52 protein-coding genes (1 of these 52 running past the window's edge) are annotated in these 57,671 nt (G+C 41.5%); 41 read left to right on the forward strand and 11 right to left on the reverse strand.

Translation table 11 applies throughout. From position 1 onward, the window contains the following. Positions 1-290 (forward strand): IS1 family transposase (locus tag N518_RS0107195; protein ID WP_026444103.1); only part of this gene is annotated, 290 nt, incomplete at its 5' end. Between the two features lie 126 nt (positions 291-416). Here the strand turns inward: N518_RS0107195 and N518_RS0107200 are convergent. Then, positions 417-1,442 (reverse strand): AraC family transcriptional regulator, encoded by a 1,026-nt coding sequence (locus tag N518_RS0107200; protein WP_034593774.1) that lies wholly within the window; start codon positions 1,440-1,442, stop codon positions 417-419. Positions 1,443-1,615: 173 nt separating this feature from the next. Between N518_RS0107200 and N518_RS0107205 the strand changes: the two genes are divergently transcribed. The 3 genes from N518_RS0107205 (at position 1,616) to N518_RS0107215 (ending at position 5,440) form a co-directional block, all read left to right on the forward strand. After that, the gene (locus N518_RS0107205; protein ID WP_026444105.1) at positions 1,616-2,386 is read left to right on the forward strand and encodes an SDR family NAD(P)-dependent oxidoreductase; all 771 of its coding nucleotides are present in this window, start codon (positions 1,616-1,618) and stop codon (positions 2,384-2,386) included. A 17-nt stretch (positions 2,387-2,403) separates the two neighbouring features. Continuing rightward, the gene (locus N518_RS0107210) at positions 2,404-3,540 is read left to right on the forward strand and encodes an acyl-CoA dehydrogenase family protein (protein ID WP_017401187.1); all 1,137 of its coding nucleotides are present in this window, start codon (positions 2,404-2,406) and stop codon (positions 3,538-3,540) included. 247 nt (positions 3,541-3,787) lie between these two features. Further along, entirely contained in the window at positions 3,788-5,440 is a 1,653-nt protein-coding gene (locus N518_RS0107215; protein WP_017401188.1) for an AMP-binding protein, read from the forward strand. A gap of 86 nt (positions 5,441-5,526) precedes the next feature. Here N518_RS0107215 and N518_RS0107220 read toward each other — a convergent pair whose 3' ends face one another. Beyond that, positions 5,527-6,027: a pyridoxamine 5'-phosphate oxidase family protein gene (locus N518_RS0107220; protein ID WP_005014787.1), complete on the reverse strand. Its 501-nt coding sequence runs from the start codon at positions 6,025-6,027 to the stop codon at positions 5,527-5,529. 355 nt (positions 6,028-6,382) lie between these two features. Here N518_RS0107220 and N518_RS0107225 point away from each other — a divergent pair, with 355 nt between their 5' ends. From N518_RS0107225 to N518_RS0107240, 4 genes are read left to right on the forward strand one after another with little or no spacing between them, the layout of a single operon-like run. Further along, on the forward strand, positions 6,383-7,123 hold the full coding sequence (locus N518_RS0107225; protein ID WP_051005731.1) for a HesA/MoeB/ThiF family protein: 741 nt from the start codon (positions 6,383-6,385) through the stop codon (positions 7,121-7,123). Between the two features lie 46 nt (positions 7,124-7,169). Further along, positions 7,170-8,474 carry an ABC1 kinase family protein gene (locus N518_RS0107230; RefSeq protein WP_026056671.1) on the forward strand — a complete coding sequence of 435 codons (1,305 nt, stop codon included), beginning with the start codon at positions 7,170-7,172 and terminating at the stop codon, positions 8,472-8,474. Between the two features lie 19 nt (positions 8,475-8,493). Further along, positions 8,494-8,874, forward strand: a complete 381-nt coding sequence (gene folB / locus N518_RS0107235) for a dihydroneopterin aldolase (protein WP_005025498.1) — start codon at positions 8,494-8,496, stop codon at positions 8,872-8,874. Further along, positions 8,831-9,274: a 2-amino-4-hydroxy-6-hydroxymethyldihydropteridine diphosphokinase gene (locus N518_RS0107240; protein ID WP_005025500.1), complete on the forward strand. Its 444-nt coding sequence runs from the start codon at positions 8,831-8,833 to the stop codon at positions 9,272-9,274. Before folB ends, N518_RS0107240 begins: the two co-directional genes overlap by 44 nt. 60 nt (positions 9,275-9,334) lie before the next feature. Here N518_RS0107240 and coq7 read toward each other — a convergent pair whose 3' ends face one another. Together coq7 and N518_RS0107250 are read right to left on the reverse strand one after the other, a co-directional pair. Further along, complete coding sequence (gene coq7 / locus N518_RS0107245) at positions 9,335-9,970, reverse strand: 2-polyprenyl-3-methyl-6-methoxy-1,4-benzoquinone monooxygenase (protein WP_005025502.1); 636 nt, start codon at positions 9,968-9,970, stop codon at positions 9,335-9,337. 2 nt (positions 9,971-9,972) lie between these two features. Next, positions 9,973-11,292 carry an MFS transporter gene (locus tag N518_RS0107250; protein WP_005025504.1) on the reverse strand — a complete coding sequence of 440 codons (1,320 nt, stop codon included), beginning with the start codon at positions 11,290-11,292 and terminating at the stop codon, positions 9,973-9,975. 170 nt (positions 11,293-11,462) lie between these two features. On the opposite strand from N518_RS0107250, the gene N518_RS0107255 reads away from it, so the two are divergent. The 7 genes from N518_RS0107255 to N518_RS0107285 all read left to right on the forward strand — a co-directional run bounded on the left by N518_RS0107255 (position 11,463) and on the right by N518_RS0107285 (position 24,837). After that, positions 11,463-14,219 carry an autotransporter assembly complex protein TamA gene (locus N518_RS0107255; RefSeq protein WP_026444106.1) on the forward strand — a complete coding sequence of 919 codons (2,757 nt, stop codon included), beginning with the start codon at positions 11,463-11,465 and terminating at the stop codon, positions 14,217-14,219. 29 nt (positions 14,220-14,248) lie between these two features. Beyond that, entirely contained in the window at positions 14,249-18,763 is a 4,515-nt protein-coding gene (locus N518_RS0107260; RefSeq protein WP_026444107.1) for a translocation/assembly module TamB domain-containing protein, read from the forward strand. A gap of 192 nt (positions 18,764-18,955) precedes the next feature. Continuing rightward, the gene (locus N518_RS0107265) at positions 18,956-19,312 is read left to right on the forward strand and encodes a hypothetical protein (protein ID WP_005025512.1); all 357 of its coding nucleotides are present in this window, start codon (positions 18,956-18,958) and stop codon (positions 19,310-19,312) included. 92 nt (positions 19,313-19,404) lie between these two features. Further along, the gene (locus tag N518_RS0107270) at positions 19,405-19,764 is read left to right on the forward strand and encodes a hypothetical protein (RefSeq protein WP_005025514.1); all 360 of its coding nucleotides are present in this window, start codon (positions 19,405-19,407) and stop codon (positions 19,762-19,764) included. Positions 19,765-20,199: 435 nt separating this feature from the next. Next, entirely contained in the window at positions 20,200-22,839 is a 2,640-nt protein-coding gene (locus tag N518_RS0107275) for a bifunctional aconitate hydratase 2/2-methylisocitrate dehydratase (RefSeq protein ID WP_005014764.1), read from the forward strand. 131 nt (positions 22,840-22,970) lie between these two features. Then, positions 22,971-24,215, forward strand: coding sequence for a PD-(D/E)XK nuclease family protein (locus N518_RS0107280; RefSeq protein ID WP_017401194.1), 1,245 nt, complete (start codon positions 22,971-22,973; stop codon positions 24,213-24,215). Positions 24,216-24,618: 403 nt separating this feature from the next. After that, complete coding sequence (locus tag N518_RS0107285) at positions 24,619-24,837, forward strand: hypothetical protein (RefSeq protein WP_017401086.1); 219 nt, start codon at positions 24,619-24,621, stop codon at positions 24,835-24,837. 124 nt (positions 24,838-24,961) lie between these two features. Here N518_RS0107285 and N518_RS0107290 read toward each other — a convergent pair whose 3' ends face one another. Then, complete coding sequence (locus tag N518_RS0107290; protein WP_005025518.1) at positions 24,962-25,447, reverse strand: Lrp/AsnC family transcriptional regulator; 486 nt, start codon at positions 25,445-25,447, stop codon at positions 24,962-24,964. 451 nt (positions 25,448-25,898) lie between these two features. Between N518_RS0107290 and N518_RS0107295 the strand changes: the two genes are divergently transcribed. Genes N518_RS0107295 through N518_RS0107310 form a run of 4 tightly spaced genes read left to right on the forward strand, consistent with a single transcriptional unit; the run spans position 25,899 to position 29,513 of the window. Next, positions 25,899-26,852 (forward strand): ABC transporter permease, encoded by a 954-nt coding sequence (locus N518_RS0107295; protein ID WP_005025520.1) that lies wholly within the window; start codon positions 25,899-25,901, stop codon positions 26,850-26,852. Then, the gene (locus tag N518_RS0107300; protein WP_005025524.1) at positions 26,845-27,807 is read left to right on the forward strand and encodes an iron chelate uptake ABC transporter family permease subunit; all 963 of its coding nucleotides are present in this window, start codon (positions 26,845-26,847) and stop codon (positions 27,805-27,807) included. The genes N518_RS0107295 and N518_RS0107300 overlap by 8 nt, the downstream gene beginning before the upstream one ends. Next, positions 27,792-28,556, forward strand: a complete 765-nt coding sequence (locus N518_RS0107305; protein ID WP_026444108.1) for an ABC transporter ATP-binding protein — start codon at positions 27,792-27,794, stop codon at positions 28,554-28,556. Before N518_RS0107300 ends, N518_RS0107305 begins: the two co-directional genes overlap by 16 nt. A 9-nt stretch (positions 28,557-28,565) precedes the next feature. Next, the gene (locus tag N518_RS0107310; RefSeq protein WP_005025528.1) at positions 28,566-29,513 is read left to right on the forward strand and encodes a siderophore ABC transporter substrate-binding protein; all 948 of its coding nucleotides are present in this window, start codon (positions 28,566-28,568) and stop codon (positions 29,511-29,513) included. A gap of 301 nt (positions 29,514-29,814) precedes the next feature. Here the strand turns inward: N518_RS0107310 and N518_RS0107315 are convergent, their stop codons facing one another. Continuing rightward, positions 29,815-31,023: an MFS transporter gene (locus N518_RS0107315; protein WP_017401085.1), complete on the reverse strand. Its 1,209-nt coding sequence runs from the start codon at positions 31,021-31,023 to the stop codon at positions 29,815-29,817. Positions 31,024-31,375: 352 nt separating this feature from the next. Between N518_RS0107315 and gltS the strand changes: the two genes are divergently transcribed. After that, entirely contained in the window at positions 31,376-32,602 is a 1,227-nt protein-coding gene (gltS, locus tag N518_RS0107320) for a sodium/glutamate symporter (protein WP_005014746.1), read from the forward strand. Positions 32,603-33,311: 709 nt separating this feature from the next. Continuing rightward, the gene (locus N518_RS0107330) at positions 33,312-34,229 is read left to right on the forward strand and encodes a LysR family transcriptional regulator (RefSeq protein ID WP_005025533.1); all 918 of its coding nucleotides are present in this window, start codon (positions 33,312-33,314) and stop codon (positions 34,227-34,229) included. Positions 34,230-34,242: 13 nt separating this feature from the next. On the opposite strand, the gene N518_RS0107335 is transcribed toward N518_RS0107330, so the two are convergent. Next, positions 34,243-34,698, reverse strand: coding sequence for a DUF441 domain-containing protein (locus tag N518_RS0107335; protein ID WP_005014743.1), 456 nt, complete (start codon positions 34,696-34,698; stop codon positions 34,243-34,245). Between the two features lie 236 nt (positions 34,699-34,934). On the opposite strand from N518_RS0107335, the gene N518_RS0107340 reads away from it, so the two are divergent. After that, positions 34,935-35,804, forward strand: coding sequence for an IS982 family transposase (locus tag N518_RS0107340; protein ID WP_005025536.1), 870 nt, complete (start codon positions 34,935-34,937; stop codon positions 35,802-35,804). A gap of 263 nt (positions 35,805-36,067) precedes the next feature. Then, positions 36,068-36,775, forward strand: a complete 708-nt coding sequence (locus tag N518_RS0107345; RefSeq protein ID WP_005025539.1) for a pseudouridine synthase — start codon at positions 36,068-36,070, stop codon at positions 36,773-36,775. 61 nt (positions 36,776-36,836) lie between these two features. On the opposite strand, the gene N518_RS0107350 is transcribed toward N518_RS0107345, so the two are convergent. Both N518_RS0107350 and N518_RS0107355 read right to left on the reverse strand, forming a co-directional pair. Next, positions 36,837-37,151, reverse strand: coding sequence for a type II toxin-antitoxin system RelB/DinJ family antitoxin (locus tag N518_RS0107350; RefSeq protein ID WP_005014739.1), 315 nt, complete (start codon positions 37,149-37,151; stop codon positions 36,837-36,839). Positions 37,152-37,259: 108 nt separating this feature from the next. Continuing rightward, complete coding sequence (locus N518_RS0107355) at positions 37,260-38,171, reverse strand: pseudouridine synthase (protein WP_005025541.1); 912 nt, start codon at positions 38,169-38,171, stop codon at positions 37,260-37,262. A gap of 145 nt (positions 38,172-38,316) precedes the next feature. Here N518_RS0107355 and tsaE point away from each other — a divergent pair, with 145 nt between their 5' ends. The 4 genes from tsaE (at position 38,317) to hfq (ending at position 42,338) form a co-directional block, all read left to right on the forward strand. Further along, positions 38,317-38,793, forward strand: coding sequence for a tRNA (adenosine(37)-N6)-threonylcarbamoyltransferase complex ATPase subunit type 1 TsaE (gene tsaE / locus N518_RS0107360; protein ID WP_005025544.1), 477 nt, complete (start codon positions 38,317-38,319; stop codon positions 38,791-38,793). Then, complete coding sequence (gene mutL, locus N518_RS0107365; RefSeq protein WP_005025546.1) at positions 38,783-40,747, forward strand: DNA mismatch repair endonuclease MutL; 1,965 nt, start codon at positions 38,783-38,785, stop codon at positions 40,745-40,747. Before tsaE ends, mutL begins: the two co-directional genes overlap by 11 nt. Before the next feature lie 6 nt (positions 40,748-40,753). Continuing rightward, the gene (gene miaA, locus N518_RS0107370) at positions 40,754-41,698 is read left to right on the forward strand and encodes a tRNA (adenosine(37)-N6)-dimethylallyltransferase MiaA (RefSeq protein ID WP_005025548.1); all 945 of its coding nucleotides are present in this window, start codon (positions 40,754-40,756) and stop codon (positions 41,696-41,698) included. A gap of 91 nt (positions 41,699-41,789) precedes the next feature. Continuing rightward, on the forward strand, positions 41,790-42,338 hold the full coding sequence (hfq, locus tag N518_RS0107375; protein ID WP_005025550.1) for an RNA chaperone Hfq: 549 nt from the start codon (positions 41,790-41,792) through the stop codon (positions 42,336-42,338). Positions 42,339-42,462: 124 nt separating this feature from the next. Here hfq and N518_RS0107380 read toward each other — a convergent pair whose 3' ends face one another. Together N518_RS0107380 and N518_RS0107385 are read right to left on the reverse strand one after the other, a co-directional pair. Beyond that, positions 42,463-43,773 (reverse strand): peptidylprolyl isomerase, encoded by a 1,311-nt coding sequence (locus N518_RS0107380; RefSeq protein ID WP_005025552.1) that lies wholly within the window; start codon positions 43,771-43,773, stop codon positions 42,463-42,465. Further along, a complete protein-coding gene (locus tag N518_RS0107385) occupies positions 43,773-46,214 on the reverse strand; it encodes an LPS-assembly protein LptD (protein WP_010700167.1) in 2,442 nt (813 codons plus the stop codon). Before N518_RS0107385 ends, N518_RS0107380 begins: the two co-directional genes overlap by 1 nt. Positions 46,215-46,334: 120 nt before the next feature. Here N518_RS0107385 and N518_RS0107390 point away from each other — a divergent pair, with 120 nt between their 5' ends. From N518_RS0107390 to N518_RS0107455, 14 genes are all read left to right on the forward strand, one after another. Further along, positions 46,335-47,348 carry an aminoglycoside phosphotransferase family protein gene (locus N518_RS0107390; protein ID WP_005025555.1) on the forward strand — a complete coding sequence of 338 codons (1,014 nt, stop codon included), beginning with the start codon at positions 46,335-46,337 and terminating at the stop codon, positions 47,346-47,348. Further along, positions 47,348-48,052, forward strand: a complete 705-nt coding sequence (gene murU, locus N518_RS0107395; RefSeq protein WP_005014729.1) for an N-acetylmuramate alpha-1-phosphate uridylyltransferase MurU — start codon at positions 47,348-47,350, stop codon at positions 48,050-48,052. Before N518_RS0107390 ends, murU begins: the two co-directional genes overlap by 1 nt. A 70-nt stretch (positions 48,053-48,122) precedes the next feature. Then, positions 48,123-48,755: a 16S rRNA (guanine(527)-N(7))-methyltransferase RsmG gene (gene rsmG / locus N518_RS0107400; protein ID WP_005014727.1), complete on the forward strand. Its 633-nt coding sequence runs from the start codon at positions 48,123-48,125 to the stop codon at positions 48,753-48,755. Positions 48,756-48,779: 24 nt separating this feature from the next. Beyond that, positions 48,780-49,562 carry a ParA family protein gene (locus N518_RS0107405; protein ID WP_005014724.1) on the forward strand — a complete coding sequence of 261 codons (783 nt, stop codon included), beginning with the start codon at positions 48,780-48,782 and terminating at the stop codon, positions 49,560-49,562. Further along, a complete protein-coding gene (locus N518_RS0107410) occupies positions 49,559-50,446 on the forward strand; it encodes a ParB/RepB/Spo0J family partition protein (protein WP_005014719.1) in 888 nt (295 codons plus the stop codon). Before N518_RS0107405 ends, N518_RS0107410 begins: the two co-directional genes overlap by 4 nt. A 44-nt stretch (positions 50,447-50,490) precedes the next feature. Next, complete coding sequence (locus N518_RS0107415) at positions 50,491-51,123, forward strand: MotA/TolQ/ExbB proton channel family protein (protein WP_005025558.1); 633 nt, start codon at positions 50,491-50,493, stop codon at positions 51,121-51,123. A 14-nt stretch (positions 51,124-51,137) separates the two neighbouring features. After that, positions 51,138-51,560: an ExbD/TolR family protein gene (locus tag N518_RS0107420; protein ID WP_005014717.1), complete on the forward strand. Its 423-nt coding sequence runs from the start codon at positions 51,138-51,140 to the stop codon at positions 51,558-51,560. Continuing rightward, complete coding sequence (gene msbA, locus N518_RS0107425; protein WP_005014715.1) at positions 51,560-53,287, forward strand: lipid A export permease/ATP-binding protein MsbA; 1,728 nt, start codon at positions 51,560-51,562, stop codon at positions 53,285-53,287. The genes N518_RS0107420 and msbA overlap by 1 nt, the downstream gene beginning before the upstream one ends. A gap of 3 nt (positions 53,288-53,290) precedes the next feature. Beyond that, complete coding sequence (gene lpxK / locus N518_RS0107430; RefSeq protein ID WP_005025563.1) at positions 53,291-54,301, forward strand: tetraacyldisaccharide 4'-kinase; 1,011 nt, start codon at positions 53,291-53,293, stop codon at positions 54,299-54,301. A gap of 9 nt (positions 54,302-54,310) precedes the next feature. Continuing rightward, entirely contained in the window at positions 54,311-55,072 is a 762-nt protein-coding gene (gene kdsB / locus N518_RS0107435) for a 3-deoxy-manno-octulosonate cytidylyltransferase (protein ID WP_005025565.1), read from the forward strand. Between the two features lie 17 nt (positions 55,073-55,089). After that, entirely contained in the window at positions 55,090-56,073 is a 984-nt protein-coding gene (locus N518_RS0107440) for a DNA polymerase III subunit delta' C-terminal domain-containing protein (RefSeq protein ID WP_005025569.1), read from the forward strand. Positions 56,074-56,091: 18 nt separating this feature from the next. Beyond that, a complete protein-coding gene (locus tag N518_RS0107445) occupies positions 56,092-56,433 on the forward strand; it encodes a PilZ domain-containing protein (protein ID WP_005014707.1) in 342 nt (113 codons plus the stop codon). 43 nt (positions 56,434-56,476) lie between these two features. Beyond that, positions 56,477-57,250, forward strand: coding sequence for a TatD family hydrolase (locus N518_RS0107450; protein WP_005025571.1), 774 nt, complete (start codon positions 56,477-56,479; stop codon positions 57,248-57,250). Between the two features lie 39 nt (positions 57,251-57,289). Further along, positions 57,290-57,671 carry the 5' portion of a TetR/AcrR family transcriptional regulator gene (locus N518_RS0107455; protein ID WP_005025573.1) on the forward strand. 227 nt of this gene lie beyond the right edge of the window, so only the first 382 of its 609 coding nucleotides appear in the window; it begins with the start codon at positions 57,290-57,292; its stop codon lies off the right edge, out of view.

Raw genomic sequence — 57,671 nt, forward strand, 5'->3', positions numbered from 1 at the left:
GTAACCGAGATTTAGCCACTGCAAAACGACTTAAATTAAAATTGAAGCAGTTAGGTGTAAGCTATACATGTATATCAAGTGACCATTGGGATAGCTTTGTTACGACCTTTAAAGAATGCAAACAGTTGATTGGTAAATTTTTCACTGTGGGTATAGAAGGCAATAATTGTCGATTACGGCATCGAATCAGGCGAGGCTTTAGGAGAAGCTGCAACTTCTCCAAAAAGCTTGAAAATCATTTCAAAGCCTTTGATTTAGTGTTCTTTTATATCAATAATGGATTCGTTTAATGCCAGCATACTTTTTGAAACACTACCATATAATTAATAGATAATTAAAGTTATCCCGCTAGCTATAAAAGAAATTTCTTCGCTGACCACAGACTGTTTTTATGGTCATTCTCTTTAAAGTGCAAGTTAGAGCTTGCTCCGATTCTGCCGATAAGTACCCGGACTGACCCCTGTCCACTTCTTGAAGGCACGGTGAAAAGCACTGGCATCATGAAAGTCAAGTTGTTCACTAATATCTTGTAATGAAAGATCAGTATGGGTCAGATATTCAATGGCTATATCACGGCGGATATCATTTTTTAGCTGCTGATAGCTTACACCTTCATATTTTAAACGTCGATGCATAGTGGTTTCTGACAGATTAAAGCGAGCAGCAATGTCGGTAAGTTCCGGCCACTCTGCTGGTATAAGCTCACTTAAGTATTTACGAATACTAAAGCTTAAGGAATCAGGATTTTTATAACGAACCAGAAGATTCTGGGGAGTATGCTTTAAAAAATCGTACCAGGCATTTTTATCTTTCTTAATTTTTATTTCGAGATAATGCCGGCTAAACTCAATCCGGTTTTGAGAAGCGCCATAGTAGATTTTTTCACAGAAACGAACTCGATAGTCCTGATCATCTAGAGGCTGCATGCACCGCAGTTCAATTTTATCCAATATTACACGCTGGCCACTCAACCAGCATATTAAGCCATGTACTAGCATCAGATAAGTCGCATAACTGAACATCCGTTTAACTGGACCTTGATCATGCAGCACCAGATAAGCTTTATCTTGTTCAAGCTGAAGCTCAACCTGTAAATCATCCAGTATAAAGTTCAGAAACTTCAGCATATCCTGAACTGCTTTTTCAAGTGTCTCCGCCTGTAGTAGCATTTTACTGAGTAACTGGTAACTACCACGACGCATGGGATGGCTATCCATCCCGAAGAACTCATCATTCATGTGATCAGCCAGTGCAGTCCAGAGACGGGCATATGCTGAAACCGGAATACGTGCTTTGGCTGAGTGCAGAATTTCAGGTGCTATTTCTGCTTTTTGCAGAATGAGCCGGGTATCAAGTCCACGGCTATAGGCCACCATCAAGGCTTCATGAACCAGACTGACGGATATTGTTCCTTTGCTTTCTTCTAAATCTGTCCGGTCCATTATATTTTCACTTGATCTCATCATGAATAATTGTTTGTAGAGCAGCTGGCCAGATTGCCCAAAACTGGCATCCCAATTGCACAATTTGGAAATTGTACTGTAAATAGAGAGCCATTACCCTGCATTTAACTAAACGTTTTATTTGAAAAATATCGACAGCCGGATCGAAAAATATGAAAACTCAGGGAAAAGTATTTGTTATTACGGGTGGTGCTTCAGGCTTGGGTGCTGCCTCAGCACGACAATTGACCGGACAGGGTGCGCAAGTAATTCTGGTCGACATGAATCAGGATGCCGGTGAGCAGATGGTTCAGGAACTGGGGCAAAAAGCCCAGTTTGTAAAACTTGATGTCACAGATGAGACCGCTGTCCAGCAGCTTTTTATCAATATCTCACAACAGTTTGGTGCATTGCACGGCTTAATCAACTGTGCCGGGATTGCACCTTCAGCCAAAATACTGGGGAAAAATGGGCTACATGAGCTCGCTCTGTTTCAACGTGCTTTGGACATCAATGTAACTGGTAGTTTTAATATGCTGCGCTTTGCAGCAGAGTTAATGTCCAGAAACTCTATTGAAGAAGGGGAGGAAGAGCGCGGTATTATCATTAATACGGCATCTGTGGCGGCATTTGAAGGACAGATCGGGCAGGCTGCATATTCGGCCTCTAAAGGTGCTGTGGTGGCCATGACCTTACCGCTGGCCCGTGAATTGGCACAACACGCTATTCGGGTCATGACTATTGCGCCAGGCATCATGGAGACTCCAATGCTACAAGGCCTGCCAGAGAAAGTGCAGGAAGCATTAGGACAAATGGTACCGTTTCCACCACGATTAGCTAAACCCGCAGAGTTTGCCAAACTGGTTGCTCATATTGTTGAAAATACCTATTTGAATGGGGAAGTAATTCGTCTGGACGGTGCAATCCGTATGGCTGCCAAATAATACAAGGAAGTAAGCTGATGATTTTAACTGCCGAGCAACGTATGGTTCAGGACATGCTTCGTGATTATTCACAGCAAAAACTGAAACCCACTGCTGCCTACCGTGATAAAACGCATGAATTTCCTGCTCAGGAACTTAAAGAGCTGGCTGAGCTGGGTGCTTTTGGTATGGCGATACCGGTTGAATGGGGTGGAGCTGGACTTGACTATATTTCACTGGTGCTTGCTCTAGAGGAAATAGCGGCAGGTGATGGTGCAATTTCAACCATCATTAGCGTACAGAATTCATTGCCTTGTGGTATTACCTATGCATATGGCACTGAGGCACAAAAGCAGGAGTATCTGACCCGCTTTGCCTCAGGTGAATGGCTGGGCTGCTTTTGTCTGACTGAACCGCATGTTGGTTCAGATGCAAGTGCTATCAGTTGCCGTGCTGAACGTGACGGTGATGAATGGGTCATTAATGGCACTAAGCAGTTTATTACCTCAGGTAAACATGCACAGGTTGCGCTGGTTTTTGCAGTTACAGATAAAACCGCAGGCAAAAAAGGTATCTCGTGCTTTTTAGTACCGACTCATATACCTGGTTATGTAGTCGCAAATATTGAAGATAAAATGGGACAGCATGCCTCAGATACGGCCACAATTATTTTTGAAAACTGCCGGATTCCTGCGGAAAATTTGCTGGGTAAGGAAGGAGAAGGTTACAAGATTGCACTTTCGAATCTGGAAGCAGGCCGTATAGGAATTGCAGCGCAATCTATAGGAATGGCACGTGCTGCTTTAGACGCTGCTGTACAGTATGCGAATGAACGTAAGGCTTTTGGTGTAGAAATTGTGCAGCATCAGGCAGTGGCTTTTCGTCTAGCAGATATGGCTACACAAATTGAAGCAGCCCGGCAGCTAGTTTTTCATGCAGCTAGTCTGAAAGATGCTGGTCTGCCTTGTTTAAAAGAAGCCTCAATGGCAAAACTGTTTGCCTCTACCATGGCAGAGCGGGTCTGTTCAGATTCTATACAAATTCATGGGGGCTATGGCTATGTAACTGATTTTCCGGTCGAGCGTATCTTTCGGGATGTTCGGGTTAGCCAGATTTATGAAGGTGCATCAGATATTCAGAGACTGGTGATTGCACGCGAAGTCACGAAAATCTGAAACTCCACCTATTTTTAGATTGAAAACTATCATGATCAGCCTAGATAATTTGATTCATAGGCTGAATATGGCAGCTTATTTGACAGTTTTGGAAATTGTCACCAAAACCTGCAAGCTTTATTTTAAGTAAATCAAATTTATATAGAAGCTGAGGTCTCAAAAACTGAAGCAGTGACATAACAATAAAAATAGGGCTATGGCGGATCACAAGTGATCTGTGGCCTTACAGGAACAAGAGGTCATCGGGATGAAGACACTAGAACAGGCATATCAGGATTTTGATCTGCAACAGGTAATTCAGCAACAACTTCTGGGTACGCCTGAAGCTGTCAACGCCTATGTAGAGTGTTGTGAGCGTCATACGGGTTCTAACCGTATTGCCTTGTACTGGCAAGGTAAAGACGGCCAACAGGCCGAGTACAGTTTTGATCAGCTGGCTCAGGCGTCAGGCCAATTGGCAAATTATTTCAAATCATTAAATATTCAGCCGGGAGACTGTGTTGCAGGGCTAATGCCAAGAACAGTGGAATTACTGATTACAATTTTAGCCACATGGCGTATTGGGGCAGTCTATCAGCCACTATTTACTGCATTTGAATCTAAAGCAATTGAGCACAGATTAACCACAGCCAATACCCGTCTGGTAGTGACTCATCACGAACAGCGAACCAAACTAAATGGAATTAGTATTCCATCAATTCTTACAGTCAATCTTGAAGAATACTCTGTGCCTCATCTGGAGAATGAAAGAGATTTTTGGCAAATACTCAAGCAGTATCCTGAAAACTGTCCAGCGACTATGCGCAGCTTTGAAGATGATTTCCTGATGATGTTTACCTCAGGTACGACCGGTCTGGCCAAGTCTGTGCCGGTTCCGCTAAAAGCAATGGTAGCGTTCAAAGGTTATATGCAGCATGCCGTCGATTTGCAAGAACAGGATTCATTCTGGAATCTTGCTGATCCGGGCTGGGCCTATGGACTGTATTATGGTGTTACAGGTCCATTAAGCCTAGGTCATAGTATTATTATGGATGAGCGAGGTTTTACGGTAGATCATGCATTGGAAGTCATTCGCAAGTATCGGGTCAGTAACCTGACTGGATCGCCTACTGCATTTCGCATGTTTTTTGGATTCAAACACAAATTTGACGAGAAAATCAGTGAGCATCTACGTGTAGTTAGCAGTGCTGGTGAGCCTTTAACACCAGAAGTCATTCACTGGTTTAAAGATAGTTTGGGGGTCAATATTTACGATCAATACGGCCAAACTGAACTGGGCATGGTAATTGCCAATCATCATGCCCTGGAGCATCCTAAAAAGGTGGGTTCTGCTGGTTATGCCATACCCGGGCACCGTTTTGTAGTATTGGACTCGCAACATCAGGAACTGGGTGAGGGCGGTATTGGAATTTTGGGACTTGACTGCGAGCAGTCTCCCTTATTCTGGTTTAAGGGGTATGACGGGCATAACCGTAAAGCCTTTGCCGGAAAATATTATTTGACAGGCGATACAGTCAAGCTAAACGAATTGGGTGGAATCGATTTTATTGGACGTGCTGACGATGTAATTACTACATCAGGTTATCGGGTAGGTCCGTTTGATGTAGAAAGTACCCTGCTTGAGTGCGAAGAGGTACTCGAATCTGCGGTCGTGGGTAAACCTGATCCTGAACGCACTGAAATTGTCAAAGCGTTCGTGGTACTTAAAGATCAGTATATGGCTTCTGAGCTACTTAAAGATAAATTACAAACCTATGTGCGTTCGCGTTTATCTAAACACTCTTATCCTAAAGAAATCGAATTTGTAAGTCAGCTACCAAAAACATCGAGTGGTAAAATACAGCGCAACCTGTTAAAACAGCAAGAAATTTCTCAAATGGAAAAGAGAAAAGTGGGTTAAGGCATAAGATATTAAAAAAGCACCTATTCAGGTGCTTTTTATACATTGAGGCTGATTAAATTTTGTATCCTCAATGCTCTACATGGTTACAGGTCAAGACGCTTATGTTCAGAGTCAGGCTCCTCTGTCTTACCGGTAATGTTACCTTTTAAGACTTTTAAAAGATGTGTAACCTTATTGTCAGTGACATTCCAGTATTCTGCACTAACTGCCTTGGCAACAAGTACACGCACACTTGGGTCATCCTTGCCATCAAACCAGTTTTCTGCCCATGGGTTCCATAACTTATCAATTAAAGCGCGATCTGTACTGATTTCTCCGTGTGCACTGATGGATACATAAATATCATCAGAGGGTTTAGAAAAAGCCAATCCAAGCTGATTACGGCCTGCCTCAACTGCCTGCACAATATCATTGGTATCTTTTAAAATAAAATAGACATTCTGGTCTTCATCCATACGTTCTGAGTTCAGCATAGTCATTGGCTGAGCATGAATTTCATGAGTTTCAGTCTGATGACTGATCATTGCAAAACGTACATCTTTAATAAGTTCCCATAATTTTTCACGATTTTCATGTTCTGTCATAATGATTCTCCTAATGTTAAGGTTTGCTTTAATTTAAATGATTTAATCTTGAGAACCTGTTCAGATTAAAACGTTTTTTAGGAAAATAAGTCATTGTCTCACTTAACTTATACATTTCAACAATGAAAGAACTCATCAATAAACAGAAAGTACATAACTAGAGTTTGAGAAGCTTTTAGAGGGGGAAATTATGGTTAACATAGCGATCTATATTCTGGGAGCTGTTATAGCTTTACTATAAAATCAGCAGTTAAAACTATGAAAGATTCAGGATAGAATTACACACGCTGCAGATCAGTCAGGGAAATGTAAGGTGATAAAACAAGATAACTGTCAGGAACTGAGTGATAATGAAATGCACTTGTACAGCCGGCAGATTTTACTCGATGGCTGGGATATTGACGCGCAGGAAAAACTCAAGCTGGCAAATGTCTTGATTGTTGGGGCAGGCGGGATCGGTTGCACCTCTGCCGAGTTGCTGGCACGAGCAGGCGTAGGTAAAATTACCGTAATTGATGCTGACACCGTGGAAATTAGTAATTTGCAGCGACAGACTGCTTTTTTGCCACAAGATGTCGGTTTTTATAAGGCTGAAATACTGGCGAAACGTTTAAAAGAGATCAATCCCTATATTCTGGTAGAACATATTAATCAACGGCTTGATGCAGAAAATATAGCTGATTTAATTGCCAGACAGGACCTGGTTCTGGACGGATGCGATAATTTCTCTACTCGCTATCTGGTAAACCAAGTATGTTATATACAACAGGTTCCTTTATTGAGTGCTTCAGCCATTGGCTTTCAAGGCCAGCTTTTTATGGTAGAAGGTAACTCTGCCTGTTATGAATGTATTTTTCCTAAAGGCCAGCATACGGATGAAAGTTTGCGCTGTGCTGATTCGGGAGTCTTGGCCACTACACCGGTAATGATGGCGTCATTACAAGCGCATCATGCTTTATTATATTTAGGTTTAAATCTTTTACCATTACGAGAAAAACTTTTACTCTGGGATGGTTTGAGTATGAAACAACGTATACTTAAATTTGAAAACGATACAAATTGTTCAGCCTGTCGAGCAAAAAGCCCTTTAAACTAGGGTGTATTTGTTAAAATCTCTCTCATTATTCTTGTATTTATAAGCTATGAAAAAAAATATATGGTTTGAAAGCATGCGGTCTGTAGCCCGTATAGGTGAAACTGCAGTAATCGCAGCCAAGACAGGCATTAAATATGCCACCGCGGCTGAAAAGCCCAATAATGCTAAAATGATGCGTGAAACTTTTGAATCCTTGGGTTCTACCTATATTAAACTTGGCCAGTTTATTGCCAGTACACCTTCACTTTTTCCACGTGAATTTGTTGAAGAATTTCAGGGTTGTCTGGATCAGACCCCTACTTTGCCTTTTTCTTATATTCAACAGGTTCTGGCTTCAGAATTTGCAGATCGCGACTTGTCTGAAATTTTTGCTTCAATTGATGAGACACCACTGGCATCTGCGTCTATAGCACAGGTTCATGCCGCCAAACTTAAAAGTGGTGAAGATGTGGTGATCAAAGTACAAAAGCCCGGTGTGGAAACCATCTTGTATACTGATCTGAATGTTTTGCACTGGGCCACCAAACTTTTGGAAAAAGTCGTACCCAAGGTCAAGTTTGCTTCACTGGCTGATATTGTTGATGAGATCAAGACACGTATGGTACGTGAAGTTGACTTTATTGAAGAAGCACAGAACCTCGATGATTTTATTGAGTATTTGAAAATCAGCCAAAATCAGGCTGCTACAGCACCAAAGGTTTATCATCAGTATTCTACCCGCCGTGTATTGACTATGCAGCGTCTGTATGGCGTACCTCTGACTGATTTTGAGGTGGTGAAAAAGTATGCTAAAGACCCGTCACAAGTGCTGATTACAGCTATGAATACCTGGTTTGGCAGTTTGATGCTCTGTAAGAGTTTCCATGCTGACTTGCATGCAGGTAATCTGATGCTGCTAGAAGATGGCCGGGTAGGTTTTATTGATTTTGGTATAGTCGGACAGTTAAAATCTGAAGTCTGGACAGCCTGTATTGCTTTTATGGATGCCTTGCAGCATACCAATTATCAGGCAATGGCAGAGAATATGTTAAATATGGGCATGACTGACCAGCAAATTGATGTACAGGTTTTAGCAGCGGATCTAGAGCGTTTATTTAGCGGGGTCTTACTGGCAGACCCACAAGAAATACTGTCTTCTAACCCGGCAGACTTAAATGACATCATGATGGATATGGTGGCTGTTGGTGAGCGGCACGGTATTCGGTTCCCGCGTGATTTTGCACTACTATTCAAGCAGATGCTATATTTCGACCGTTTTATGCGTGTTCTGGCGCCATATACTGATATTTATGCGGACCAGCGTCTGCAAATGGTGCAGAATATGGATCCGAATTTATTGCTTAAACATTAATTAAATAAGTCAGGTCATTATGGATGCAATTATCATTGAAGGATTAAAGGTTGAAAGCGTCATCGGTTGCTTTAACTGGGAGCGCCAGATTACCCAGCCTTTACTGGTGGATCTCACGATCCACAATGACCTGAGCCGTTCAGCAGCCAGTGATGAGCTGCAAGATACACTTAATTATGCTGAAATCTGTGAGCTGACTACACAGGTCATCAAGCAGGCACAACCAAAACTGATTGAACATGCGGCGCAGTTAGTAATTGAAAAACTTTTTACTACCTTTTTTAGTATTGAATCTATTATTATTACGGTCCGCAAGCCTGCCATTATCGCGCAAGCAAATTCTGTAGGAATTCGTCTTGAACGCCACCGTAACATGCTATCTACTGGCTCTGGCCAGTAATCAACAGCCTCATCAATATTTCCAGTTTGCACGTTCCGCACTGGCACAGTTAGGACGGGTTCACTGGTCTAAAGTTTATCTGATTCCCTGTCGGGATAGTATTGGTGCAGATTACTGGAATGCTGCCTGTCTGCTTGAAAGTCAGTTAAGTGCAAAGCAGATGCAGCAATGGAGCAAAGAACTGGAACAGCAGGCTGGGCGTATCCGGCCTTCTCATTGTATTACTCTCGATGTGGATGTAATTGCATGGGGGAATAACTTGCAACAGTTAAACTTTAATTCTAGAAAGATGCCTCTGCCGCTGGATGTCAGAATTCCACTGCAGGATGTCGGGGTAAAATTACAGCCACAAAAAATCCAGCATCCGTATCCCTGCTGGAATATCGATATGCTGGATTAAAGTAGTTTTATATATCAGAAGACTAAATATTCCTGTGATTTAAAACTAAAGGACAAAGCATTAAATGTAGTAACTGGTTTTAGTCATCAGTTTAGAAATTGCTGTCATGGTCATCCGGACTGGATAAGGCAGATCAACCCCTCCGGCATTCAATGCAGTATCCCGGTGATGCAATTCATCTTCGTTCATCTGTTCCAGAATTTTTCGTGAACGGTCATCTTGGGCCGGTAACTGGCGAAGATGATCTTCCAGATGTAGACTGACCTGACGTTCAGTTTCGGCAACAAAGCCCAGACTATATTTATCACCTGCAATACCGGCAAGTGCGCCCATACCAAATGAAAGGCTGTACCAGACCGGATTAAGCAGGCTGGTGTGGCTATCAAGTTCCTTTAAACGGTCTTCACACCAAGCAAGATGATCCTGTTCCTCAATGGCCGCCTGTTCCATTTCCCGGCGCACATTTGGCAGCTTGGCAGTCAGTGCCTGACCATGATAAAGCGCTTGGGCACATACCTCACCACTGTGATTCACACGCATTAGACCAGCTACATGGCGGGCATCACTTACAGTCAGATGGGTATCAGAACTATGGGCGGGATTATCACGTTGGGCTGTAGTTGCGCCCGGAACCAGACTTCTTAGGGCCTGATCAAAAGATTGAATAAGACGGTCCATACCGGTGTAATGACGCATGGTTAATCCTCCAGGGAGTTTTGAGTATTTTCAAGCATCGGTTTTAGCCTGATCAACAGCCAAATGGTAAAAATAGCACTCAGTACCGCAGTGATGACAAAAAGTATTTTAATATCAATTTTAAGTATGCTTAAGATTAAAATAGAAAAGATGGCGGAACTTACCATAAAAACAGCATTTAATATGTTATTTGCTGCGACCACCCGTGCCCGGTGTGAGCGAGGTGAATAAGCCTGCATCATGGCATACAGTGGAACAATATAAAAACCGCCACTGATACCCAGTAAAGTGACTGCCAGCATGACATGATAATAAACCCAGCCCTGATGGAAAAAATCACTCAAACTCAGCATTTCACCAGTACGTTCGGGTACAAACATCAAGCTGCCAGCAAGATAAAGTGCAAATATAGTCAGACCTACTGCGCCCACAGGCACCATTTTGATATTGACCTCACCACCACCAATCTTGCGGCACAGTAACGAACCGACTCCAATGCCTACAGAGAAAAAGGTTAATAACAGGCTGACCACATTTTCAGAAGCGTGCAGATTTTGCTGGGTAAGCTGAGGAATTTGGGTCAGGTAAGTAGCACCATAAAACCAGTACCATGAGTTGCCAAGCAAAATAGTAAAAATTAATGGCAGACTTTTAGCATATTGAATTGTTTGGAAACTGGTTCTAAAAAAATTCCAGTCAATCTGGAGATCAGGGGCAGATACTTTTTGAGGTAAAATAAAACGGCTGGTTAAATAGCCTAAGCAAGCAATAACTACTACTGTCAGGCTGATCCAAAATAGATTGCCTTGAGAAATTGAGATTACGGCGCCGCCTAAAATCATGCCCATTAAAATCGCGATAGAGGTACCGGATTGAAACAGGGCATTACCAGACATTAACTCTTGTGGTTTTAAGATTTCAGGCAGAATCGCGTACTTAATTGGACCAAAAAAGGTCGAGTGAGTGCCCATCATAAATAGTGCAAGCAACAATAACCATAGGTTACCCATCAGAAAGCCTGCACTGCCAATTAGCATGATCATAATCTCGAGAATTTTAATCATACGAACCAGGCGTGAGCGTTCATAACGATCTGCAATTTGTCCGGCAGTTGCTGAAAAAATAAAGTAAGGCAAAATAAATAACAGGGCAGCTAAATTATTTAGGGTACTGACCGGCACACCTTGCTGGTGAATCCACCCATAAGTAATAACTAATAATAATCCCTGTTTATAAATATTATCATTAAGGGCCCCGAAAAATTGAGTTAAAAACATCGGCAGAAAGCGGCGCGAGTGAAGAAGATGTTCTGGTTTTTCCATGGGCAATAAACTTCATTAGTTTTATTAAGAAATGTGTGTAAATAGTAAAACTCTAAGTAATTTCATGTATGATATTTTTAACCGTTGAGCCATGAAAAACGAACTGTTTTGCCTGATTTCCGGTTTATTTATTAGGAAATTTTTCCACTAAAATAAATTTAGAGTTTTACATGCCTGCAAAAATTAACTTTAAACAGTCAGCTCTGACCCGGTCAATACACCGTATACTGAAAATAAATCATATCAATAAACTGGTCTATACAAATGTATTTTTAAGTATATTTACTGCCTCTGTCTATGCACAGGAGGAACCTATCCCGACTTACCGGCTAGAATCCAAGCCAGTATTAACCAGTCGTAGTGAGGCAAAAGGCCAGCCTGAAGATGATCAGGATGAGATAGCCGCTGCACCTTCCATGACAGAACAAGAATTACAAAAAGTAGTTGAAGACAAGAAAGAAGAAATAACGCAGGATCGGAGCGTAAATCAGGACAGCTTAAGATTGCTGGAGCAGCAGACAGATCAGGATACTAACTCAGCCTTTAAACCCATAGAGTTTGAAGATCTTGAAGAGTATCCGGTCGAGCAGATTGACCAGAGTATGGCCAATGAAATTTACCGTGTCGCAGAAGAGGCAAAATCAGAGGCTCAAGCATTTCGTGCAGGTTTAAACCGTGCTCCGGAAACGGCTATTCCTGAGGCAAGCCAGCAGGAGCTGACGGCCATTAACCAGGCGCCTGTAAATGTTGACCAGTTAATGCAGCAAATTCAGTCAGATCGTGCAATTGTAGCAGAAATCAACGAATCAGGTCGTACATTGGCTGCACTGGATACCGGAAAAACTACGCCTAAAGATGCTGAAAAACCGAATATCTTCAAACGAGTCTTGTACCGGATTCGTCCGCCACGAGATATGAGTACAGCAGAAACAGTGCCACGGATTACCGCGACTGTTGAGGGTGCTCCTCCAGAGCTGGCTGCCAACATACGAGGAAAACTTTCCAGTTTTACCCAAGAGTCATTTGAGGACTTTAATAGTGCTTTACCACAATTACGCAGTCTCTCAAATCAGGCTGCGCAAGCAGTGGGTTACTATAACTCGACCTTTCGCTTTGAAAAAGTAAGTGATAGCCGGGTACGGGTATATGTCCAGCCGAATGAACCGGTACGCATTACCGAGCAGGACATTGAAATTTCTGGGGAAGGTAGTGAACAGCCACAATTTCAGGTTATCGAGCTTATTCCCGATCAGGACGTTGGTGATATTTTTCATCATGGACTTTATGAAGAGACCAAACGCCGTATCACTGACGCAGCTAGCAATAACGGTTATTTCGATGCTTACTGGCGCCTGCATGATGTCAAAATCAGTCAGCCACAGAATACGGCAGAAATCAATTTGCGTTATGAAACGGGTGACCGATATAGCCTGAAGAAACCTGTATTCCAGATGAGTGACCCTTCCAAACCCTTTCCGCTGGATGATGATATCTTACAGAGTATGGTTCCTTGGAAAGAAGGTGATGACTATACTTCCTGGCGTATTAACACGCTGGCAAACAACCTCACCAATGCGCGCTATTTTAACTATACCCTGGTCGATGCAGTAAAGCCGGATCCGATAGAAAAACCGCTCGAACTTCCCCCAGATATACAGACCCTGCTTGACCAGCAGCAAATTTCTGAACAGACATTAACACAGGATCAGCAACGTAATAAAAATACTTCTGCGCAAGAAGTTACCCAGAACGTAGTCGATGAAAAACAGTTTGCCGGCACACAGCCAGATATACAACAAGCCTCACTGGCCCGCGAGCAACAGCAGGTTCAGGATGAGCGGGAAGCACAACAGGAACAGTTACGTGAGCAGGCCCGTGCAGAAAGAAGCATTCCGGTTCTCATTACTTTAAATGCCGATAGTTTAAATAGTGTTGAAACTGGTATTGGTTATGGTAGTGACACAGGCGCGCGCCTGCGTACCCAGTATCGTCGTGCCATCGTGAATCGGCGTGGTCATGCTTTTGACAGTAATCTGGAAGTATCTAAAATCCGTCAGGCGCTTGATGGCCGTTATACGATTCCATATAACCATCCAACTGACGATTATATTAACCTGGTTGGTGGATATGAGCGTGAAGAGCGGGAAGATGTCGGTAAAGGCCTTAATCTGGATATTGAGTCAGCAGTTGCAGGCATAGACCGGATTATCAAAAATCCGCGAGGCCAGTGGCAACATACTTTTGGGGCCCGTTACCGTTTAGACCGGCTGAACCAGCGTGGAAATATCGTATCAGACAGCATACCAGATGCATTTCAGATCCCCGGTTCAAATCCTGAACAGCAGTCTTTATTATTTGGCTATGAAACCTCACGTCTTGACAGCGATGCACGGGTAAATCCAACTCGTGGTTTTAGACAAACCTATAAAGTGGAACTGGGTAGTAAAACCTTACTTTCTGATGCTGATATGGCACTGGTTAATGCTGGCTGGCGCTTTATTTATTCGCTAGGTGAAAATAATGATCATCAGTTTGTGGGGCGTGCTGATGTTGGTTATATTTTTACAGAAGATTTTGATCAGGTTCCCTATAATATCCGGTACTTTACCGGCGGTGACCAGAGCATTCGGGGCTTTGATTACAAGAGCCTGTCACCAGAAGAGTTTGGTTATAAGGTAGGTGGCCAGGCTTTAGCAACGACATCGCTAGAATATAATTACCAATTTAAAGATGGCTGGAGAGCAGCAGTATTTGCTGATGCTGGCAATGCTTATGATAAAGATTTTAATACACCGACCGCTTATAGCGCCGGTTTGGGTATCCGCTGGAGTTCACCGGTAGGACCGATACGTCTGGATGTCGCCGCAGGGCTTTCAGATGATAATATACCTATCCGGTTACATTTTTTTATTGGCCCACAACTTTAATAAATATATAAAATTTTCTCGGGAATATTATGGCTGATGCAGAACAGCGGGTAAATTCACCAGCTCCAGCACCTAAAAAAAATCATCGTAAACGTGTAATTCGTAGTGCACTTTTAGCTTTATTGATTGTGATACTGCTTTTGGCATCCGCATTGGGGATTATGTTTTCTACAGACCGCGGCAGTAAATTTTTACTGGACCGGGTGCTGGAGCGACAGACCTTTATTGTATATGAATATGAAGGTGGAAACTTACTGCGTGGCATTACACTGCGTAATATTCTGGTTAAAGTGAAACAGGTCGATGTCAAAATTGACCGCGCCGAGATTACTTTGGGATGGCGGGCAATACTGCAAAAAGAACTGCATTTGAATTATGCCGACGTGCGTAATTTACAGGTGATTAATAATAAACCTTCTGATGGTAAACCATTTGAATTTAAAGATATCAAGCTTCCTTTTGTACTTCGAGTAGATAATGGAACAGTTGACCATTTACTGATTAAAACCACCACCTCTGCAGTGGATTTTTATAATATTGAATTAAATGATGCTCTCTGGTCAGGTACTGAGCTGAACTTCGAGCGTTCACGTATGGATATGGGCTATTTAAGTCTGCGCAATGCAACAGGCCGGATTATCTTTTCAGGTAATTATCCATTAAATGCCATTGGTGATTTGAATATTCCCGCTTTAAGAAATAACCTTAATATTCATGATATTAAAATAGTAGCTAAGGGTAGTCTGGACAGTGTTCAGGCGGGTGTGGCCACTAATACTCCAGATTTGCTTACTGGCTGGGTAGTCTTGCATCCGGTACGTGAACATGTGCCTATGTTTGGTGAGCTACAGTTGAATAATTATCACTGGCCTTTAATGACCGAGCAGAAACTGTTCAGTGAAAAAGGCGTAGCAAAGTTTAATGGAGATATTAAACAGCTTGATCTAGATATAAATACCGATCTGAGCGGTAAAGATATTCCTAAAGGTCAATATAATGCCTTGATGAATACTGACTTAGTCAATCAGCTTAATATTACCAATTTAAATGGCCAGCTAATGGGCGGTTCAATTAATCTGGCAGGCAGAGTCGGTTGGGACGAACAGGTAACCTGGGATTTAAAAGGCCGCGCAGACCGTCTTAGTCCAGATAATAAAATTTTGCCTCAAGCCGTACGAGATTTCTTGCCACCCTCTCTAGATGCGAATCTTGCCTCTAGCGGTACACTGGAAAACGGGTTGCATGCTACCGGTCTTATAGACTTTGACCGTTATGAAACCTGGAATTTGAAACTGGACCAAAACGCTGGGGAGACAGGACGTCCACAACCTATGTTGCTGGATGTGCGCTGGAATAATATTGATCGTGCCGTACCTTATGTGGGCTGGTTAAGCAGTGAATCCGGCCGCGTTAATCTAGCCTTGGTCGAAGGTCAGCAGAATATCCATGTGGCAACAGTAGTCCGCCGTAATGAAGAAGGTATGTTGCCACCGGGTCAATATAATGCTCAACTCAATCTGAAAAATAATATTCTCAATGTACCTGCGTTCAGCTATAAGGCAGCTCAAGGTGGTCTGAGTGGGCATGCCAAAGTTTTACTTCCGCATGAGAAGCGTCGGTTAAGCTGGAATGCTTTTATAAAAGCCCAGAACTTTAACCCGCAAACTGTTGTTGCCAGTGCGCCTGTCAATTTATTAAATGGTTCAGTCAGCGGTAGCGGCTATGCACGGCCAAACCAGCAGATTATTCAACTTAAGAATATCAATCTGTCTGGTCGACTGGCCCAAAATAAGCAGGAAACTGTGCAGCTCAGTGGTAACAGTAATATTGCCTTGCTATTCCGGGATGAGAAGTCTGGCGGAGGGCTACGCGGTTTTGGTGTAAATTACGATGGTTCGCTTAATGCCTTTAACCAAGGTAAGGGCTTGTTGAAATTACGCATGTCAGGTACACCAGAACTTATACGAATTAAAGAGCTGCAACACAAGGGAATAGCCGGACAAATACAGGCTAATGGTCTGCTTAATTTGAAAAATGGAATAAGCTGGGACCTAAATGCTTCATTAATCCGGTTTAAACCGCACTATTTTGTTTCTAGCGTTAAGGGTGAGTTGTCTGGAAATATCAAGACACAAGGGGTTTGGTCAGATACTTTAAAACGTATTAACCTTCAGAAACTAAATCTTGCAGGATTTATTAATAACCGGCCTGTACGAGGACGGGGCAATCTAGCGGTAGTCATTGACTCCAGGCAGCAAGGTCTTTTGCCTCAGCAGTTTGAAGCTAATAACCTGTTCCTGGCATATGGTAAAAATCAGGTACAGGCAACAGGTAATGCCCAGAACCTGAGAATCAAAATTAATGCGCCTGCATTATATGAGCTTTACAGCGGCTTACGTGGTCGTGCTTATGGCTATGTTAATTTACAGGCCCAACCCCGCTTAAGACTGACTACAAATCTGGTAATGGATAATCTGGCACTGAACAATCTGTTCAGTATACGCAAGCTCTCGGTTCGGGGTGAGTTGCCATCTTCAGATACAGCACCTACAGTTTTGACTGGACGTCTTGAAAACCTGCGCCGTGGTGACCGAGAAATTCGTGAAGGAGTGATTCGGATTGCGGGTACCCGTAAAGCCCATGTGATGACAGCTGAGGCAAATAACCGCCATACTCGTTTTTTTGTACGTTTGGCAGGTGGTTTTAATACACAAAATGACTGGTTAGGCCAGATACAGCAAGGGGATTTCAACTCGACACGTACACATCTGGTTCAGCAGCAAAATGCTCCGGTAATTTATTCGGCTGCGCGTACTGAACTTTATGTTGGGCAGCATTGCTGGGCCAGTCAGCAAAGTCGATTATGTCTGGATCAACCTTTGCGTGTGAGTAAAACCAGAGGCAGTGCCTCACTGGTAACAACTAATCTTGATTTGAATGATTTTGCTGCATTTATGCCGGAAGGTCTGGCAGTTACCGGGAAACTGAATGGGTATGCAAGAGCATCATGGGCGCAAGGAAGTAAACCGAAAATTGATGCGCGGCTGGTTACCCGAAATGGTGAAATCGGTATGGCTGCGGAAGATCCGCAGGAAGTATCGACGGCTGTACGTTATGATGAACTGAGTGTAATTGCCAAGAGTATCAGTGAAGGATTGCAATTACGTCTTGATGTAACCACCCCAGCAATTGGTACAGGTTATGCAAACGTGGTTATTAATCCTTATCAGACCCCGATGCCAATGCGTGGTGAAGTCGCTTTTGACCGGATTCAGCTCAGTGTACTTAAGCCATTTATTCAGGATGTGCGTTCACTTAGTGGTACTTTATCACTTGCCGGAAAAATTGGTGGTTACTTAACCCAGCCAGAATTTAATGGAGATCTACGCTTAAAAGACGGCGCTATCAGCATGATTTCACTGCCAGTAAATCTGACCAATATCCAAGTTTATTCAGCTATCCGTCAAGATCAGGCCACCATTAATGGTGCTTTCAACAGTGGCCGTGGAGTAGGCTCTTTAACGGGTAGTGTGGACTGGCGTAATGATCCGAGAATTCAACTCAGTTTGAAGGGTGAGAATCTGCTCATCCGTCAGGCTCCTCTGGTAACTGCTGTAGTGACTCCGGAAGTATCTTTAGACGTATTGCCAATGAGTAAGCGTTTGACACTTAAAGGTAAGATTGATGTGCCACGCGCGCTTATTTCTATGCCGGAATCCAGTGCGCCAGTAGTAAATGTATCTTCAGATGTTCGTGTAGTACAGGAAGGCCAGGATCAGCTTTCAATCCTGCGTTCAGCCCGACCGTGGGATATCCGTGCCGATGTGCAGGTCAATCTGGGTGATCAGGTGATCTTTCAAGGCTTTGACAGTCGTATTCCACTGTTGGGCCGGGTTTATCTGACCCAGCGCGGTCTGGAGACTGCAATGAATGCTAATGGTGCCATCGGGGTGAGTCGTCAAGTAAAAATTGAAGCGTATGGCCAGCGTCTGGACTTGAATCGGGCAATTGCACGTTTTAATGGTCCTCTATCTAACCCGTCACTTGATGTTGAAGCCAGTAAAAATGTTCAGGGCAGTACTGTCGGGGTACGTGTGACGGGTACAGCATCCAGTCCAAATATCCAGATTTATAATGATGCTGGACTTTCTGAGCAGGAAGCATTAAATGCGATACTTACCGGGCGAATTAATGAAGGTACAACTGGTCTGAATAATGCAGAAGGCTTTAGATCCGATGTAAATAATACAATTGCAGCAGCGGGTATCAGTCTGGGGCTGGGTGGTACACGTGCCTTTACCAATCAGATTGGGCGTACTTTTGGTTTAAGTGGTCTGGCGCTAGATGCACAGGGCACCGGAGATGATACTCAAGTGAGCCTGACCGGTTATATTACGCCTGACCTTTATATCCGTTATGGAGTTGGGGTATTTACACCGGTTAATACACTTACCGTTCGTTACCAGGTGAACCGTCGCTTATATCTGGAGGCGAGCCAGTCGCTAGAACGTGCTATAGATCTATTTTATAACTGGCGTTTTTAATCTGTTTTCAAATATAGACAAACAGGACATTCTTTCGAAAATGTCCTGTTTTTTTGCAAATTCTAAACGGTAAAAGTAAATGAAATTTCAAATATTTTTATCCACTATTTCGTACAATAACTCATTAAATAAGTTATATACTTAATATGAGAACAATAATGAAACCATAATAGAATAATCAGGAGAATGAGTATGCTCGTGATACGAAATCCCGGGGTGTATCGCATGCATCGTGCTGTAGCCATTTTGTATGTCGCAGCTATTTTCATCCTACTATTTTTTGTACTGTATTTTCCGCAGGTGCCTGAAAAGAAATATATTAATCTGGCTTTTATAGTGTTGCTGGTTATGCTGGCACTGGCTCATGTCCGAGCCGCAATTGAAGTCAAATATGGCACAGATTATGGTCGGCGCCTGTCTCGCTTACTTGGTATTATTTTACTTTTTAGTTTTCCCATCGGTACGGCTATTGGTATCTATATATTAATCAAAACGAAAGCACAGTACTGGCAACCTTATAATGCCCGGTACTTAAGTTATGGTGATTAACTCTAAATGATCAGGGCTTCGGCTTTTGAGGGCTAAATGCTCGCTATATAGCATTGAAGTTGGGTATGATACGGGCCAAGAGGAGAGTGCAGATGAAGAAAATTATTGTAATAGGTACTGCTTTACTTTTGGCTGCCTGTAGCGAGAAACCCCCTTTAACGCCTGAGCAGCAGTGGCAAGGCTTTTGTACCAGTCTAGGTAATGCTGCACGTTCAATCATGCTAGACCGCCAGTCTGGGATTGATAAAGCTCGGGCACTGGAGCATGCTAACCGTGTGGAAGATCCACTAATCAAAGAAATGATTCTTAAAATTCTGGATCAGGCTTATCTTCAGCCAAGAGTTGAGGGTAAGCAGGCAAAACTTGATGTACAAGAAAAATTTAAACAGCAGGCCTATGAACAGTGCCTGAGTACACCACATGACCGGATGCCACAATATAAAAAACTATAACTTATATCTAACTTTATAAAATAGCCTAAGTATTTTAAGTAAGATGCTTGGGCTCCTTGGTAGTGCTTAGATTAAATCTTGAAAATAAAACTAGCTTTAAATGTATTTATTGAAAGCAAAATGCACAGTTAATTTTCAGAAATTGCCAACCCGACTAAAGATAATTGGAGAAAAGAATTTTTCTTCACTTTAACCTTCTATACTGTCATCTGACGACGGTCAAAATTTTAGTAGAGACAGAGGCTCAAGATCCAAGACACTTGAGAGATTATATGAATAACATTTAGTTATAAAATAATGGGCATCACAAAGAAACACTTTACTTGCATTAACTTTTATCGGGAATTTTAGTAAAATTTTACAGTCCATATTATTTGTGAAGCTTTGAAGAAGCTGGAATTCACAAGTAATTTTTTAAAAAAGAGGAATTACACCGTGCTAGAAGCTTACCGCCAACACGTTGAAGAACGTGCCGCACTCGGAATCCCACCGAAGCCACTTGACGATACTCAAACAGCTGAGCTGGTTGAATTGTTAAAAAATCCACCTGCTGGTGAAGAAGCATACCTGGTTGACTTGATTGAAAACCGAGTTCCCGCAGGTGTTGATCAAGCAGCTTATGTAAAAGCTGCTTTCTTGGCTGCCGTGGCAAAAGGTGAAGCGACCTCTCCATTAATTTCTAAAGAGCGTGCAGTTTACCTGTTAGGTACAATGCTCGGCGGTTATAACGTAGCCCCTTTAGTTGAATTACTTGATGATGCTGAACTGGCTGAACTGGCTGCCGAAGCACTGAAAAAAACTCTTCTTGTATTTGATGCATTCCATGACGTGGCAGATAAAGCTAAAGCTGGAAATGCAAATGCAAAAGCAGTTTTACAATCTTGGGCAGATGCTGAATGGTTTACTAGCCGTAAAGATGTTCCTGAAGAAATCAAAATTACTGTATTTAAAGTAACAGGTGAAACCAACACTGATGACCTGTCTCCAGCACAGGATGCCTGGAGCCGTCCAGACATTCCATTACATGCAAATGCAATGCTGAAGAATGAACGTGACGGTATCAATCCTGAAAAACAGGGTGAAGTTGGTCCATTAAGCCAGATTAAAGACCTGATCGCTAAAGGCAACCAGGTTGCGTATGTAGGTGACGTAGTTGGTACAGGTTCAAGCCGTAAGTCTGCAACCAACTCTGTGCTTTGGTTCTTTGGTGAAGAAATTCCGCACATTCCAAACAAAAAAGATGGTGGCGTGTGCTTAGGTGGTAAAATTGCTCCTATTTTCTTTAACACGATGGAAGATGCTGGTGCATTACCAGTTGAGATCGATGTTTCTGAAATGAACATGGGCGATGAAATCGTTCTTAAAGTCAATAAAGACGAAGCTAAAGTTACTGCGTTCAAAAACGGCGAACAAATCGCTGAATCTGAACTGAAAACTCCAGTACTTCTAGATGAAGTACGTGCAGGCGGCCGTATCAACCTGATTATTGGCCGTGGCCTGACAGCGAAAGCACGTGAAGCATTGGGCCTTGGTCCTTCTACACTGTTCCGTACACCTGTACAGCCAGCAGATACTGGTAAAGGCTTTACACTGGCCCAGAAGATGGTAGGTCGCGCTTGTGGTCTTCCAGAAGGTGAAGGTGTTCGTCCGGGTACTTACTGTGAACCGAAAATGACGACTGTAGGTTCTCAGGATACAACTGGCCCTATGACTCGTGACGAGTTAAAAGACTTGGCTTGTTTAGGTTTCTCTGCGGACCTGGTCATGCAGTCTTTCTGTCACACAGCTGCGTATCCAAAACCAGTAGACGTACAGATGCAGCATACGCTTCCGGACTTCATCATGAACCGTGGCGGTGTTTCTCTGCGTCCAGGTGACGGTATTATCCACTCTTGGCTAAACCGTATGCTTCTTCCAGATACTGTAGGTACTGGCGGTGACTCACATACCCGTTTTCCAATCGGTATTTCATTCCCGGCGGGTTCAGGTCTGGTAGCATTTGCTGCTGCAACTGGTGTAATGCCTCTTGACATGCCAGAGTCTGTACTGGTGAAATTTAAAGGCAAAATGCAGCCTGGTATCACCCTGCGTGATCTGGTACATGCAATTCCTTACTATGCAATTCAGGCAGGTGACCTGACTGTCGAGAAGAAAGGTAAGAAAAATATTTTTTCTGGTCGTATTCTTGAGATCGACCTGTCAGAAATGGAAAATGACCTGACTGTTGAACAGGCATTTGAACTTTCCGATGCTTCTGCTGAGCGTTCTGCTGCTGGCTGTGCGATCACGCTTTCTGAAGAGAAAGTTGCTGAATACCTTCGTTCAAATATCACCATGTTAAAATGGATGATTTCTGAAGGTTATGGCGATGCTCGTACTATGGCACGCCGTGTTGAAAACATGGAAAAATGGCTTGCTAACCCAAGCTTGCTTAAAGCTGATGCTGATGCTGAATATACTAAAGTATATGAAATTGACCTGGCTGATATCAAAGAACCTATTCTTTGCTGTCCGAACGATCCAGATGATGCAAAACTGCTTTCTCAGGTACAAGGTGACAAGATTGATGAAGTATTCATCGGTTCTTGTATGACCAATATCGGTCACTTCCGTGCAGCGGGTAAACTTCTAGACAAAGTACCTGGTGGTTCTTTATCTACTCGTCTGTGGCTGGCTCCTCCAACTCGTATGGATGAACGTCAGTTAATGGAAGAAGGGTTCTACAACACTTATGGTAAAGCTGGCGCACGTACTGAAATGCCAGGCTGTTCACTGTGTATGGGTAACCAGGCACGTGTAGCACCAAATACTACTGTTGTTTCAACATCTACCCGTAACTTCCCGAACCGACTGGGTCAGGGTGCAAATGTTTACTTGGCTTCTGCTGAGCTGGCGTCTGTGGCTGCTGTACTGGGTAAACTTCCTACACCGGAAGAATATCAGCAGTATGCTTCTCAAATTGATAGCATGGCAGCAGATATTTATAAGTATCTGAACTTTGATCAAATGTCTGACTATACATCTGAAGCAAGCAAGGTTGACACTAAAAAGATCTCTGCTGCTCAATTGACTTAATAAGCGAGAGGGAAAAGTCGAAAGACGTTTCCCAAGTGTAAAAGCAATGCTCTGATTTTCTTTGAAAATTAAGATAAGATGAGTTAAAAATAAGGGCTGAGTAATCAGCCCTTATTTTTTTGAGTAGGTAAATGAACAGTAAAATTAGTCAGATCATTCAGTCCACTCTAAATATTCTAGAAGAAAACAATAGTCATGGTAATAACTTCAATCTATTAAAAATCTGTGGAGTATCAAATAGTGAAGTATTCACCCATACCCCAATTTTGAAAGAGTTATTAGATCCTGAGGGAACACATGGGCAAAAAGATTTATTCTTAAAAAGTTTTGTAGAGTTTTTTAAATTAGATTTTAAGATTAGAGGTAATATAAAAACAAAAAAGGAGCAAAGATTTAATGATTATGGCCAGATTGATTTAATGATTGAAAATGAAGAACAGATAATTATTTTGGAAAATAAAATTTATGCTGTCGATCAATCTAAACAATTACAAAGATATTTTAACTTTTGTAAAAATTATGCTAAAAAGCAACCATTATTGATTTATTTAACGTTATTTGGAAATGAACCAAGTTTTTCTTCATTAGGTAATATTAAAAAAGTTGATAATAAGTATTTAATTCAAGCTAATAATGAGTTAATTAATATAAATTTAAGATGTTTAAGCTATAAGATAGATATTATTTCATGGCTTGAGGATATTAAGTCTCAATTTAATCACTTAACAAATCTTCAGTCAGCTCTTAATCAGTATATTAATTTACTAAGAATGTTGACTAATGAGCTGGTAACTGTAAATAAAGAATTAAAAAATATGTTATTAGAAATGACACCCAACGAACTTCAGGCGATTAAGCAAATCTCTAATCAATTTAACAGTAGTAATTATAGAGGAGACTTACTTTTTAAATTATTTGCATATTTTGAACATAAATTTATTGAAACAGGAAATTATGAAATATCTCCTGAATTCCAAGATATACATTATACATTTAAAAATTGCCAACAATGGTTTAAGCAGCTTAGTAATATTAATCCAGAAAGTAAAAGGAATGTTATTGGTTGTGTATTAAGAAGCAAAAAAAATCTTCATGTTACTTTTTTGTTTGTAGCAGCTAAAGATAATTTACATTATGGGATCACGTTATCAGAAGAGTGTCATTTTAATTTGAATGATCTAGAACGTCTACTACCAACATGGGGGCAAGCTAAACAATGGAAAAAAATCCCTGATGGTCTGATTAGCAAAGGTATAGAAAATCTAAGAAATTTTTCTGGTGATGCATTTAAATTATTGGCTGTTAAAGATAATAATTTTCTAGATGATTTCATTAAGGATAGGTTGCAGGAAATGGATATTATTCTAAAGCTATAAAAATAAGAATTTTTTAGTATTATCAAAATCAAATTATTAGTATTCCATATATATGTTAAGTATTAATCTAATTGATAATACTTATACATATATATGTGGAATATTCAGCGGACCTTAAACTTAAGAAGAAACTTCATAAGTTTAAATATGATGAAATTCCTCGCAGGAGAATAATTTATAACAATCAAGTGAATAAACTATATGACTATATAGAGATTAGGCTTAAAAAAGAGAGTCACTCGGAAATTTACTGATTTTTTAGAGTTAAATTTTGAGCATATTTTTTAAAAAAGGGTTCACACTATAAAATTTGAAGTTAATTGATATTTTCTATATTAATATAATCTTTACAAGATAGGCAATAAGTTATTAAATTTCCTTAAATATGCTAGTTTAAAAGAGAATGTCTAAACAATCCCGCTTCCTCTGCATCGGCGGTTTCCTCAACGGAACCCAAGTCAAAGACCAAGGTGACAGCTTCGTCTGCGTCGAAAATGGTAAACAAGTGACTTACCATAAAAAGGAAATCTTCCATCAAGATGCTTGGGATCATGACTATTATGTCTGTGAAATTATCACTGACCAACAAGCTAAAAACTGGGTCTACGACATTGAAAGCTGAGCTGAAATTTTAGAGATTAAAAAGCCCTATAATGAGAAGCTGCTTACATAAGGTACTTCTCTGTTATTAAAAATAGTAAAATATACATAGTTTAAATATACGAGATAGCTTTTTAGCCTTTAATTTATTCAATCATGAGTAAATCTGCATTATTTGCCAGTTTTAGAGGACGTAAAGCAAAAATTGAACGGGTATGACGTACCCCCTTCATAGAATATAAATTTTTACGTAAGAAACGCTCATAGTGTTCTGAGTTTTTAACTGCTACTTTGACCAGATAATCATAATCGCCAGTTACCAGATGTGCTTCAACGACTTCAGGCATATTCGCTAAGGCCTCACTAAACTGGTCCAGAATTTCATCATCATGCCGTTCAAGTGTAATTTCGATAAAGAACAGCTCATTAATACCAATGGCTTTAGGATTAATATTGGCAGTATAGCCTTCAATAATTTTTAAAGATTCAAGGCGTTTAAGCCGAGTCCAGCAAGGTGAAGAAGAAAGTCCAACTTGTTCAGCTAGCTGAGCGATAGTTAAACGGCCGTCCTGTCTTAAAGCCGATAAAATTTTTCGGTCTATTTTATCTAATGTGTAATCTGTGCTGTTCAAAATTCAAACTATAGAAAATTATTCTGTTAATACTTAATATACTTAATTTTTGTACTGTATATAAGCAAAATTAACAGGAAATTCGGGAGATATTTTGTAAAATTTAACGATACACTATGGTCATAAAATCAGAGTCAATTGGGTAAAGGCTTTGATTAAACTTATAGCTCTTTTAAATAAGGGTGATTTAAAAGGGCTATGAGTTTCTCTAACTAATTTTATAGAATTAAAAACTTAAAATATAATTTAATAAAATTAATAATTACAAACTTAAACAAAACTGTCTTCGAGTTTAACTTAATTTAAGTTTTTGATAAAAATAAAATTTTTTAATATAAGTAGTCATTCTTAAAGTTTAAAATATAAATATTAAAGATAATTATTCTCATTTGTGATATTTTCTTAATTACTCCGCTCTTTTTGCTTTAACTTCGCATGTTATTTCCCTGCCATGATTAAACGCCGTTACCTGTTTCTTTTGCTTGTTCCTCTTGCTGTTATTTCGTTATTTACAGGTGTGGGCGAAATGAATATTACCGGATTACTGACAGGCAATATTCATGAATGGCAATTATTCTGGACCAGCCGTTTACCACGCTTAATGGCCATTTTAGTTGCAGGTGCAGGGCTGAGTGTTTGTGGGCTGATTATGCAGTCACTCAGCCGGAACCGTTTTGTTTCCCCAACTACAGCCGGTCTTTATGATTGTGCCCGGTTAGGTGTTCTCATCTCGATTATCCTGTTGCCAGCCGCTTCTATTTTTATTAAAACCGGTTTTGCAATTTTAGTTACATTGGCCGGTGCATTGGTTTTTATGAGTATTCTAGCCACACTCAAGCATCGGGATACCGTTTTTGTTCCTCTGGTTGGTATGATCTTTGGCAGTATTATTTCTGCATTTACGACTTTTATCGCTTTGCAAATGGACTTGTTACAAAATCTGGCGGGATGGTTACAGGGAGACTTTTCAACCGTTCTAAATGGTCAATATGAGCTGATCTATTTAAGTGTACCCATTTTAATAGTGAGTTATTTTCTGGCCAATCGCTTTGTGCTGGCAGGTATCGGAGAAGACTTTGCAACTAATTTAGGCCTCAATTATAAACAGATCTTATTTTTAGGACTAGTTCTGGTATCTGTCATTACTGGTGTAGTCATCGTCACAGTTGGAGCTATCCCATTCTTAGGTTTGATTGTTCCCAATATTGTAAGTCTGTATCTCGGAGATAATATCCGCAAGACTTTATCGCATACTGCAATTTTAGGGGCTTTATTGGTACTGGTCTGTGATCTGTTTGGACGTATAGTGATTTATCCGTACGAAGTTTCAGTAAGTCTGATTATGGGTGTACTGGGCAGTGTGCTTTTCTTGTGGCTCTTGCTACGGAGGTACCGTTATGCATAACCGTACCAAACTGATGGTTTTGGGCTTTGCTGTAATCATTATGGTTACCTTGTATCTCGGCTGGAATCTGGGCACAGGCTGGCAGTTTGCTGTGAAGCTCCGTTTAAAGACAATCATGGCAATTATTGTTGCTGGCATAGCGGTTGGGGTATCTACTTTAGTGTTTCATACTATTGTAAATAACCGCGTAGTGACTCCTCAGGCATTAGGTTTAGACAAGCTATATGAGCTGTCTAAAACCATGATCATTTATTTCTTTGGTGCAAGTACCTTACTGTCAATAAATTTTGTGACTGATTACCTGATTAGCCTGCTATTAATGGTCAGTTTTGCGCTCTTGCTTTACCGTTTTATTTTTCAGAAAGTCGCGCAACAGAATATCTACTTTCTACTTTTGGTTGGCCTGATCTGTTCAACATTGTTTGACAATATGACCACCTTTTTTCAGGTATTGCTCGATCCGGATGAGTTCCAGATAGCTGCTTATGCCGGTTTTGCCAGTTTTAACATAGTGAAAATGGAAACCGTAGGGTTAGCTTTACTCACTATTTTACCAATTTTACTTTATAGCTTTAAACACCATCACCGTCTGAACGTTATGGCACTGGGCCGTGACCATGCTCTTAATCTGGGGCTGGATTACGATAAAACCAGCCGTATTTTGCTGATTTTGGTAGTTCTGGCGCTGGCCTCAGCAACTGCGCTGGCTGGACCTATGATGTTTCTGGGTCTGTTGGTACTCAATATTACCTTAGAACTTTTTAAAACCCATCAGCATTATATTCTGCTGCCTGGCATCATTCTGGTCAGTGTCCTGTCTCTGGTCATTGGGCAGTTTATTGTCCTGCATGTGCTGAATTTTAAAACGACGCTGAGTGTCATTATTAATTTTGTCGGTGGAATTTATTTCTTCTGGATTTTGTTGAAGGAAAATAAAAAATGGCAATTGAGCTGAAAAATTTAAGCAAAAGCTATCACGGGCAGAAGGTGGTAAATGATGTGTCGCTTACTATTGCCAAAGGACAGTTTACTGCTTTTATCGGGCCAAATGGGGCAGGCAAAAGTACTTTGCTGTCAATGATTAGCCGTTTGACTCAGGTTGCTACCGGCGACGTTCTGCTCGATAGCCAGAATATACAGCAGATGAGAAGTACCGAGATTGCTAAAAAGCTGGCAATTCTTAAACAGTCCAATCATACGGAATTACGTTTAAGTATTGAAGATTTAGTGGCTTTTGGACGTTTTCCCTATTCACAGGGCCGCTTAAAAGCTGAAGACCAAAAGATTATTGATCAGGCAATCGCCTACATGGAACTAGAACCGTTACGGCATAAACAGCTGAGTGAACTTTCAGGTGGCCAGCGCCAGCGAGCTTATATTTCTATGGTTCTGGCACAGGATACAGATTATATCCTGCTGGATGAACCTTTAAACAATCTGGACATGAAGCACTCTGCACAAATTATGCGGGTACTGAAAGACTTGGCGGTGAATCATGGCAAGTCAATTATTGTGGTAATACACGATATTAATTTTGCCTCGGTCTATGCCGACCAGATTATTGCCATGAAAGATGGACAGTTACTTTATCAGGGCACACCCGAACAGATTATGCAGGAAAATGTACTGCAGCATATTTTTGATTTTGCGATTCCAATTCAGCAAGTTCAGCAACACAAACTTGGTCTGTACTTTATTAGCTAGGAGATAGATATGTTTTTTAACAAGAAGGTACTCGCCATTGCCTTGGCCGCTGTGGTTACTGCATGCAGCAATTCTAATATACCTTCTGAAGGTACAACACAAGCGCAGAGTGCAGATACCTTAAGCTTTAGTAGCAAGGCAGGTAATATTGATGTACCGGCTAATCTTTCAAGAATTGCAGTATTAGATACCAATGCATTAAATACCATTCATGAACTAGGAGCAGATGAGAAGGTGGTAGCTTTACCTAAAGGTACACCTTTACCAGCAGTATTAAACAAGTTTAATGACCAAAAATATGCAGATGTCGGTACAGTAAAAGAACCGAACCTGGAACGAATTGCAGCCAGCCAGCCACAACTGATCCTGATGAGTGGCCGAATGGAAAATCTGGTTGATCAGATCAAACAGATTGCACCTACCTATTTTATTGATATTGACTATAAAGACCAATTTAACTCTTTTAAACAGCAAACACTGAATATTGCTCAAATGGTAGGTAAAACAGCGGAGGCTGAAAAGGAACTGGCCGAGCTAGAACAGGATATTGCTGAAATTAAGCAAAAGACTAAAGGCAAGACTGCTCTGATCGTGCTGGTTAATAATAATAAAATTGCTGCCTATGGCCCGGGTTCACGTTTTGGTAATATCCATGATCTGTACGGTTTCACTCCAGCTGATCCATCTATTAAAGTAGGGTTACATGGCATGGCAATTTCACATGAATTCATTGCACAGAAAAATCCGGATTATCTATTCGTGATTGACCGCGGCGCAGCTATTACCGACAAGAAGGATGGTGCAAAACATATTCTGTACAATAATATTGTGAACCAGACCAAAGCTGCTAAAAATGGTCACATTGTATATCTGGATTCAAGCAACTGGTATTTAATGAATGGTGGACTGGGCGGTATGAAAGATATGCTGAAAGAGGTCGAAACTGCCTTAAACTAAGCTGTCTAAATTTAAAGCAAGAGTGCCAGTCAAGTCATCTTCACAAGTTATTTTTAAAAAGTTAAGTGATAAAAAAGCCCCGCAGTGCGGGGCTTAGTCGTATATAGATCGTGCTATATACTGTATGAGGCTCATCTCAAACTGCCTGCATTAAAACATAATTTAAGTTGGCTAGCGAGAATTTTCAGCTAAAAATTATTTTGAAATCGTTGCAAAATGACTTTTGAATTAAAAGGAACAGCTGCATACAAGCTCTATCTTATAGAGGCGAAAAATTGACCGATATTTAAGCAAGTCATTTTTAACTGGTCTGTAAGAGCTTTTGTTTCTTTTCAACAGCGAAAGCAAATAATAAAATAATTAAACCGCCAAGACTGAGCACGAATCCAACCCAGACAGGTGCTAGCCAGCCCATACCATGACTCAGTACCCAACCTCCTAAAAAGGCGCCCAAAGCATTTGCCAGATTAAAAGCAGAATGGTTCAGGGATGCCGCAACGGCTTGTGCTTCACCAGCAACGTCCATTAGACGGGTTTGTAAAGTTCCACCTAAGCCCATAACAGTCAGGCCGATGAGAAATAGAGCTAGAAACGCAGTATATAGATCAGAAAGCATAAAACTGGCTAACACGAAAGCTAAAGCTGAACTAACCAGAATACCAACAATAGTTTTATTTAAATACCGGTCTGCCAGCCAGCCTGCAACCAGACCGCTAATGACCATTCCTGCTCCCCATATTGCTAATGCTACAGGCACCACTTCAATATTTGCGCCAGTATATTCAGTCAGAATGGGTGAAACATAACTATAAACCGAGAACATCCCCCCGAAACCGATTGCACCGACGCCTAGTGTTAACCACATCTGAACATTTTTAAGTCCGGCCAGTTCTGTCTTGATACTCGCTGTAGCCTGAACCTGAATTTTTGGAATATAGAGTATGACCACTGCTACAGTTAAAAAAGCAATCAAGGCAGAGAATTCAAAACCGGTTCGCCAGCCAAACTGCTGACCTAGCCAGGTGGCCAAGGGTACGCCAACCACTGTTGCCAGAGTAAGCCCTAACATCATTTGTGCAACTGCCGAAGCACGACGCGAAGGACCGGCCAGCTCTGCTGCGACCAGAGCACCTACACCAAAATAAGCCCCATGCGGTAATCCGGCAATAAAACGTGACAGCATGACAGTTTCAGTACTATGCGCTAAAGCAGTTAATCCATTCGCTATCCCATAAAATAGCATTAAACCTATTAATAATATTTTACGTGGTATTCGGGCGCCTAAAATCGCGATTACCGGCGCACCAATGGTTACGCCTAGCGCATAAGCACTAATAAAATGCCCGGCAGCTGGAACAGAAATGTTGAGATCTGCTGCAATTTCCTGAATCAGGCCCATAGCAACAAACTCAGTCGTACCAATACAAAATCCGCCAAGTGCTAAAGCGAAAATGGCAAGAAAGAGCGAATAAGATTTTTTTTCGACAGGAGAGTCTTCTATTAGAGGCATAACTACTTAAAAAAATAACAAGAACGCGAATTATAAGGAAAAATAGGTAAAAAATATAAAAAAATAAAAAATCACTTCATATTTAGGTACTATTTTATCTATATATGAGAGTTTATTAATGAGTTTGATCAAGTGAGTAGGGAACTATTAAGTATTTAACGTATCTAACAGAAATATAAGCAAATTAGTTCGAGTTGGAGAAACATGCTAAACCAAATTTGATTTTTAATTAGTCAAAATAAAACTCTATAAAAACTTAAACTAAACAAGCTGATACATAAAGAACTTTCAACTAGTCGCATACTGAGGCTAGAACTTACGAAATAAATGATAAAGAAAATCAGGAAACCAGATGAATTATCAAATCGATGCTTTTGGAACCTTGGTATTAGCTGTACTGGTCCTGTTATTGGGCCGGTTTTTGATTCAAAGAATTAATTTCTTGAGACAGTATAATATTCCTGAACCAGTAGTAGGCGGCTTGATTGCTGCGCTTATTGCTTACCTGCTCCATAATTTTCTTAATATGAGTGTAAATTTTGACAGTAATGTACAGAATATTTTTATGCTCATGTTTTTCTCGTCAATCGGTTTGAGCGCGAGTTTAGTCAAACTGAAGAAGGGCGGCGGGGCCTTGCTGGTATTTCTGGTTTGTGTAGCTTTCTATGTACTTGTACAAAATGCAATTGGCATGAGTCTGGCAACTTTATTAGGACTTGACCCGCTCATCGGCTTGATTGCCGGATCAATTACTTTAACAGGTGGTCATGGAACAGCAGGTGCCTGGGGAGAGATTCTGGAAACCGAATATGGCATTCAGGGAGCGATTGTGCTCGGTATGGCCAGTGCGACATTTGGTCTTATTATTGGGGGAGTGATGGGTGGTCCGGTCGCTAAATTTCTAATCCGGCGTCATCAACTGGCAGAAGAAATTCCCTATAACCAGCGTGATGATGAAACACCTCCTGGGCTTGAAACAGATGTTGCGCCGTTCGAGTATCCACGTAAAACCCGATTGATTACTGCCAGTAATGCAGTGACTACGCTTGGTATGTTTGCCTTCTGTATTTATGCTGCTAACTGGATGACTGATATCAGTGCAGGACAATGGTTTGAACTGCCTACTTTTGTTTGGGCGCTGGCCACAGGAGTATTGCTGCGTAATATTCTGGAAAATGTTTTTAAAGTAAATATTTTTGATCGGGCTATTGATGTATTTGGCAATGCTTCATTATCTGTTTTTCTGGCAATTGCTTTGCTATCACTTCAACTCTGGTTACTGGCAGATCTGGCAGGCGCCCTGGTTGTAATACTCATTGCGCAAACAGCAGGGCTTGCCTTATTTACTATTTTTGTGACTTACCGCTTTATGGGTAAAAATTATGATGCTGCGGTTTTAAGTGCAGGGCATTGTGGTTTCGGTATGGGGGCTACACCTACAGCCATTGCCAATATTCAGGCAGTCACCAATACTTATGGCCCATCACACAAGGCTTTTCTAGTAGTACCATTATGTGGAGCATTTTTTGTTGATATTATTAATGCAGTGGTAATTCAGGGCATATTATCTTTTTTCTAATTTTCATTTAAAAAATAGACCTAATTTAAAGGTCTATTTTTTATATTCAGTATACGCAGACTATAAATTCAAACCCAAAAGCATATAGCAACTGACAGGCCAGTTGATATCAAATCTCTTTTAATAATTTATAGGTTTTTATAGGCATTTAACTGGTATATAAAGATTATAGGGTTAGCATTAAACTATTATGATCGGCTTGCTTTAAAGATAGGAATGATTATTTACCTTTATAAAATAAGCTATTAACTTAGGTAAATTAGTAGATTTCAATATAATGGGAAGGGCGAGAGAAAGTTAAATATTCTATCTTATTTAATTTCTTAACAGCTTGAAAATATAAAAAAAATAAGTGTAATACTGTCTGAATTAAAAAACCTTCATAAAAAATAAAATAGCCAATTGTAAACAGGCTAAAGCTGGCATCAATCTGATTTTTCTGCTTGTTATCTTCAACCGGCTGAGTTTTTTCCAGAAATCTATTCTGGTCAGTTTTTCCTTGTCCATAGTCTTTTTCTGCAAATTAATATTCATATTTTGCCTTGGTACCCGAGTAGTCAAGAATATTGGCTTAATAAAATATTCATCCTAATTTTTATGGGTAAAATTAACTTATTTAAGAATAATAAAGAAAAGTTATAATTGAGTAAAACTAATTAAATTCATGGTATATTGAATTTAATTCATTTGAACATTTTAAGTTTAATTTATGCTTGAGATCCGTCACTTAAAAACTTTACTGGCTTTACGTGAACATGGTTCGCTGGTGGCTGCTGCTAATGATTTATGCCTTACGCCGTCAGCAATTTCTCATCAGTTAAAGGAACTGGATCACTGGTATGGAACTGAAGTAGTAAATCGCCGAAGCCGCCCTGTAACTTTTTCTAATGTTGGGCAACGCCTGTTACGACTGGCAGATGATGTTCTGCCACAGATACAACTTGCACAAAGTGATATAACTCGTATTGTTCATGGACAAACTGGGCGTATTATATTTTCTTCAGAATGTCATAGCTGTTTCGACTGGCTAATGCCACTTCTCAACCAGTATCGTCATCAGTACCCAGATGTAGATCTGGATTTTGCTTCCGGCTTTGAAGCTAACCCTCATGAACTTTTGCAAACTGCCGAGTTTGATCTGTTAATTACAGCTGATCCGATTGCTCTAAAAGGGGTGGAGTATTTTCCAATTTTTGAGTATGAATCTCGTCTTGTGCTTGCCAGTACCCATCCACTGGTCCGTGTTGAGCAAATTACGATACAGCAGCTGGCTGAGGAAACCTTGATTACTTATCCGGTTGATAAACATCGGCTGGATATTATGGCAAAACTGTTTATTCCTGCCAATATTCAGCCCAAACACATCCGTACTACCGATCTGACCCAGATGCTGATTCAGCTGGTTGCCAGCGGACGCGGTATAGCAGCTTTACCAGACTGGGTGGTCAATGAATATGAACAGAAAGGCTGGGTCATCAGCCGTCGTCTGGAATGTGCGGGAGAGAAAGGCCTGAGACGGACTTTATATGCGGGTTATCGTACTGAAGAGAAGGAAAAGGACTATTTTGCAGGCTTTTTAAAACAGTTGCAGAAATTCTCTCATCAGCGTACACATTATTATATGTAAGTTAACTTCATGTTTAAGATGTACCAATAATAATAGATAACAGGCCTGCTGCAATTAGTGGGCCGACCGGTACGCCACGTAATACCGCTACACCGGCAACTGTTCCAATTAACAGACCAGCCACGACATCTGGCTGGTTAGACATCAGTTTTACACCGCGTCCACCGAGCCACGCTACCAGTAACCCGATTCCAATTGCCAGTAATGATTTCAAACTTAGAAAAGATTTTAAAATACTTTCGCCTGGAATTTTACCGCTAGCGATCGGCGTAAGCACACCAATAGTTAAAATAATAATACCAATATTTAAACCATGTTGCTGAAGATAGGGGAAAAACTGCTCTAGTGGCGTCATTTTGAAAACAATCAGTATCCCGGCTGCAATAGTGACAGCAGTATTATGACTAAAAATACCACAAGCCAACAAAACCAAAAGAACCATCAGGTTTACATCAAGTTGGGACATCATAAGCAAGTCAAACGTTGGGAGAAACGGACTGCCATTGTACTCTCTTTCCTTAAAGGCGCTAGGGCAGGTTAATGCTTGAGAAACGCAAGTAACTAAGACAGATCGCTAATATCAACTATGCTGTATTTAACTAAATACTTTAAAAACCCGAATCGCGGATAAGAAATTGACTTGAAAAATAAGAGGACTAGAGCCATCAGTTAAGTTACCACACCAAACTCACAACTCTAGTCCTGATGTTCGATAGTACCGAATTATTCTGCATAATTGATGATTTTTTTCTTAAATTTGAAGCAACTTATTGGGAGTTTCTCAAACAAAACCGTGGTTCCTTAAGAATCAGAACTGCTCAACTTACAATTTCAGAAATCTGCTTTATTGCCATTTGGTACAAATGCTCTCATTTCAATAATTTCAAAGCCTTTTTCACCTGGTTAAAAGAAGATAAAAGCCATTTATTCAAGTACTTGCCTTGCTATCAAAGGATGATTCATCTGATCAATATGCATGAATTAGCCCTACACGCTTTACATGTGGCACTGATGAAAGGCCAAGGTACACAATATTTATGGATTGATTCAACAACTCTGCCAGTTTGTAAAACTCAACGTATTCAGCATCATAAATCATTAGTCCAAATTGCATCACGTGGTAGAAGCTCAATGGGCTGGTTTTATGGCTGTAAATTACATATTGCGATGAATCAATTTGGTGAAATTGCCTGTTCTGCTTTATCGAATGGACATGTTGCTGACATAAAAATGGTTGAGCAATTGGTTGCTGGTATAGAAGCAAAACTTTACGGGGATCGAGGTTACATCAGCCAAGAATTAAAAATTAGATTGAAATATCAAGGTATTGATTTAATTAATTATCATCGAAAGAATATGCAGGCTATTCAACTTTGTGCATCAGATGAATATCACCTAAGACAACGCAATAAGATAGAAACATTATTCAGTTTATTGAAGGGGCAATACAATTTAGTGACGAGTAAAGCACGTAGTCTTCATGGATTTCTGAGTGGAATTTACGCCTCACTATGTGCATATCAACTCACTCATCAAAATAAGCCAACAATTCAAATTAAGGAATCATCGGCTTAAGCAGGATTCGGGTTTAAAAGGCTATAAATATTTTAAAAATAGAGGAAGCTCTGCCTAAATTTCAATATTTTCAATAAAAAATTTTAACTTATATGCTTCACTCTCCAATAGTTACGATCTGCTACTTTTCATATTGTTTGAGGTATCAAAAAAGAAAATAATAAGTTATTTATTTTATTTACCACAAGAGAGCAGATAACAATCATCAGCGCATTCTTGGTGGAACTTAGCTAAAATAAACCGATTATTTTGGAGAATATCTCATGTTGCTGGAAAAAATATTGCAATCTCAAGGTTTTGGTTCACGAAAATATTGCCAGCAACTGATTAAAAGTGGAGCAATTAGTATAAATCACGAAATTTGTGTAGATACTAAAGCAAAATTTGACCTGAAAAATTTTACTTTTAAGGTACATGGTGAAGAGTTTGAATATCGGGAAAAAGTATATATCGCATTAAATAAGCCACAAGGTTATGAATGTTCTCATCAGGCCCAATACCATTTTAGTGTATTTGATTTATTTGATCCCACTCTCCTTAATCGTGGAATCCAGTGTGTAGGCCGGCTCGATCAGGATACAACCGGGTTGCTGTTGTTGACAGATGATGGTCAATTTCTACAGGCTCTGACACATCCACGTAAACATGTGGCAAAAGTATATGAGTTGATAACGGCCAACCCTATTACGCCAGAACAGATTCGATTGCTGGAACAGGGCGTAGAGCTTCGTAATGATGGTATATTTAAAGCAAGCAATATAAAGCAAACCAGTTCTAATCAGTTGAGTCTGGCGATTCATCAAGGTGTCTACCATCAGGTAAAACGTATGCTAGCTGCGGTAGGTAATAAAGTCGAAAAATTGCACCGTAGTAAAATCGGAGAACTTGAATTACCTATGCTTGCCGAAGGAGAATGGACTTATCTGGACCAGACACAGATTGAACTGGCAAAGTCGCGTATGGTGCCATAGTAAAGTCTATCCAAAAGCTGAATCTAGGTTTTATGTATATAGGTTTGGCATGAAAAAACAATCAGACTTTGTCACTTTCCCCTAAAAGAGCATTGAGCTCTTCAAATAAGTCAGCATCATTCTCATCATCTGGTTGATAGGCTGGAGAAAGGGGAGCAGTTGCGTGCTCACTTTTCATCTTACGCAATTTGGTCAGCTGTTCCATATTAATACTGGGATTTTCAATTGCGAAAGGAATAGATTTGGTCAGTACGACTTGCTTGAAAAAAAGGCGGACTGCCTGTGCTGGTGTAATTCCCAATTGCTTAAAAACTGCAAAAGCCTGTTTTTTTTCTTGTGAGTCAAGTCGGACTTGATAAACTTCCGTTTTCCGCATGAATAATAACCAAGTTAGGAGAAAGAATTTTAGCTGTATTTTAACGCTACAAAATGTATTTTCAACGCTTTATATCAAGTAAATAATTTTTTTGTCATTACAGGTAAATTACAATAGCAGGTCAAATCCTGACTGATAGGTTTTTTTAACTAAATCTACAGGATCAATAAATGTTATTTCTTTAGCTAGTAGCTGCAAGGGCGCTGTAAAATCGTTATCTGATTTGTGCTGAACGATAGGATAAAAACTGTCATTTTGAATAGGTATTCCCAGATGATTTAGATGAACCCGTAACTGATGTTGTTTGCCTGTGCGTGGCTTCAACTGATATTTTGCCCAGTGAGCTCGAACATCTAAAAGATCAATCAATGTTTCTGTATTAGACTCTCCCTCCACTATCTGCATAGTATAAAAAGGTTCACCTTTGTCGAGACGTAGTGTTAGGTTTATCGGGAAATTAAGCTCGGGCTTAAAAGGCGCCACGGCATGGTAAGTCTTTTCTACCTTACGTTCAGCAAAGAGCTTCTGATATAAACCACGTGTTTCAGGACGTTTTGAAAAAAGTACTACACCTGCAGTTTCACGGTCGAGTCGATGAATAGGGGTGAGAGTCTCTATTCCGGTTTGTTTTTTCAAACGAACCAATAATGTTTCTTGTACATACTGCCCGGTTGGGCTCATCGTAAGGAAATGCGGTTTATCGACCACCAAAAATTCATCTGTTTCATGCAAGATGTGATGCTCAAATGGCACAGGTGTTTCCTTGGAAAGAAAACGATAGTAATAAATATGCTGATTTCCCTCATAAATACTATCAATCCTTAATTTCTGCCCATGTGTCGTATAAACCAGCCCGTCCTCGAAACGCTGCATCCATTCATTCGCATTAATATGCGGAAACTGCTGGGTTAAATGTTCATAGATGGTATTTGCCTGAGATTTTAGTGGCAGAAATACTTTACTGGCGCTAACACCATCGATCATAGGAGGTATAAAAACTGTACTAAAAGGTTTATTCATGAGAGCAATAATATATAGACAATAAGAACTGATCTTTATAAAGACCGGTCAAGATTAAAATTAATGAATATAGTATAGGGCAGCATAGGCTTTAAGGCGGGGCAATGCTATCATAATTGCAAGATTGGAACATGATGTGAGCCTTATGCAGTATACTTTTAGCCTGACTTTAAATAGTGAAGATGATACACAAAAGCTGGCTCAGGTACTGGCTCAGCATTTTAATTCAGGTGTTGTATATCTGGTCGGAGATTTGGGTGCCGGCAAGACAACACTCAGCCGTTATTTTTTGACAGCATTGGGCCATCAGGGTGCTGTAAAAAGTCCTACCTATACTTTGGTCGAGCCTTATACGATACAAGGTCGTGATGTTTTTCATTTTGATTTATATCGTCTGCATGACCCTTACGAGCTGGAACTGATGGGGATCCGTGATTATCTGGAAATTCCGGATGCGCTGTTTTTATTTGAATGGCCTTCCAAAGGTGGAAGTGAAATTCCGCAAGCTGACCTCATTATTGATATTTTAAAATCAGACGATGACCTGCAACGTCAGGTAAGTATTTCAACTGAATCGGCTGAGCTGTTTAATAAATTACGGGAAAAAATGAATGTCGCATGATGAAAGCGGTTTGCGCCGTATTCATACGCTTGATGCTGCTCTTGCAAACCAGATTGCTGCAGGTGAGGTAATTGAGCGGCCTGCTTCTGTGGTTAAGGAGTTACTAGAAAACTCGATTGATGCTGGTGCTACCGAGCTGATTATCCGGGTCGCCCAAGGTGGCAGTACTCTAATTGAAATTATTGACAACGGACGTGGAATACATCCTGAAGATCTTGCACTGGCAGTGATGCGACATGCAACCAGTAAAATCCAGTCTGCTGAAGACTTATATGCAATAGCCAGCTTGGGGTTTCGGGGTGAAGCCTTGGCTTCAATTGCTGCGGTATCACGCTTGAGTTTATGCAGTAGTCAAGATGACTCAGGTATTGGCTATCAGGTTGAAGTTAATGGTACTGCTTTTGATCACCAGGAGATTCAGGCAGTCGCAGCACAAAAAGGGACGCACATTCGTGTACAGGACTTGTTTTTTAATGTGCCTGCCCGTCGGAAGTTTTTGAAAAAACCGACCACCGAGTTCGGGCATATTGAGGAAATCGTCCGTCGCATGGCGCTTACGCATTTTGATGTGCGTTTCGTTCTTGAACATAATGACAGTATCCGTTTAAACCTGCCAATTGCTGATAGTGGAGAGCTGCGCTCTCAACGTGTCCAGCAGTTGCTGGGTCGCTCATTTACTGAAAATGCTTATTGGATTGATGCGCAAAGTATTAACATGCATCTTTCGGGTTGGCTTGGTCATCCATCTGATGCGCGTCCTCAGGCAGACTTGCAGTATGTCTATGTAAACGGAAGAATTGTAAAAGATAAAACCATCTCACATGCATTACGTATGGCGTATGATGGTATTTTGCATGGCCATCAGCATGCAGGATACTTATTGTTTCTGGAAGTCGACCCAGAAAATGTCGACGTGAATGTTCATCCTACAAAACATGAAATCCGTTTTCTAAATCAACGTGAAGTTCACGAATTTGTGCGGCACTATGCAAAAGAAACCTTATCACAGTTCCAAACTGCAACTGCTGACCTTGCCCAGGCAATGAAAGCTGAATCAGTTATACATACCACGACTGGTTCTTTTAACCCGCAGCCGCGTCACCAGGAACAGTTTCAGTTACATCGTCCGACACAGCCCAAGGCTTCAGCTCTGGGCATAGCAACTCCCCAAACTGAAGTATCTACCGAATTACTGACCGAATTTAAGGCGAGTGCACCGCGTACTGTACAATATGCACCCCAGCGGCCTTATGCCGGCTCTCAGCAGTTAAATAACGCCTTAAGGAGTTATCTGTCACCATTAAGGGAAGAGAGTACTCAAGCGCCTGTTATTCCGGCTGCATCGGTAGTATCGACTCATGTAGATGAGTTTCCATTAGGAATTGCAATTGCTCAACTGCATGGTATTTATATTTTGGCGCAAAATACTGAAGGTTTGATTATTGTTGATATGCATGCAGCCCATGAGCGGATTTTGCTACAGCAAATGAAGTCTGCCTGGGATAAATCTGAGTTCTGGATAGCACAGCAATTACTCATTCCTAAAGTTGTTTCAATTACGCGTATGCAGGCAGCACGTATTGAAGAGTTGAAACCACAACTGGAACGTTTGGGGCTGGATATAGACCAGTATGGAGATGAGCAGGTGATAGTAAGAGGTGTTCCTGCTATTTTACAAAAAGCCGACTTCACTACACTAATACCTGAACTTTTAAATGATCTTGACCCAAGTGATGAAGCGCGCGGTCTTACGCAAAAACGTGACCAGATTCTGGCTGGTATGGCGTGCCATGGAGCAGTACGTGCACATCGGCAACTTAGTCTCTCTGAAATGAATGCATTACTTCGTCAAATGGAACAAACTGAATTTGCCAGCCAGTGTAATCATGGCCGTCCAACTTGGCGTGCGTTTCCTTTAACTCAATTAGATAAATTATTTGCTCGAGGAGAGTAGTTGTACATGTCTAGCGTACTACCCGTCATCAATTTAATGGGCCCAACGGCAAGCGGTAAGACGGCGCTGGCATGTGAGCTGTATGAACAGGGCGGATTTGAACTGATATCTGTTGACTCGGCACTAATTTATAAAGATATGGATATTGGTACAGCCAAACCTACCAAGGAAGAGCAGGTTCTTTATCCGCATCATCTGATCGATATTATTAGCCCACTAGAAGTATATTCAGCTGCACAGTTTGTGGAAGACGTCTGTCCGCTCATTGATGATATACACGCCAGAGAAAAAACACCTATACTGGTAGGTGGAACTATGCTCTACTTTAAAGCTTTACTTGAAGGTCTTTCAACTAATCTACCAAATGCAGATCAGGCTATCCGTAAAACTATTGAGCAAAAGGCTGAATACGAAGGCTGGGAAGCAGTCTATGCTGAACTATGTGAAGTAGATCCTTTAGCGGGACAAAAATTTAGAGTAAGTGATAGACAGCGTATAACTCGTGCACTGGAAGTTTTTTATATCACTGGCCAGCCTATTACAAAACTACAGGCCGAACAGCCAAAAAATTTACCATATCGTTACACATTTCATAATCATGCCCTACTACCTAATCGATTAGAATTGCATGAGCGCATTGAGAAAAGATTAAAAAAAATGTGGGAAATCGGATTTTTAAATGAAGTAGAGATATTGATTAAAAAATACGATTTAAATGAAAACTTGCCCTCAATGCGTAGTGTAGGATACCGCCAAGTAATCGATTTTCTATTAAAAAGTGATAAAACTATTAAAAGTAAACATGAAATGGAGGATAAAACCTTATTTGCAACACGACAACTGGCAAAACGTCAATACACTTGGTTACGCTCTTTGCAAGAATTACACCAATTTAAAACTTACGAGACGCTTAAGCAGGCTCAACAAGACTTGCGAAACTGTTATAGATAAAGCAAAATTTAACTACTGTCTTTTTTATAATTTTTAATTGAAAAATAAAGATAGTTTTTTGCGCTGATTTTAATTTTTTTGGAGTTATAAAATGTCTAAAGGTCAAACTTTACAAGATCCGTTCTTGAATTCTCTCCGTAAAGAACGTATTCCTGTTTCTATCTTCCTTGTTAACGGTATTAAGCTACAAGGTCATATTGAATCTTTTGACCAGTATGTTGTTTTATTGAAGAATACTGTAAGCCAGATGGTTTATAAGCATGCGATTTCTACAGTAGTTCCAGCGCGTAATCCTCGTCCTGCAGGTGCACCTGCAGGGGCTCAAGGAGCTGGCGGCTTTGGTGGCGGTCAAGGCAGTGGCTTTGGTGGCGGTCAAGGTGGTGGCTTTGGTGGCGGTCAGGGCGGTGGCTTTGGCGGCGGTCAAGGCGGCGGCTTTGGTGGACAAGGTGGCTTTGGCGGTCAAGGCGGTGGCTTTGGTGGACAAGGCGGCTTTGGTGGAGGCCATCAAGGTAGCTTTGGCGGCGCTCAAGGTGGCTTTGGTGGCGGTCAAGGCGGTTTTGGCGGCGGTCAATCGACTTCAGGCTTCGATAATGACTCGAAATTTGAAGATAGCCAAGATGACGATACCAATAATCGTTAATTTATAAGTAATAAAAAAAGCTCCTTAAAAAAGGAGCTTTTTTTATTAATCAAACATTGACTTAAAACTTTTAAGTTTAGTTATTAAAAAAGACACTGTTACCAGTGTCTTTTTTTCAGCTTAACTAGGAGTTACTGTCCAGATTAGGTTGTTTGATTTCAACATAAGCATTGGCACGCAGTTCACGTAGCCAGCTATCAAGCTCGGTTTCAAACTGCCGCTCACCCAGAATTTGGCGAGCCATACGTTCTTGGTATTCTTCTGTCATATCCTGCTGACGAGTATCTGTCACCTGTAAAATATGCCATCCAAACTGGGTCTGGAAAGGAGCACTAACCTGGCCGACAGGAGTGCTTTTCATTTTTTCTTCAAACTCAGGCACCATTACACCAGGGCTTACCCAGCCCAAACTACCACCGTCACGTGCTGATCCAGTATCTGTTGAAAAAGTAGAAGCTAATACTGTGAAATCCTCACCAGCTTTAAGACGATTATAAATATTATCAATCATGTGTTTAGCATTTTCTGGACTGACCACTTCAGATGGCTGAATCAAAATATGACGGGTCTGATACTGAGGGACTAATGCTTTTTGTTCACTTGTCTTACGTTCTAATACTTTTAGAACATGCACACCATCACGTGCCGGAATCAGCTCGGTAGTTTGGCCGACAGGTAAGGCACTTACGCGAGCTGCAAGTTCGGCAGGTATGTCTGCTAGGCTGCGAAAGCCCATGTCTACACCTTCTACCTGAACCTTAGCATCTGAATATTGCTTACTGATAGCCTGAATATCATTGCTTGTGTTTAATGCATTTTTTACTTGCTGCGCAATACTTTCAACATTAGCAGTCTGTTTGTCTTTGGGAGTAATCCGGGCATGAATGACATGGACCTGACTACCCAGTGCCGCCTGACCTTGTGGAGATTTCAGGAAATTCTCTACATCTTGGTCGCTGATTTTGATGCGGGACATAACCTGTTGCTGGCGAAGACGATTAATTGCTAAATCTTCAGCAATACGGTTACGTAATGATTCATATGTTCCTGGAGCCATAGCATCAAGCTTTTGCTGAAAGGCTTCTAGGGTTTTTGTGCCGGACTGACTGGCAACCTTCATCACTGCTTCATTTAAACTCTTTTCATCAGGTTTAACGTTATAGCGTCGCACCTGTTCAAGCTGGGCCTGACGCAAAATCAGCTGGTCCAAAGCCTGTTTTTCCAGAAACGCCTGTGGAGGAACTTCACGTTTCTGGGTTTCCAGCTGATGTTTAAGTTCAGCTACGCCTTGTATCAAATCACTTTTTAAGATGACACCATTGTCCACAATCGCAACAACCTCATCTACAGGTTGTGCAAAGCTTTGCATTGATGAAGAAATGACTAAGGCAAGCGCAGTGGCTTTAAAGAATTGTTTAAAATACTTTGTCTTCATTAACGTTGTGTCCAAGATTGATTAATTTTACTAAAACCTAAAACGCGACTTTCAAGTAAAGAGGCCAGTTTATTATTTAGCCCCCCTAATCCCTTGAGGGTGAACTCGGCCATAACAGCGCGTTTCGGTTTAACGCCCGGCTCATTGATGTCATCTAGATCATTATAATAAGAGCGGCCATATACTGACACGCCCCAACAGCAGGATTCATAATTTACACCGAGCAGATATTCGCGTGCTACATCCTGATCAATGTCATATTGCACATGTCCCATAATACGCCAATTGTTATAAACAGGTTGTATAAACGATGCAACCACCTGGTCATAGCTGTCTTGGCGGTTTGGAATATCTTTGCGGTAAAAATAGCCAAGATTGTAAAGATTGCCCTGATTACCGGTGTAGTAAACCTGAAAATCTCGCTGCGAGTTTTCACCATTAGACATCCAGGCTGAATTGGCGCTAATTGTGAAATTCTGGTTCAGTTGGCTACTCAGGCTGAGTACGGGACCTGTACGTTTTTCTTGGTCCAGCTCATCTTCATTATATAAAGTTACTCTGCGGTCTTCAAAGAAGTAGCTTTGTCCTACACTGGCACGCAGTCTTTCCAAACCTATCTGATCCATCAGGCTGTATGTTACGCCCAGAGAAAGAAAATTATTGTCTTCTAAGCGGTCATGTCCATAAAAGCGGTAAGGATTGAACAACTGGTCATAACTGATAGAGGCTGTAGTCGTATCAAAGTTTGGATAATCATTCTGATCTTTATACGGCGCATAAGCATAGAAAAGGCGCGGAGAAATACTTTGCAGGAAAGTTCCTTCTTTTTCAAACAATAGGCCGGTATCAAGTGTAAATTGCGGTACTGCTACACTTTTTGTCAGAGAATCTGCTTCAATACCCCGGTCTTCACGAGAGTCGCGATCATAGAAAGTGTTAATAGAGCGGAAAGATACTTCCGGAATTACAAAAGACCATGGATTGCGGTAGTTGTAACGAACCGCAAATTGATTATAGATACGGGTACCACTACTTTCCAGAACATCTGAATCATCATTAATTGATTTTTTAAAATAGCCGGTATCATTGTTGAATTCATACTGTAGGCCCTGAGGATTTCCCCCGACGTAATTCAGCAGGAATTGAGGAAGTCGAGCGTACGGCCGATCTTCATCCTTAATGTCTTTATCCAGTGTCTGAAAGTCTTCGACCTTAAGTTGAGCTTTCAAGCCTGGAATCTGATTACGATAGTTAATTACCCAGGCGCGGCGCTGGTTCAGATCTGTTTTGCTGTTTGGACTTGAATCCAGGTCGGCGAAATAGTCTTTATCAGAGACATAATTATATTCAAGATTGGTTGACCAATACGGGTTAATGACCCAGTCATGTAAAAAATGAAATTCTTTACGATCTTCATCGTTATATTCTTTGTCAGAAGGAAGATAACCTCCCCAAACACGCCCCTCACCAAAGTTTTCAGTTAAATAGCGGAACTCTCCCTCAGCCATAGGGCCACGATCAGCAAGATAACGTGGTGTAATGGTCGCATCATAATTTGGTGCAAGATTGAGATATACCGGGACAGAGAGCTCTAGTCCACCGTCATTTGAAAAACCGAACTGCGGGTTTAAAATACCAGTTGTACGCCGGTCATCAATTGGGAAATTGAAGTAGGGCACAGCCAGCACAGGTGTATTTTTTACATATAATTTTGTTCCGGTTGTTACCCCGCGCCCGGTCTCCTGATTAAGCTCGATCCGGTCAGCCTGCAGCCTCCAGGCTGGTGCTTCACCTGGTGGGCAGGTGGTATAACTGGCATTACTGAGTATTGCAACTGTAGGGGAGGTTCGTTCAATTTTCTCTGCATGACCATGAGCATGCTGTTGCTCTGCAATATAAAAACTATTGTTCAGGTCGCCCGTCTGTGTTTTGAGGTTATAGTTAATCTGGTCACTTTGTGCTAGCAGCCCACCTTGAGCCAGTTGTACCCGACCTTGTGCATTCGCATAGGTTCGTGTCTGGTCAAGAGTGACTTTGTCTGCACGGATGCTGCGCCCCTCTTGATCAATTACCACATTACCTTCAAGTGTCGAATCACCTTGCGGATTGTAATAGCCATAATCAGCAGTAATCACAGAGGTGACCTTGTCTGGATCAGGTGCGTTATTGTCCGGACTAACTGGTGTAATCCATGTGCCCTGACAAAATGCAGAACTTAAGGCCTGAGTATTTCTTAGTTGTGCCTCAGGTGCACTTTTGTCAACATAATATTGTTCAAAAAACTGTTGCCCTGGGTAAGCTTCATTAATGCTTTCTTTGAGCTGGTTATTGCTTACTGTTGAAAAGGGTTCTGACTGCTCTGCATAACTTGATATGGAGCTACCACATAAAAGGGTCAAAATAGCAGTCGCTAAAGGATTAAATTTAAACTTATGCTTCATTTGTCTCATTAACCAAGTATGCTTTTCGCAATTAATTATTGTGGCATCATAGAGAAAAAGTGCAGAACTAGCTACACTTAATCCTTTAAAAAACTCAGCCTGTTTTAGATTTTATTGCAAATGAATACACAACGTGAACAATTGATACAAACATGGATTACAACTGTACTGAACTCGGATGAGTTTGAGCTTAATTTTTTAGCAGGTGATGCCAGCTTTCGCCGCTATGCACGTATAAAATATCAGAATAAAAGTTATATGCTCATGGATGCGCCGCCAGAAAAAGAAGACTGTGCTCCATTTGTTCATATAGATGAATTTTTTGCTGCTCATGGAGTGCGGGTGCCGCAGATTATGGCAAAAAATCTGGAACAGGGATTTTTACTGCTGGAAGATTTTGGTGATGTACTGCTTTCTACCCTGCTAAATGAAGAGACTGTAGATCAATATTATTTGCAGAGTTTCAAGCAACTGGTACAGCTGCAATCAATTGACGGAAAAGGCCAGTTTTCGCTTTATTCTCAGGAGAAATTACTGTCTGAAATGCAGTTGCTGACAGACTGGATGCTGCCTGCCTTAAGTATTGTACCCTCTCCGCAAGAACAGAAAATTATTGATCAGACATTTAAATTTTTATCTAAAGCTGCTTTAAGTCAGCCACAGGTGATCGTACATCGTGATTTTCATAGCCGTAACTTGATGAAACTTGAAGATGGGCAAGAGCTAGGGATTATCGACTTTCAGGATGCGGTAATTGGTGCAGATACTTATGACCTGGTCTCCATTACCCGTGATGCTTATGTACAGTGGCAACCAGAGCGTGTATATCAATGGTTCAAGACATTTTATGAGCTTTTGCCGGCCAGCACAAAACTGAACCGTACCTTTGAAGACTTTAAGCGTGATGCTGACTTCATGGCAATTCAACGGCACATTAAAATACTAGGTATTTTTGTGCGTCTGTTTGAGCGTGATGGTAAGGCGGGTTACTTAAAAGATCTCCCTCGTGTGATGTGGTATCTGTTAGAAGAAAGTCAGGGCTATACTGAACTTGAAGCGTTTGCGGAATTTATACGTCAGCGTGTGATGCCTGCTTTTACCCAAAAATACGGAATATATGAGGTGGCTGCCTGATGAAAGCAATGATTCTGGCAGCGGGACTGGGTAACCGGATGCGGCCACTCACACTGACCACGCCCAAGCCTTTACTGGAAGTTGGTGGGAAGCCACTTATAGTCTGGCATCTTGAGAAATTACAGCGTATCGGTGTTCGTGATATTGTCATCAATACGGCATGGCTGGGCGAAAAGCTCGTTGATGCTCTAGGTGACGGTTCAGCCTTTGGAGTCAATATCCTCTGGTCACATGAGGATGAAGGACTGGAAACGGCTGGTGGAATTATCAATGCTTTACCTCTGCTGGGTCGTGAGCCGTTTATTCTGGTCAATGGTGATGTCTGGACTACGATGGATTTTGCGCCTTTGCTGCAGACTGAGTTAACTGGACATCTTGCACATTTGGTACTGGTTGACAATCCACCTCAGCACCCTCAGGGTGATTTTATATTATCTCAGGGGCATGCCTATACCTTTGCACAGGCGAAATCTGGTGAGGCACTGACTTATAGTGGTATTGCTGTTCTTTCGCCAGAGCTGTTTGTTGGGCTGGAACCTGGTAAGCGTCCACTTGCCCCGCTATTAAAAGAAGCTATGCAACAGCAACAGGTGAGTGCTGAAAAAATGCAGGGAGTCTGGGTCGATGTGGGTACACCAGAGCGTTTGAATGCTCTAGATCAGCAAATTCAGCAGGGCTTGTATGACCAAATGCATAATCACTAGTCATTAGATACTGTGTCATGAACTAGAAATCGGTATACTTCACTTAATTTTTTTGAGATGTTGCTTGTTTATGCATCCGTTTTTCCAAGAGTTAAAACAGGGCAGTCAGGCCTTGGGGCTAAGTTTGAATGATGAGACTTTAGGTCTGTTGCTGCAGTATCAGGATGCACTGGTACTCTGGAATAAAGCCTATAATCTGACAGCAATCCGTGACCCGAAAGAAATGCTGGTAAAACATTTACTGGACAGTTTAAGCATCTTGAAAGATCTGCCGTCTGGACGTCTGCTGGATATTGGTACCGGAGGTGGCATGCCAGGCATGATTATTGCCTTGTGTCAGCCAGAACGTGAATGTGTATTGCTGGATTCAAATGGCAAAAAAATCCGTTTTCTCAAACAGTTTATTGCTGACCTGAAACTAAAAAATGTGATTGCAGTGCAAACCCGTGTAGAAAATGAAGAAAGTATTCATGAGCTTGGTCAGTTTGATGTGATCACCAGCCGTGCATTTGCGTCACTGACAGATTTTGTGTTGGCTTCAGAACCTTATATGCATGGTGGAAGTGTGATTGCCTCTATGAAAGGGTTAGTTCCACATGAGGAAGTCGCTACTCTTGCAGAAAACTTTTCTTGCCAGATTATTGAACTGCAAGTTCCACGTCTGGATGAACAGCGGCATCTGCTTTTATTAAAACGTATTTAAAAGATTTTTAGGATTGGGGTTAGCATGGCTCAGATTATTGCGATTGCAAACCAGAAAGGTGGCGTAGGAAAAACCACAACTGCCGTCAACCTGGCAGCTTCTCTTGCAGTATTAAAAAAACGTGTATTGCTGATAGACATGGATTCACAGGGCAATGCGACGATGGGTTCTGGCGTGCAGAAAAATGATCTGCTTTATTCAGTTACAGATGTACTGCTGGGTGAAGTACCCATTGAAACGGCAATTACCAAAGCAGAAGTAGGTTATAAAGTTCTTGGGGCCAATCGTGACCTTGCTGGGGTAGAGCTGGCGATCGCTGAACAGCCAGGCCGTGAATATATTTTGCGGGAAGCTTTAAAAGATATTGAAAAGTCTTATGATTATATCATTGTTGATTGTGCACCTAGTCTGAGCTTGATCACCGTTAATGCGCTTGCTGCAGTGCAGGGTGTAGTCATTCCGATGCAGTGTGAGTATTACGCGCTTGAGGGACTGGCAGATCTCACGCAGACAATTGACCGTATTCAGCAGGCGCTTAATCCTGACCTGCAAATTGTGGGTGTATTGCGTACCATGTATGATGCCCGAAATGCCCTGACCCGTGATGTTTCGGCTGAACTGGAACAGTATTTTGGCAAAAAACTCTACGAGACGGTTATTCCACGTAATGTTCGACTGGCTGAAGCACCAGCGCATGGTTTGCCTATCATTTATTTTGAGAAAAGTTCTAAAGGTGCAGTAGCTTATTTGAATCTTGCAGCCGAAATTCTTAAAAAGACCAAGCTAAAAAAAGGAAGTAATGCATGACCACCAAAAAGCGCGGATTGGCCAAAGGCCGTGGTTTAGATGCCTTACTGGGTTCGATTCAAAAAGAGAAGTTGCAGCTAGAAGCTCAATCACTGGATCACGGACAGCTTAAACAGATTGATGTGCATCTGCTTAAGCGGGGTGAATACCAGCCGCGCCGTTTTATTGAGGAAAAAGATCTGCAGGAGCTGGCCGCTTCAATTGAGAAGCATGGGGTGATGCAGCCGATTGTTATACGCCCAGTTGATGATGAAAAGCGTCCCTATGAAATTATTGCAGGAGAACGCCGCTGGCGTGCAGCGCAGCTGGCGGGGCTGACTGAAGTACCGGCAATTGTTCGTGACTTAAATGACCAGGTAGCAATTGCGCTTGCCTTGATTGAAAATATTCAGCGCCAGGATCTGAATCCAATTGACCAAGCAATAGCATTACAGCGTTTTCATGATGAATTCGGTTTAAGCCATCAGGAAATAGCCGAAACAGTAGGCAAGGCCCGTACTACCGTAAGTAACCTGTTGCGTTTGCTGAGCCTGGCTGAGCCAGTAAAAGACTTTATGCAACAAGGTTTGCTGGATATGGGACATGCGCGTGCAATCCTGACCTTAAAATCTAAAGATCAGCTAAAAGCTGCTGATACCGTTATTGAAAAAAGTCTTTCAGTCCGTCAGACCGAGCAACTGGTGCGTGAGTGGAACACACCAAAACAGGAAAAAAATAAAACGTCAATGTCAGCTGATCTTGAGCAGCTCACCCAGCGGCTTTCTGAACGTTTCAGTGCAGATGTCAAAATTGATTACAACAAGCAAGGTAAAGGAAAACTGGTGATCCATTATCATTCGCTTGATGAGCTTGATGGTATCTTGAATATCTGTCTGGCTGATTAACAGTTTAAAAATATAAAAAGATAGTTTGATTTGGGGTATACAGCATGTGGGAACTTGTTAAAGCTGGCGGCTGGCTAATGCTGCCGCTCGTCGTATGTTCTATTTTTACCATAGCTATTACATTGGAGCGCTTTATCCGTTTAAAGCGCTCTCAAGTGATTCCTGTAGAGCTGATTTTACGTCATCCCCAAGATATTGCTCCAGTAATCGACAGGTTAAGCCATGCCCCAAACCTGCAGGCTAGCACTTTGGGGCAGATTCTGCTGGCAGGCTATGCGAGTCGGCAAGAAAGTGAGCAGTTTGCACGTGCCCAGATGGAAGCGAAAGCCTCTCAGGAAATTGGGTATTTGGAAAAGAATATTAATTTTTTGGGTACCTTGAGCGCAGTAGCCCCATTACTTGGGCTGCTGGGTACGGTGCTGGGTATTATTGAATCTTTTCTGGTGATTGACCTAGGTACGACCAGTAACCCGGGTCTTATGATACCGGGTATTTCTAAAGCCCTGATTACCACTGCTGCGGGTATGCTGATTGCTATTCCTGCATTATTTGCTTATCGTTTCTTTCAAAGACTGGTACAGGAATATGTGGCTGAGCTTGAGCAGCAGTCAACATTATTTCATGCAGCATTGTTCTATAGTAGTACGGCTGGTTCAGAGCTGCGAAAAGTCGGCTAAACAGGTCAAATGTCATGAAATTCAAGCGCTCTCAAGTGGAAGATATCCAGATTAACCTGACTCCCATGATCGACTGCCTACTATTTATTCTGGTATTTCTGCTTTTGTCTACGACATTTAATCAGCAAAGCCGTCTTAACCTGACCCTGCCAGATGCACAGGGTGTTCCACCAAAACAATACGATCAAAAAATCGAGGTTATGGTAGACTCTTCCGGCCATTACGCAGTCAATGGACAAGCTTTGTCCAGTAAAGAAGTGGCTGATTTAAGCGCAGCAATCAAGCAGGTTGCTGAAGACCGGCGTGATTTGATGTTTATTATTGCGGCTGATGCCAAGGCCACCCATCAGGATGTAATCCGTGTGATGGATACGGCCGGACAGCTGGGCTTTGTAAATGTCAATATTAGTACCAAGCTCCCTACCCGAGGTTATTAGTGAAGCAAGATTTTAAAGTTTATGCGCGTCTCCTGTCTTATTTAAAGCCTTACTGGGGGGCAGCTTTACTTGTACTCGTCGGTTTTGGTATTAATGCTTCTACAGAGGTATCAGTTGCCAAGCTGCTTGAATATATCATTAATGCCATTCAGCACCAAAACCAGCAGAATTTAAACTGGTTTCCATTTCTGGTTATTATCTTGATTTTTTTCCGTGGATTGGGGCTATTTATTGGCGGCTACTATACAGCCGTCATCTCACGTAGTCTGATTTTTCAGATCCGGCAAGAGGTGTTTGCCAAACTATTGCGTTTACCTGCCCAGTATTATCTGGACAATAACAGTGGCCAGATTACTGCCAAAATCATGTATAACGTGGAGCAACTTACAGCTGCTTCTTCTGAATCTTTAAAAACACTGGTTCAGTACGGTTTTATTACATTAGGCCTAATTGGTTATCTATTATATACCAACTGGCGTTTAACTATCTGTATCTTGATTTTCGCACCGCTGATTGGACTATTGATCCGCAAAGCGGCTAAACGGATGCGCAAGCTTTCCGTGCAGGTGCAAAATACTATGGGTGATATTAACCATGTTGTACAGGAAAGTGTAAATGGCAATGCAGTCGTAAAAGGGTTTGGTGGAGAGACCTTTGAGCAGGAGCGTTTTTATCATCATTCTAATGAAAACCTGAAACGTGGCCTGAAAATGGTCATTGTACAGCAGATGAATAGCCCAATTGTTCAGCTGATCATGGCAATTGCAATGAGTATTATCATCTGGATTGCTTTGCGCCCACAGGTTCTGGGTAATACTTCAGCAGGCGAGTTTGTCGCTTATATTACAGCTGCCGGATTACTGGCTAAGCCGATCAAGTCTCTAACAGATATTAATGAAAAGTTGCAGCGGGGGATGGCTGCTGCCTATTCAGTATTTGAATTACTGGATATGCCTGAAGAAAAAAATACAGGTGATTTAAAACCTGTACTAAAAGGCAATATTGAATTTAATCAGGTAAACCTGACTTATAGTGATGGCTCACAGGCTATTTATGATTTTAGTCTTAATGTAAAAGCTGGTGAGACAGTAGCATTGGTTGGACGTTCTGGTGCAGGTAAAAGTTCTCTGGTGAATTTGCTGGTACGTTTTCAGGAAATCAGTTCCGGAAAAATTTTACTAGATGGCTTCGATATTCAAAAAATCGAACTGACAGCCTTGCGTTCTCAAATCGCAATGGTAAACCAGCAGGTCGTACTATTTAATCGTAGCGTGCGAGACAACATCGCTTACGGTCAGCTACAAGGGGCAAGTGAGGCTGAGATCATTGCAGCTGCAAAAGCAGCCTATGCCCATGATTTTATTATGAGTTTGCCGCAAGGTTATGACACCATTCTAGGTGCACAGGGACTTAATCTTTCAGGTGGTCAGCGTCAACGTATTGCAATTGCCCGTGCTATTTTGAAAAATGCCCCAATTCTGATTCTGGATGAGGCTACCAGTGCACTCGACAATGAGTCTGAGCATTTCATTCAAAAAGCCTTTGATAAGGCTATGCAGGAACGGACCACTATTGTTATTGCACACCGTTTATCTACTATTGAGAATGCAGACCGGATTGTGGTTATGGATAAAGGCCGTATTGTCGAGCAGGGTAACCATCAGGAACTGATGCAAAAGCATGGCGCGTATTATCAGTTGCATCAGCGTAATTTTGAGGAAAACTGATCCATGTCAATGGCCCGGTTGATTCAAGATGCGTGGAATAAGCAGGCTGCTTGGCTGATTATTTTAAGACCATTGGCATGCTTGTATCGTGGAGGATTTTTGATAAACCGCTGGTTCTATCAGGCAGGTTTAAAGAAAGTCTATCACTCACCTGTGCCGGTTATGGTTATTGGCAATATTACCGTGGGCGGTAGTGGAAAGACACCACTGCTGATTCATCTGGTTAAATATTTGCAGAGTAAGCAGGTGCGAGTGGGGGTGATCAGCCGCGGATATGGAGGCAAAGGACCATTTCCAGCACAGGTTTCTGTTCACTCCACACCTGAGCAGGTTGGTGATGAACCTTGCCTGATTGTACAGTCGACCGGTATACCAATGGCAGTAGGCAGCAACCGGCAAGCTAATATTGAACTGTTATTGCAACATCATTCGCTTGATCTGATCATTAGTGATGACGGGCTGCAGCATTGGGCATTGGGCCGGCAAATTGAGTGGATTGTACTGGATAATAACCGTGGCCTGGGCAATGAAAAACTCCTGCCAGAAGGCTACTTACGCGAACCGAAGAGTCGTCTGCAGAAAGCTACTGTAATTGAACATGCTCAGCATCCTCAGTCTGTATTTAATATGCATCTTGAGCCTGGGCAGCCTTATTTGCTTAATCCTGATGCAGGAAAAGAGCAGAGATTTGATGCCACTCTGGAATTTCATGCAGTTGTAGGTATCGGTTTTCCTGAGCGCTTTTATCAGACGCTCGCTTCACTGGGCATTAATCGGATTTATCATCATGCCTACGCAGATCATCATGATTACCAGCTTAAAGATCTGGAATTTGGTGACTTGAAACCGCTGATTACTACTGAAAAAGATGCAGTAAAAATCCGCCAACTTCTAAAGAGTGTTCCAGAATTTAAAAGGCAGATTTGGGTCGTGCCGGTCGATGCGATATTATCTTCTGCTTGTTATGCACTGCTGGAACAACAGCTTGGTCAATATGATATACAGATTTCTTAAGGTCTTTTTATGAAACACATCGTCATCCCTGCACGTTATGCAAGTTCACGTCTGCCAGGTAAACCGCTTCTGGAAATTCATGGACGTCCAATGATTTTACGTGTGGTAGATCAGGCCCGTAAAGTTCAGGGGTTCGATGATTTGTGTGTGGCAACTGATGATGAGCGTATTGCAGAGGTGTGTCGGGACGAAAATGTGGATGTGGTGTTAACCCGTGCAGATCATCCATCAGGTACGGACCGCTTGAGTGAAGTTGCACGGATTAAGGGTTGGGGAAGTGATGATATTATTGTTAATATTCAGGGTGATGAACCTTTATTGCCAGCTCAACTGGTACAACAGGTTGCACAGCTATTAATAGATCAGCCCCAATGTTCAATGTCGACTTTATGTGAGCCGATTCATGAGCTTGATGAGTTTCAGCGTGACAGTATAGTTAAAGTGGTAAAAAGCCTTCATGGAGAGGCTTTGTATTTTAGTCGAGCCACTATTCCTTATGACCGTGATGCTGCCCGGCAGACTATACCGCAGTTACATACACAGGCTTTTCGTCATCTGGGGCTTTATGCGTATCGTGTGAGCCTGCTGCAGGCTTATGTAGGTTGGGATATGGGATTGCTTGAAAAACTGGAAAGTCTAGAGCAACTGCGTGTACTAGAAAATGGCCATCGTATTGCAATTGCTGTTGCCATGGCTAACTTGCCGCCGGGTGTAGATACTCAAGCTGATCTTGACCGGCTAAATGCATTGGATATTTCCTATTTTGAATAACTGCTGGAACAAGTAATATGGAAAATGTTCTTGAGCAATCCCAGATTTATCCTTGGCAGCAGCCTGTATGGGATACACTGACGCGGCGTTTTCCTGACATCGGTCATGGGCTACTGTTTTACGGTAAATCCGGCTGTGGTAAAGAAGCTTTTAGCCGGCATTTTCTCGCCTGGATACTTTGCCAGAATAAACAAGCTCAAGGACCGTGTGGGGAATGTAGTAGTTGCCAGTGGTTAAAATCAGATACACATCCCAACTATGTACATATTTCGACCGATGAAGAAAATAAAAAACAGAATGCTAAAATTCGCATTGAAAAAATACGCGATTTACAGCCTTTCGTACAGCAAACCGGTGAGGGCTGGCGTGTTATAATGATTGAGCCAGCTGAAGCACTCAATATTGCTGCGGCAAATGCATTGCTTAAAACTTTGGAAGAACCGGGGGAGCGCATTGTCATTATTTTACTGGCTGATCATTATTTAAAGTTACCGGCAACTATTCGCAGTCGACTGCAGCACTATGCACTAGATCGAATCAGTACTGAACAGGCAGAACAGTATATCCGTCCCAACTTATCTGACCTGAACCAGCAAAATTTGCAGCTTTTAATGAATCTGTCCAGTGATATGCCTTTACAGGCATTAGAGTTGGCTGATTCTGCATGGTTGCCGAAGCGCCAGGAATTTCTTGAAGATTGGGAAAAACTGGTAGCTCAAAAAAATATGCCGGTATTCTTTGCATCAAAATGGCATAAAGAGCTGACATTTCCTGAATTTATCACTATGTTTGAATACTTGTTGTGTGATCTGATTTGTGTCAAGCTAAATCAAAACCTGAAGAATGTTGATCTTAACCTGAAGCCAGTTGCTGAACATTATTCGCTTGATGTTTTATTCGAAATCTATTCAGATTTGCAAAAATCCAAGCAGCTTACTGAGCAGAATGTACAGGTTAACTTGGTTCTGGATCAACTGTTCATCAGGCTGATGAATGTTTAAGACTTAAGGGGAAAGTCGATGCAACCACGTATGGGTGGTATTATTCAGGTGAATATACCTGACCGGGCAACCTTGCAGGCCAGTTATATGGGTTTTGTTCAGGGTGGTGGTCTGTTTATTCCATCACAACAGCCAGTAAAAATGGGTGAAGAGGTTTTTGTGCTAGCTACTTTGCCTGGACAAGCTCAGAAAGTACCCTTGACTGGCAAAGTCATCTGGATTTCCCGCAAACAGAATGGAATTCGACCTCAAGGTTTCGGAATTCAGCTAAGTGGCGAGAAAGGAATTTATTATAGAAGTGAAGCTGAAAAGCTGCTTGCCGGTAGCCTGACTTCAGATCGTCCGGGTTATACCGTCTAAAACTGTCGATTTTTAAGCTCACTGGTTGTTATAGGAAAAAATTGTGTTTGTAGATACTCATTGTCATTTAACCCTGCTGGACCTGTCGCCTTATGATGGTGATATTGATCTGGCCATTCAGGCGGCAAAAGATGTAGGGGTATCAAAAATGATGAGTATCTCGGTAAATCTGGATGACCACATTGAGCTTTCGCGAATTGCCATCCGTCATCCTGAGTTGGGCTATAGTGTAGGTGTGCATCCTTGTGAAGATGCCACAGTCATGGCGCGTGCTACGACTGAATATCTGGTTGAGCTAGCACAGGCAGAAAAAGCGTGGGCGCTTGGTGAAACCGGTCTCGACTATTTTCACAGTACGGATTTTATTGCTGAACAAAAAGAATGTTTCGCCCGTCATATTCAGGCTTCAAAAATAGTAAAAAAGCCAGTAGTTGTACATACTCGCTCGGCCAAGCAGGATACGGTTGATATTATTCGTGCCGAAGGTTCTGAACATGGAATTCTGCACTGTTTTACAGAAGATTGGGAAACTGCCAAGGCAGTCCTGGATTGTGGTTACTATATTTCTTTCTCGGGTATTGTATCCTTTAAAAATGCTCAGGACTTGCGAGATGTTGCCAAACAGGTCCCCCTTGACCGTATTTTGATTGAAACGGATAGCCCGTATCTGGCACCAGTACCTTATCGAGGTAAATCTAATGAACCAAAATATGTTCCATATGTAGCCAAAGCCTTAAGTGATGTATATGATAAACCGCTTGAGGAGATTGCTTTCATAACAACACAAAATTTTGAAAACCTCCTTAATTCAAAGTAAATACGCATTGAAAAGCAAAAAGAGAGTAATCGGGTGAAGATGGATCGTCAGGCCCAGTTTCGGGCAAGAGAAGCATTAATATTTCAAGTGGCAGAGCAACTCCTGTTAGAAAATGGTGAGTCAGGCATGACACTTGATGCACTGGCGGCAGAACTCGATTTAGCCAAGGGTACTCTATACAAGCATTTTCAAAGTAAGGATGAGCTGTATATTCTGCTCATTATTCGCAATGAGCGGATGTTGCTGGAAATGATTCAGGATACCGAAAAATCTTTTCCTGAACACTTGGCTTTTTTCATGTTGCATCATCTGCATCATCCGGAACGTACCGTACTTTTTCATCAGATTGAAGAGCGGCTTTCGATTACCGGACAGGGAATCCACCATCTTTTTAGTGAGCTTTATCAGGTCCGTAAACAGC

Source organism: Acinetobacter sp. UNC436CL71CviS28 (assembly GCF_000620525.1).
Classification (GTDB): domain Bacteria; phylum Pseudomonadota; class Gammaproteobacteria; order Pseudomonadales; family Moraxellaceae; genus Acinetobacter; species Acinetobacter radioresistens.

Bases quoted from the DNA above. Each gene is read 5' to 3' on its own strand.
- N518_RS0107200 (WP_034593774.1), bottom strand. From the start codon at position 1,442: ATGGACCGGACAGATTTAGAAGAAAGCAAAGGAACAATATCCGTCAGT.
- N518_RS0107205 (WP_026444105.1), top strand. From the start codon at position 1,616: ATGAAAACTCAGGGAAAAGTATTTGTTATTACGGGTGGTGCTTCAGGC.
- N518_RS0107210 (WP_017401187.1), top strand. From the start codon at position 2,404: ATGATTTTAACTGCCGAGCAACGTATGGTTCAGGACATGCTTCGTGAT.
- N518_RS0107215 (WP_017401188.1), top strand. From the start codon at position 3,788: ATGAAGACACTAGAACAGGCATATCAGGATTTTGATCTGCAACAGGTA.
- N518_RS0107220 (WP_005014787.1), bottom strand. From the start codon at position 6,027: ATGACAGAACATGAAAATCGTGAAAAATTATGGGAACTTATTAAAGAT.
- N518_RS0107225 (WP_051005731.1), top strand. From the start codon at position 6,383: ATGCACTTGTACAGCCGGCAGATTTTACTCGATGGCTGGGATATTGAC.
- N518_RS0107230 (WP_026056671.1), top strand. From the start codon at position 7,170: ATGAAAAAAAATATATGGTTTGAAAGCATGCGGTCTGTAGCCCGTATA.
- folB (WP_005025498.1), top strand. From the start codon at position 8,494: ATGGATGCAATTATCATTGAAGGATTAAAGGTTGAAAGCGTCATCGGT.
- coq7 (WP_005025502.1), bottom strand. From the start codon at position 9,970: ATGCGTCATTACACCGGTATGGACCGTCTTATTCAATCTTTTGATCAG.
- N518_RS0107250 (WP_005025504.1), bottom strand. From the start codon at position 11,292: ATGGAAAAACCAGAACATCTTCTTCACTCGCGCCGCTTTCTGCCGATG.
- N518_RS0107255 (WP_026444106.1), top strand. From the start codon at position 11,463: ATGCCTGCAAAAATTAACTTTAAACAGTCAGCTCTGACCCGGTCAATA.
- N518_RS0107260 (WP_026444107.1), top strand. From the start codon at position 14,249: ATGGCTGATGCAGAACAGCGGGTAAATTCACCAGCTCCAGCACCTAAA.
- N518_RS0107265 (WP_005025512.1), top strand. From the start codon at position 18,956: ATGCTCGTGATACGAAATCCCGGGGTGTATCGCATGCATCGTGCTGTA.
- N518_RS0107270 (WP_005025514.1), top strand. From the start codon at position 19,405: ATGAAGAAAATTATTGTAATAGGTACTGCTTTACTTTTGGCTGCCTGT.
- N518_RS0107280 (WP_017401194.1), top strand. From the start codon at position 22,971: ATGAACAGTAAAATTAGTCAGATCATTCAGTCCACTCTAAATATTCTA.
- N518_RS0107285 (WP_017401086.1), top strand. From the start codon at position 24,619: ATGTCTAAACAATCCCGCTTCCTCTGCATCGGCGGTTTCCTCAACGGA.
- N518_RS0107295 (WP_005025520.1), top strand. From the start codon at position 25,899: ATGATTAAACGCCGTTACCTGTTTCTTTTGCTTGTTCCTCTTGCTGTT.
- N518_RS0107300 (WP_005025524.1), top strand. From the start codon at position 26,845: ATGCATAACCGTACCAAACTGATGGTTTTGGGCTTTGCTGTAATCATT.
- N518_RS0107305 (WP_026444108.1), top strand. From the start codon at position 27,792: ATGGCAATTGAGCTGAAAAATTTAAGCAAAAGCTATCACGGGCAGAAG.
- N518_RS0107310 (WP_005025528.1), top strand. From the start codon at position 28,566: ATGTTTTTTAACAAGAAGGTACTCGCCATTGCCTTGGCCGCTGTGGTT.
- N518_RS0107315 (WP_017401085.1), bottom strand. From the start codon at position 31,023: ATGCCTCTAATAGAAGACTCTCCTGTCGAAAAAAAATCTTATTCGCTC.
- gltS (WP_005014746.1), top strand. From the start codon at position 31,376: ATGAATTATCAAATCGATGCTTTTGGAACCTTGGTATTAGCTGTACTG.
- N518_RS0107330 (WP_005025533.1), top strand. From the start codon at position 33,312: ATGCTTGAGATCCGTCACTTAAAAACTTTACTGGCTTTACGTGAACAT.
- N518_RS0107335 (WP_005014743.1), bottom strand. From the start codon at position 34,698: ATGATGTCCCAACTTGATGTAAACCTGATGGTTCTTTTGGTTTTGTTG.
- N518_RS0107340 (WP_005025536.1), top strand. From the start codon at position 34,935: ATGTTCGATAGTACCGAATTATTCTGCATAATTGATGATTTTTTTCTT.
- N518_RS0107345 (WP_005025539.1), top strand. From the start codon at position 36,068: ATGTTGCTGGAAAAAATATTGCAATCTCAAGGTTTTGGTTCACGAAAA.
- N518_RS0107350 (WP_005014739.1), bottom strand. From the start codon at position 37,151: ATGCGGAAAACGGAAGTTTATCAAGTCCGACTTGACTCACAAGAAAAA.
- N518_RS0107355 (WP_005025541.1), bottom strand. From the start codon at position 38,171: ATGAATAAACCTTTTAGTACAGTTTTTATACCTCCTATGATCGATGGT.
- tsaE (WP_005025544.1), top strand. From the start codon at position 38,317: ATGCAGTATACTTTTAGCCTGACTTTAAATAGTGAAGATGATACACAA.
- mutL (WP_005025546.1), top strand. From the start codon at position 38,783: ATGTCGCATGATGAAAGCGGTTTGCGCCGTATTCATACGCTTGATGCT.
- miaA (WP_005025548.1), top strand. From the start codon at position 40,754: ATGTCTAGCGTACTACCCGTCATCAATTTAATGGGCCCAACGGCAAGC.
- hfq (WP_005025550.1), top strand. From the start codon at position 41,790: ATGTCTAAAGGTCAAACTTTACAAGATCCGTTCTTGAATTCTCTCCGT.
- N518_RS0107380 (WP_005025552.1), bottom strand. From the start codon at position 43,773: ATGAAGACAAAGTATTTTAAACAATTCTTTAAAGCCACTGCGCTTGCC.
- N518_RS0107385 (WP_010700167.1), bottom strand. From the start codon at position 46,214: ATGAAGCATAAGTTTAAATTTAATCCTTTAGCGACTGCTATTTTGACC.
- N518_RS0107390 (WP_005025555.1), top strand. From the start codon at position 46,335: ATGAATACACAACGTGAACAATTGATACAAACATGGATTACAACTGTA.
- murU (WP_005014729.1), top strand. From the start codon at position 47,348: ATGAAAGCAATGATTCTGGCAGCGGGACTGGGTAACCGGATGCGGCCA.
- rsmG (WP_005014727.1), top strand. From the start codon at position 48,123: ATGCATCCGTTTTTCCAAGAGTTAAAACAGGGCAGTCAGGCCTTGGGG.
- N518_RS0107405 (WP_005014724.1), top strand. From the start codon at position 48,780: ATGGCTCAGATTATTGCGATTGCAAACCAGAAAGGTGGCGTAGGAAAA.
- N518_RS0107410 (WP_005014719.1), top strand. From the start codon at position 49,559: ATGACCACCAAAAAGCGCGGATTGGCCAAAGGCCGTGGTTTAGATGCC.
- N518_RS0107415 (WP_005025558.1), top strand. From the start codon at position 50,491: ATGTGGGAACTTGTTAAAGCTGGCGGCTGGCTAATGCTGCCGCTCGTC.
- N518_RS0107420 (WP_005014717.1), top strand. From the start codon at position 51,138: ATGAAATTCAAGCGCTCTCAAGTGGAAGATATCCAGATTAACCTGACT.
- lpxK (WP_005025563.1), top strand. From the start codon at position 53,291: ATGTCAATGGCCCGGTTGATTCAAGATGCGTGGAATAAGCAGGCTGCT.
- kdsB (WP_005025565.1), top strand. From the start codon at position 54,311: ATGAAACACATCGTCATCCCTGCACGTTATGCAAGTTCACGTCTGCCA.
- N518_RS0107440 (WP_005025569.1), top strand. From the start codon at position 55,090: ATGGAAAATGTTCTTGAGCAATCCCAGATTTATCCTTGGCAGCAGCCT.
- N518_RS0107445 (WP_005014707.1), top strand. From the start codon at position 56,092: ATGCAACCACGTATGGGTGGTATTATTCAGGTGAATATACCTGACCGG.